Below are 56,745 nucleotides of genomic sequence, written 5' to 3' on the forward strand. Positions count from 1 at the left end.
GCGTTTCCGCGCTGAAGTTGTTATTGTTGTTCTCCCAATAGAAGCGCGACGACGATGCGCCCGTGTTGGTGAGCCAGTACAGCGTGATGTCGTTCAGGATGGCGTCGCGCGACAGCACGCGTTCGGGCACGCCGCCGCTGTCGCTCCACTCCGCGATCTTCTCGTAGGCCCAGGACGCCAGCCCGGCGGGCGAGTCGGACAGCGAGTAGCCGATGGTCTGCGGGCGCGTGACCATCATGGCGCCATACGCCGCGTTGCGGCCGAAGAACGTGCTCAGCGACTGGTAAGCCTGGCGCTCCGGGTCCGTCAGCTCGGTGGGCGCCGCGTCGCCGGCGAGGATCGACTTCATCAGCGGCCCCGGCACCGTAGCCGGCATATTGAGGTGGATGGCCAGCAGACCCTTGGGTGCCTGCCGCGCCAGCGCGTCGGAAATCACCGAACCATGGTCACCGCCCTGCGATACGTAGCGCGTGTAGCCCAGCCGCTTCATCAGCACATCCCACGCACGCGCGGTGCGATCGGGGCCCCAGCCGAGATCCTTGGGCCGGCCCGAGAAGCCATAACCAGGGATGGACGGGATGATCACGTCGAACGCGTCCTCGGCACGACCGCCATAGGCAGTGGGATCGGTCAGCGGTCCGATGGTCTGGATAAACTCGAAGATCGATCCGGGCCAGCCGTGGGTCAGGATCAACGGCATCGCGTTGGGATGGCGCGACTTCACGTGAATGAAGTGGATGTCGAGTCCGTCGATCCTCGTCACGAACTGCGGCAACGCATTAAGTTGCGCCTCGGCCTTGCGCCAGTCGTACTGGGTGCCCCAATACTTGACCAGCGCCTGCACGCGCGCGAGCTGAATGCCTTGCGATTCGTCGCCGACGGTTTCCTGGTCCGGCCAGCGCGTGGCGGCAATCCGCTTGCGCAAGTCATCGAGCTGGGCCTGCGGCACATGCACGCGAAAAGGGCGGATGCTCTCATCGGCATTGACGCGCGCCGTGGCGGCGGCAGGCGGGGCCGCATCCGCGGCAAAGGACGATGGCGCGTATCCGCTCAGGGCGAACGCCGCCAGCGCGGCGGCGGCATAGATGGCACGGCGGGAAGACGGAACGTTGCGGGACACCGCATAAGACATGATGGATCTCCTGGTTGGCTCCGCCCGATAGATGGGAGATTCGGGAAGACGGAGCGTCATTGACGAGCCATCGCAGTCTGCAAACCGAATGCATCCGGCAAGTGTCAGGGCCGGCATGTTTTTGGGTGTTGCTGTATCGATTCGCCGTGGCGATACATGGCGATACATGGCGATTGCTACGGCGCCTCGAATGCAGCGCGCACCTCGGTGATCGTCGCATCCCGGTCCTGCAGGTGGGGATAGTGGCCGATATCGGGCAGCACCTTGAGCCGCAGGCGCGCGCGGCTAGCCAGTTCCTCTCCCATCTCCTTGCGGATGTAGGGATCCTTCTCGCCCCAGATCACGGTCACCGGTGTCAGCAGCCGGGCGATGCTGGCCTCGAATTCGTCCTGATCGCGCGTGAAATGCGCGTAGTAGTGATGGAACGCGTCGGCCGAGGTCAGCGCGCCGTTCTGCCAGCCTCGTGCCATATCGGCCTTGAACTCCGCGGAGACGTCATAGCGGAGCGGCTCTGGCAATCCGCGCGTAAAGGCGTTCTGCAGGATTTCGTCGCGAGAGCGGTTGAACGCCGTACGCACGGTTTCGGCGGTGTCCGGGGTCTTGAGGGCCTGGAGCCGCTGCTGCATGAACTGCGGCCGGTTGAACGGCGCGAAATCCCCCACGATGATGCGCCTGGCGATGGCCGGGTCGTCGATCGCTGCGAGCAACGCCGGCAATGCGCCGATATCGGTGGCATAGATCACCAGCCGGCGCGAATCGATGCCGGCGGCGGCGATGTAGTCCTTGAGCACAGCGGCGTAGGCACGCGGCGCGTAGGAAAACTGTTCCAGCAGCGGCCGCGAGGATGCGCCATAGCCGGGCCAGTCGAAGGCATGAACCTCGAAGTCGTTGCCCAACGCCGTCGCGATGTCCTGCCATGCGTAGAGCGTTTCCGGAAACCCGTGCAGGAACAATACCGTGCCCCTGGCGTTCTCGTTGTGCACGACCAGACGCCTCAGTTCGAAATCTGGGCGAATCCGCACGACACCGATCTCCGGCGTCGCGGGCGACGTGGTGGGCGACGTGGTGGGCGACGTGGTGGGCGACGTGCGTGAGGTAGGTGCCGACGCCGATACCTGCGTGGCCGTTGCAAACAGCGTGACGGCGAGCGCCGCGCCTGTGGAGCGAAGCGCACCGCGCGTCGTGGACTTGGTGGTCATGTCTTCCTTCCTTTCTGGTGGATGCCGCACGCCACCAGTCGGGTGGATCGCTACGGCATCTCCACCATTGAAGGACCCACGTGTATCGCCGCGATAGCGAGCGATGCGCGCGAACGTATCGCTTCGTATCGGCAAGGCCTGCCGGTACGCTGCCATACAAAATTCTTCAGCGTGCGTGGTCGACCTGTGCTCCCATGCAGCACCTATCCTCAAGCTGTGCGCCACGTCCCCGCGCCGTGGCCGCCGAGGCCATTCTCCGCATCGAAGGACCCATCATGCGCCGCACCCTCAAGCTTCTTGTCGCCGCGTCGATTGCGGCAGTTTCCTGCGCAAGCGCGTCGGCACAGGTCGCCGCGGGCGCCCAGGCCACTACCGACGCGACCCGTCCGCCTGCCATCCTGCCGCTCGACGCGGAACCGGCGCCGAAGCTCGTTACCTATGCGCCGCTACCCGAGCCATTGGCCCGCGGCGTCGTCATCGTCCAGTTCCGCACGGAGAACTTTCGCGTCATGCCGGTCTTCGGCAAGACCGCGGCCGATATATCGCCACGCATCGGCCACCTGCACGTGACCGTCGACCGGACGCCGGGGACCTGGGCGCATACCAGCCAGGATCCGATCATCGTCGTCGGCCTGCCGCCGGGACCGCATCAGCTCAAGCTGGAGCTGGCCGATCCGACGCATAGGATCCTGGCGACGGAAGTGGTAAGCGTCACGGTTCCCGACATCAAGGGTGTCGCATCACACCAGCATTGAGCGCCGCTGGCCATGCGCCCCCAGCGTTTCCCGGCTACGCCTGAGTGATCGCACGCATCTGGCTGCGCGGCATGGTGGGCGCCGCGAGACGATGTGCCGCGGCCAGGTTCTCGCGGATGCGCTTGTAGCCGCGCCAGTCGAACGTCTGCAGGAATTCGACCGCCGCTTGCGCGCCTCGCCGGAACAGGTCGAGCTTGTCCTTGTCCGGCATGCTGAACTTGAGCCAGTCATGGTCGGCGGTATCGATATACGTCACGAGCTGATTGAAGTCGGGATTCTTGCGCAGGAACTCGTAGTCCAGGCAGTGCCGTGCCGAGTTGAAGGTCTGCGTCACGATCTCCTGCAGACGGTCGACCGCATGCGCGCGCTCGTCCCATTGCAGCTTGACGCCGAAGGTCGGCCGCGTGGGCACCTTGCCGGGATTGTGGAAGACGTCGATGGGAAAGTTCGACAGCACGCCGCCGTCGACAATCACGCACGATGCCGGTGGAAACTTGCCGGTTTCCATATCCCGCAGATTGATGCCGGCAAACTCGCACCACATCCGGACGTGCGCATCGTCCCGGAGCGACATCGGCAGCCGCACCGGCCTGAAGAAGAATGGAATGGACATCGAGCAGCGCACGAAGTCCGCGGGATCGACCGCACCGGGGTCTTTCCAGTACAGGCCTGCCATGCGCGGGAACTCGAGCTTGGTCTCCGTCGAGATATCGGCCGCGACGATGCAGAGACGGCACTCAGCCGGATCGAGCGGCTTCAGGGCCGCGGCGCCCTCCAGCTGCTCGGCGCGCTGCGGAGAATCGTCGCGCAGCCGCCAGCCGTCCGGCGTGGTGGCCATCTGCGCCAGCAGCGCCCGGGTCGTGGTCAGTCCCCGCGGTGCCAGCACCTGATCGCGAATCCAGCCATGAAAGCGGGTACCGCGATTGAGGCCCTGCATTTCCGTAAAATTGTCGATGACCTGCATGCCTTTCATGAAGCCCGCCGCGAGTCCGCGCCGGCCCAGCACGCTATCGAGAAAATCACTGGCATCGCGGTCCGTATCGTCCTTGCCATCGACGAAATCCGCCATGGGCATATTCGATACGATCTCGATCAAGGCATTGCTCTTGGCCCTGGCAGGCACATCGATCGCCGCAAGTGCCAGTGCCGTGATGGAACCCGCCGATGCGCCGCCCAGGCCGACAAAGCGGATGCCCGCCTGTTCCAGTACATGCACATAGCCAAGAAACGCGACCCCCAGCACGCCGCCGCCTTCCATCACCAGATCGATGTACTGATGCCCTTCGGCATCGACCACATCACTGTATTCGCGAAGCCTGAGCGCGTCGATCACGGGCTTCATGTCCGAGACCGCGCGCACGAACTGGTCGAGCGAAAGTGCCATCGATATTCTCTCCCGTGGCGACGACGACGCTCAGCCAAACTTCGGGATGCTGAGCACCGTACCCGCGAGCTCGTTGATCGTGTTCCAGATGACCTTCACGACCGCGTTCCACACCTTCTGGATGGTGATGGTAATCAGTTGCGCCAGCGTGTCGACAAAGCTGGTCGCCATGTCCTTGAGGCCTTCCAGATGGAAGTCGCGCTCGGCGTTGGTGAACATGTTGGCCTCGAGCATGCCTGCCACCAGCGCCGATTGCCGGGCCAGCGATTGAACCTGGCGCTGGCTGAACCCTTCTATGGTGTCGAGCCCCTGCTTGGCGGTCCTGGTCACCGCGGAAGAAATGCCATCGAGGAATTGCTCCGATGTCGCCTTCAGATCGAGTGCCATGGCAACTCCTTGTCATCGGGGGAGCGGACGTTTCAGTCCTTCAGATAGGTCTCGTACGTCAGCGCCTGGTCCATGTAATGCGTGACGAAGCCGCGATTCAGCGCCACCGATCCGGCCGTGAGGCCGTTGGCGCAGTCGGTGTCCCGCAGCAACGTAATCCCCCGCGAGATCTGCGTCAGCGCGTGAGCGCTGGCGGGCACATAGCCCTGTGCGGGCGGTTCTGGCAGGTCCACCTGGAACGACCTGACGTTGCGCACCTTCGCACACGCCTCGGCGGCCTCGTTCAGTGCTGCCTGCATCCGCTCCGCGCGCATCGTGCCGCCCGCCTCGGGCAGCGTCTTCACCGCCTGCTGCACCCGTTCCTGAACCTTGGTATCGGGGACCGGCCGGTTGGCGGATTGCAGCGCCAGGGCGTCGAGCTTGCCGATGACCCGGTTGTACCGATCAACCCGCGACGGAAACGTACTGGCCGCCACGCCCATCGACGTGCTGGCGTACAGCTCCATGATCTGCTGGTTGACTTCGTTCAGCCCCGTCACCAGCGATTCGTCGTAGGCCGGCGCCAGCTGGATCGCGCAACCCGCCAGCGCCCATGCCGCCAAGGCAAGCATGCGCCGGATAACGGACCCCACACCCTGGTGGCCGCATGGCCCTGGACGGTCGCTCATGTCTACCTCCGGTACTGAAGCGGGCGGGCCCAACCGTCTCCGACCCGACGATCCCGAGCGCGGCGCTTTCCTTGATCGCTAGTAGCGTAGGCAAGATGTGATGCGTTTCGTCTCATCCATAGGATGGAGACCAATAAGAATATTTTCTATATCTGATGTTATTGGTCGTTATAACGCCAGTTGCGGAATCACCGAACAGATTGAATATGTTGAGATCGCGCGATGGCATTCGCGCGTGCACAGCGCGCGGCCGCGCCCGCCAAGGCCGACAGGCGGGAGGGGGTGTGCTACCGGGACAGGGTAGCTACGCAGCTCAGGCAGCGCGAATGCCTGCTTCCTGGAGAACGACTTCGGTCGTGCGCGTGCCCAAGGCCTCGCCGATCATCAGCAGGCTCGGCTGCACCGGATCCATCCACGCCGAGGCTTCGCCCGCGGCCATCTGGCGCAGCGTGAACTGGTGGCTGCGCTGGCGCGGCGTGGTGGCGGCTTCCACCACCCAGGCGGGTGTGGAGGCGGGCTTGCCGCGTGCGATCAGCTGGGCGGCGATGTTCGCCGCCTGGTCGCGGCCCATGTAGTAGACGATGGTGTCGGCCTTGACGTCGGCATCCACATCCACTGCGTCGGCAGCCTTGGCCTGCGTGGCAAACGCCACGCTGCGCGACACGCCGCGCCTGGTCAGCGGGCGCGCGATGGCGCTCGCGGCGGCCAGGGCCGCGGTGATGCCCGGCACCACTTCGTATGCGATGCCGGCGGCTTCCAGCGCCTGCAGTTCCTCGTCGGCACGGCCGAACAGCATGGGGTCGCCACCCTTCAGGCGCACCACCCGCTCGTACTTGCCGGCGAGGTCGACGATCTGCCGGTTGATGAACAGTTGCGCCGTCGAACGCTGGCCGCAACGCTTGCCGACCTCGATCAGCTCGGCCTGCGGGCACCATGCGAGCATCTCGGGGGAGACCAACGCATCGTGCAGCACGACCTGGGCCTCGCCCAACAGTCGTGCGCCGCGCACCGTAATGAGGTCGGCCGCGCCGGGTCCTGCACCAATCAGGTACACCTTGCCGGCGGGCTTGTCGTGGGGGGCGTTCATGTTGACGTATCTGTTATCAGTCGGCGCGTGGCCGTTACCGGTCAGGCATAAGCACGGATCATACCCGCCGCCACCGTGTGGTTGGTGGCTTCGTCGATCAGCACGAACGCGCCGGTGGCGGGGTTGTCGCCGTAGGTGTCGCAGACGATCGGCTTCTGCAGCGAGATCTGCACCGCGCCAATGTCGTTCAGACGGATATCGTGGCGCCCGGTTTCCTGCGACAGCGTATGGACGTCGAGCACGCGGTCCACGGCCGACACGCGCGCAAACACGCTCGCCGTGGTGTGCTTGAGCACGTACTTGCGCGACGGGTTCAGGGACTCGTCGTCGAACCAGCACAGGTCCGCCTGCAGCTTCCTGGCCGCGACCGCCGTGGCGTCCGCCGCGACGAACATGTCGCCGCGCGATACGTCGACGTCTTCGGACAGGCGCACCGTGACCGTATCGCCGGCATTGGCCGAGTCGGCGGCGCCGTTCGGCGTCAGCACCTCGGCCACCACGGCCTCGCGGTTGGCCGGCAGCACGCGCAGCACCTGCCCCACGCGCACGGTACCGGCTTCCACGCGGCCGGCATAGCCGCGGAAATCGTCCGACTGCGAACCGTCCTGGCGGATCACCAGTTGCACCGGAAAGCGCAGCGCGGCATCGCCGGCGGGCGCGGGCTCCTCCACCGGCAGCGCCTCCAGCAGCGGCAGCAGCGGCTCGCCCTGGTACCACGGCATCGCGTCGCCGGCGAGCACGATATTGTCGCCACGCAGGGCCGACACCGGCACGTACTGCACGTCCTTCAGGCCCAGTTGCTCGGCCAGCTCGGCATAGGCGGCACGGATCTCGTTGAAGCGCTGCTCGCTGTAGTCGACCAGATCCATCTTGTTGATGGCGACGATCACGTGCTGCAGTTCCAGCAGCTTGAGGATGGCCGAATGGCGCTTGGTCTGGGCCAGCAGTTCGGCACGGCCGTCCTTGACGGTGACACGTGTGGCATCCACCAGCACGATGGCAGCATGCGCGGTCGAGGCACCGGTCACCATGTTGCGCGTGTACTGCTCGTGCCCGGGCGTATCCGCGATGATGAACTTGCGGCGCGCGGTGGAAAAATAGCGGTACGCCACGTCGATCGTGATGCCCTGCTCACGCTCGGCCTCGAGGCCGTCGGTCAGCAGCGAGAAGTCGATCTCTTCGCCGGCGGTACGCTTGTTCTTGGCGTTGGCCAGCGCGGCCAGCTGGTCGGACAGCACAGCCTTGCTGTCGAACAGCAAGCGGCCGATCAGCGTGCTCTTGCCGTCGTCGACGGACCCTGCGGTGATAAAGCGCAACAGGCCCTGGTGGTTCGATTGGGTGCTCATGAATAATCCTTTGGCGGGTCCGCGATCAGAAGTAGCCTTCTTTCTTGCGGCGCTCCATCGATGCTTCGCTGGTCTGGTCGTCCATGCGCGTGGCGCCGCGCTCGGTGATTTCGGTGACCGCGGTCTCCGCGATGATCTCCACCGGCGAGGCCGCGGTGCTCGCCACCGGGCACGTGCAGCTGATATCGCCCACGGTACGGAAGCGGACCGACAGGACTTCGCTCACATCGCCATCCTGCTTCGGCGTGATCGGCGTCACCGGCACCAGCAGGCCGTTCTTGCGCACCACCTCGCGCTGATGCGCGTAGTAGATCGGCGGCAGGGCCAGGTTCTCGCGCGCGATGTATTGCCACACGTCCAGCTCGGTCCAGTTCGAGATCGGGAACACGCGCATCTGCTCGCCTTGCGCCATGCGCGCGTTGTACAGGCTCCAGAGTTCCGGACGCTGCGCCTTGGGGTCCCACTGGCCGAACTCGTCGCGGAACGAGAAGATACGCTCCTTGGCGCGGGCCTTTTCTTCGTCGCGGCGGGCACCGCCCATCAGCGCGTCGAACTTGTGCGCCTCGATGGTCTCCAGCAGCGTCACGGCCTGCGCCGCGTTACGCGAATCGGTTTCCTTGCGCAGGCGCACGGTGCCGCGCTTGATGGAATCCTCCACATGGCCCACCACCAGGCGCGCACCGAGTTCCGCCACGCGCTGGTCGCGGAACCGGATCACTTCCGGATAGTTGTGACCGGTGTCGATATGCACCAGCGGAAACGGCAGCTCGACCTTGCGATCGCCCAGGCGGAACGCCTTGAGCGCCAGGTGCAGCATGACGATGGAGTCCTTGCCGCCCGAGAACAGCAGCGCCGGGTTGCGGCACTCGGCCACCACCTCGCGGATGATGTAGATCGACTCGGCCTCAAGGCGGTCGAGGTGGTCGTTCTGGACCTGCAGCAGATGCTCGACGCCCGCGTCTGCGATTTCGTTCATGATGCCCATGTCGTGGCCCCTTCCTGATGCTTGATGTTCTGTTCGTGCAATCCGCATTCCTTGGAGTCCTTCGACTCCCACCACCAGCGGCCGGCGCGGACGTCCTCGCCAGCCTTCACCGCGCGCGTACACGGCTCGCAGCCAATGCTGGGGTAGCCCTTGGCGTGCAGCGCATTGACCGGCACGTTGTGGCGCGTCAGATACGCCCACACTTCGGCCTCGGTCCAGTCGGCCAGCGGGTTGAATTTGGGAATGCCACGCGCATCGTCCATTTCCTCGAACGGCAGCTCGGCGCGCGTCACGGCCTGCTCGCGACGCTGGCCGGTCATCCAGGCATCGGCGTGCGAGAGCGCGCGGTTGAGCGGCTCCACCTTGCGGATGCCGCAGCATGACTTGCGCAGGTCCACGCTCTCGTAGAACGCGTTCTCGCCATGCTTCTTCAGGTAGTTCTCGATGGCTTCGCTGTCGGGTGTGAACTGCTCGATGGTGTAGCCGTAGTGCGACTCCACCTGGTCGATCACCGCCAGCGTTTCCGCATGCAGGCGACCGGTATTCAGCGTAAAGACCCGGATGCCGGCGCGCACGCCCGCGTTACCGCGCAGGATCGCATCGGTCAGCACCATGTCTTCGGCGGCCAGGCTGGTGGCGAAGCGCGCGCGGAAGAAGCGGCTGGCGATTCCGGCCAGACGCTCGGCCAGGGCACGTTCCTTGGCTTCGAGTGCCTCGACCGGGCCCGTGTACAGCGGCATCTTCCACAACGCCGGCGGGCGCAGCGAAGACACCTCCGGCGAGGCCTCGACCACCGGAATCCCGGAGAGCACGGTGCTCATGCCGCGCCCCCACCATGCGCAGTCACTTCCGCGCGGGCGCGGCGGAACAGCGGCAGCGGCTCGTCCACCGAGGCCTGGTACGCCACCGTGAATTCGGTGAAGCCCTTGATGGCATCGTCGATGTTCTTGTCCGCGCGCACGGCAAACTGGTCAAAGCCGCAACGCTTCATGAAATTGAGCTGGTCGCGCAGTACATCGCCGATGGCGCGCAGCGGGCCCGCCCAGTGATAGCGCGTGCGCAGCAGATAGGCGGTGGAGAAGCCACGGCCGTCGCGGAATACCGGAAAGTCGACGCCGATGACGGCCACGCGTCCGAACCATGCCTCGGCATCGCCCGGCTCATCTTCGGGTGCCAGCCACAGGCCGGTAATCGCCTGGTCGCGGCTGGCCAGCACGGCCTCGTGGGCCTGCCATGCCGAGAGCGGGAACAGGATCGCCTCCTGGCTTTGCGCCGCGGCGGCAATCTTCGCTTCGTCGAGAGTCTCGCCCTCGGCCGCGCGCAGCACGGTCCAGTTGTCTTCGACGATAACCGGACGCACTTCGCTGGCGCTGCGTTGCAGTTGAATGATCTTTGCCATGTTCAGTTTCTCCGGTCCTCAGGCTTCCGCGCGCTCGCGCTGCTTGTCGGCGTACACGCGTTCCTTGAACGGGGTCACGCCGATGCGACCCAGGGTCTCGATAAAGCGTTCGTCTTCAACGCGGTTGGCCACGAAGGTGTCGACGATGCGGCTCACCACATCGGGCATTTCCTCGGCGCTGAACGACGGGCCGATCACCTTGCCCAGCGCGGCTTCGTTGCCTTGCGCGCCGCCTAGCGTCACCTGGTACCACTCCGAACCATCCTTGTCGACGCCGAGCACGCCGATGTTGCCGACGTGATGGTGTCCGCAAGCGTTGATGCAGCCCGAGATGTTCAGCGAGATCTCGCCCAGGTCGTAGACGTAGTCGAGGTCGTCGAAGCGCTCCTGGATGGCAGCGGCGATCGGCAGCGACTTGGCGTTGGCCAGCGAGCAGAAGTCGCCGCCCGGGCACGCGATGATGTCGGTCAGCAGGCCGATGTTCGCAGTCGCCAGGCCAGCCTTCTTTGCCAGTTGCCACAGTTCGAACAGGTCGCGCTTCCTTACGTCCGGCAGGATCAGGTTCTGCTCGTGCGCCACGCGCAGTTCGCCAAACCCGAACCTGTCGGCGAGGTCCGCCACGGCGTCCATCTGCGCGTCGGTTGCATCTCCCGGGGGCGATGCCGGACCCGGCTTGGTCGAGAGCGTCACGGCGGCGTAGCCGGGCACCTTGTGGCCATGCACGTTACGGCTGACCCAGCGCGCGAACGCCTTGTTCTCGAGCAGGTTCTTCTCGAAGGCGGCGTCGGTATCGGCCAGCTTCTCGTAGGCGGGCGGTGCGAAGTACTGCGCCACGCGGTCGTACTCGGCCTGCGTCAGCGTGGACGGACCGTCCTTGCTGTGCTGCCATTCTTCCTCGACTTCCTGGGCGAACTTGTCGGCGCCGATGGCCTTTACCAGTATCTTGATACGCGCCTTGTACTTGTTGTCGCGGCGGCCATAGCGGTTGTACACCCGGATCGCGGATTCGACATACGACAGCAGGTGCTGCCACGGCAGGTCTTCCTTGATCACCGTACCGAGGATCGGCGTCCGGCCCAGACCGCCGCCGGCCATGATACGCAGGCGCGTCTCGCCGTCGGCATTGCGATACGCGGTAATGCCGATATCGTGCATCTGCGTGACCGCACGGTCGTCCGCCGAGGCCGAGATGGCGATCTTGAACTTGCGCGGCAGGAAAGCGAATTCGGGCTGGAACGTGCTCCACTGGCGCAGCAGTTCGGCCAGCACGCGCGGATCGAGATACTCGTCCGGCGCCACGCCGGCGAAATGATCGGTGGTGATGTTGCGCACGCAGTTGCCCGAGGTCTGGATGCCGTGCATCTCGACGCTGGCGAGATCGGCCAGCACGTCGGGCACGCGCTCCAGTTCCATCCAGTTGTACTGGATGTTCTGGCGCGTGGAGAAGTGGCCATAGCCACGATCGTAGGTACGCGCGATATGGGCCAGCATGCGCATCTGCTTCGACGACAGCAGACCGTACGGAATCGCCACGCGCAGCATGTACGCATGGCGCTGCAGGTACAGGCCGTTCTGCAGCCGCAGCGGCAGGAACTCTTCCTCGGTCAGCTCGCCGGAAAGGCGGCGGCTGACTTGATCGCGGAACTGGGCAACGCGTTCGTGGACGATGCGTTGGTCATATTGGTCGTACTGATACATGGTGTGGGTCCGTTCAGTATTCGTCGTTGATCGGGGCGCTCAGGAAACGAGCTTGATCGCCACCAGCGTCAGGGTCGTGGCAAGGGCTCCGCGCACCAGCCGCTCGGGCAACGCCCGCGACAGTTGCGCACCGAGCCAGATGCCGGGAATCGACCCCACCAGCAGGGCGAGGAGCAGGTTCCAGTCGACGGTGCCGAGCCAGACGTGGCCAAGGCCGGCCACGGCGGTCAGCGGCACCGCGTAGGCGATGTCGGTACCGGCCACTTCGGCCGGCTTCATATGGGGATAGAGCAGCAGGATCAGCGTGGCGCCAACCGCGCCGGCGCCGATCGACGAGACCGTGACCAGCACGCCGATCACGGCGCCGACGATCACGGTGGCGGCGGCCTGGGCGCGGCCTTCCAGCTGGAAGCGCGGATTGCGCGCGAGCCACGCCAGCATCTGCTTGCGGAACAGCAGCGACAGCACGGTCAGCAGCACCGAGACGCCGATGGTCAGACGGATGGCGTGCAGCCACTGGGCATTGAGTTCACCCGCGCTCTTGAGCACGAGGATGGCGACGATGGCAGCCGGCAGGCTGCCGAGGCAGAGGCGACGCACCACCTGCCACTGCACGTGGCCATGCGCGCGGTGCGCGATGGTGCCGAAACCCTTGGTGATGGCGGCGAAGGCGAGGTCGGTGCCGACCGCCGTGGCCGGCGAAAAGCCGAACAGCAGCGTCAGCAGCGGCGTCATGAGCGAACCCCCGCCCACGCCGGTCAGACCGACGAGGAGACCGACCAGCAGACCGGATACGGTATAGGCGAGGGACATGCGGGCTCTCGGCAAGGCCCGCGCTGGTGGTCACGCGCCTGTGGGGACAGGGCGCGGAGGCAATGGGCCGTTCATTAACAAAGTTCGCAAATCGTAATAAACTGGCCTCATATCTCAAACTAATAAGAAGTTGTTTGTTTATACGACCGAAGTTATATGAACCTCCACCAGTTCCGATTCGTCCGCGAGGCCGTCCGGCAGAACTTCAATCTGACGGAAGCCGCTAAAGCGCTTTATACGTCACAACCGGGTGTTTCGAAGGCGATTATCGAGCTGGAGGAAGAGCTGGGTGTCGATATCTTCACGCGCCACGGCAAGCGTATACGCAGCCTGACCGAGCCGGGCCGCCGCATCCTGACCTCGGTCGAGAAGATCCTGCAGGAGGTGGAGAGCCTCAAGCGGGTCGGCAAGGACTATGCGGCCCAGGATCAGGGCAACTTCACCATCGCGACCACGCACACCCAGGCCCGCTATGCCCTGCCGCGCGTGATCGGCGAGTTCACCAAGCGCTACCCCAAGGTCCGGCTCTCGATCCAGCAGGGTAACCCGGCACAGATTGCCGATATGGTGCTGCATGACCAGGCCGACATCGCCATCGCCACCGAGGGCATCTCGAAGGACAAGGGGCTGGTCTCCCTGCCCGGCTATCAATGGCAGCATGTGGTGGTGACGCCGCCCGACCATCCGCTGCTGGAGCGCAAGCACCTGACGCTGGAGGACCTGGCGGCCTTCCCGCTTATTACGTACGACCCCAACTTTGCCGGCCGGCCGAAGATCGACAAGGCGTTCGAGCTGCGCCAGCTCAAGGCGGACATCGTGCTCGAGGCCATCGACGCCGACGTGATCAAGACCTATGTCGAGATCGGCCTCGGCGTGGGCGTCGTCGCCGGGGTGGCGTTCGACCCCGAGCGCGACCGCAATCTGCGCGGCATTCCGGCGGGCCACCTGTTCGGCACCAACGTGACGCACCTGGCGGTCAAGCAGGGGGCATACCTGCGTAGCTTTGTATATACCTTCATAGAATTGTTTTCCCCGACCCTGAACCGCAAACTCGTGGAGCAGGCGATGTCGGGGGACCACGAGGCCTACGAGCTCTGATCTCCGGCCTCGCCTGATTCCAGCCATGTCTGACCAACCATCCCAACCCTCCCCCACCCTTCACTGGACCGAGGACGGCGTCGAGCGCAGCGCGCGCTGGCGCTCCGAGGCCGGTGTGCCCGCACCCCGGCGTGTGGTGATCGCCGACGACCGCACCACGGCCGATACCGCCTATCGCCTCGCTTGCGAGGGCACCGCGCTGCTGTGGCGCGGCGATTTCCAGAATGCACGGCAATTGCTGCAGGCCCTGGCACGCCGCACGGACCGCAAGCCCAAGCGCGCGGCCAGGCCGCCCGCCTCCGTGACCGAAGCGTTTCACCTGCATCGGCTGGCACAGTCGCAGCGCGCGCGGACGCTTGGCATGCTCTTGCTGCCGTTCGATGCCAACCACGATATTCCGCTGCGCCGCGCGCCCGACGTGCGCGAGGCCTGCGAGCAGGTCTACGGCGCCGCGGACGGACCCTACGTGGCGTCCCTGCGCGAACTGCTCGGCATGATCGGCGCCTACGAATGGCGCAAGAAGGGCGTGGAAGTCGGCGCGCTCGATGACCGCGTCCATCCCTGGTACGGCGTGTTCTCGCCCGTGCGCGGCGAGTATGTGGACCTGGTGGCGGCCGAAAAGCTGCCGTCGGATACGCTGGCCTTCGATATCGGCACCGGGACCGGCGTGATTGCCGCGGTGCTGGCCCGCCGTGGCGTCCGGCGCGTGGTGGCGACCGACCAGGACCCGCGCGCCCTCGCCTGCGCGCGCGCCAATCTGGAACGGCTCGGCTATGCCGGCCAGGTCGAGGTGGTCGAGGCCGACCTGTTTCCGCCGGGCCGCGCACCGTTGGTGGTGTGCAATCCGCCGTGGGTACCGGCACGGCCGAGTTCGCCCATCGAGCATGCGGTGTACGACCCCGACAGCCGCATGCTGCGCGGCTTTCTCGCCGGGCTGGCCGATCATCTCGCGCCCGGCGGCGAGGGTTGGCTGCTGCTGTCCGATCTTGCGGAACACCTGGGCCTGCGCTCGCGCGAGGCATTGCTGGGCTGGATCGACGCGGCCGGCCTCAAGGTGGCCGGGCGCTCCGATATCCGTCCCCGACATCCCAAGGCCGCCGATCCCGACGACCCCCTGCATGCCGCGCGCGCGGCCGAGGTGACGTCGTTGTGGAGACTGACGGCCAGGTAGTCCTGCTTTCTCCTCAGACGTCAACTCCCGCTCATGTTCCCGCGCCTTCCCCTGCGTTTTCCTCTGCCTCTCCGTCTGTCCGCCGTGCTGTGCGCCACGCTCGCAGCGGCAGCCCCGGCGGCCCATGCCGATATCCGTGTCGGCGTCGATCTCTCGACTACCGGACCCGCCGCGGCCATCGGCATTCCGTCCAGGAACACCGTGCAATTGTGGCCCAGGACCATCGCTGGCCAGCGCGCGGAATACGTGGTGCTCGACGACGCGTCCGACCCGTCCAACGCGGTGCGCAATATCCGCAAGCTGATGACGGAGGACAAGGTCGACGTGGTGGTCGGCCCCAATATCACCCCGAACGCGATCGCCGCGCTCGACGCCGTGGCCGAGAACGAGACGCCGATGGTCACGCTCGCGGCGTCCGCCGCGATCATCGAGCCGCAGACCGACGCGCGCCGCCGCTGGGCCTTCAAGCTGCCGCAGAACGATTCGCTGATGGCTACGCTGCTGACGCAGTCGATGGCCAACCACGGCATCAAGACCGTGGGCTTCATTGGCTTCAACGATGCCTATGGCGAAAGCTGGTGGAAGGAGTTCTCGAAGCTGGCCGAGGTCCGCAAGATTCATGTCGTCGGCAACGAGCGTTACGCACGCACGGATACCTCGGTGACGGGGCAGATCCTCAAGCTGATGGCGGCCCGCCCCGACGCCATCCTGATCGCCGGCTCGGGCACGCCCGCGGTGCTGCCGCAGAAGACGCTCGGCGAGCGCGGCTACAAGGGCAGGATCTACCAGACCCATGGCATCGCGACGTGGGACTTTGTCCGCCTCGGCGGCAAGGATGTGGAAGGCACGCTGTTCCCGACCGGGCCGGTGGTGGTGGCACGCGAGCTGCCGGACAGCCATCCGGCCAGGAAAGTCGCGCTCGACTTCGTCAATCGCTACGAAAAGGCGTACGGCGCCAATACCATGACGCAGTTTGCCGGCGATGCCTGGGGCGCGTACCAGCTCATCGACGACGCGGCCGGACGTGCGCTGAAGACCGGCGCGCAGCCGGGCACCGTGGCGTTCCGCCGGGCGCTGCGCGATGCACTGGAGACCACCGGCAACCTGACCGTGCCGAATGGCGTGCTGAATCTCAGCCCCAGGGACCACCAGGGCTTTGACCAGCGCGCGCGCGTGATGGGTACCATCCGCAACGGCAAGTTCTCGTACGCGGGCGATCGGTAGCAACCGCTCGCCTGCCGCATCGCTCGGTCGCGGCGGCCGGACAGCAGCCCCGAGAGCAGCCCCGAGAGCAGCACTGAGAGCGGCACTGGCGATTGACCGGTAAACTGCGGACGTTCAACCGCCAAGGAACCGAGTCATGACCACCGTTGCATTTATCGGCCTGGGCGCCATGGGCGCGCCCATGGTCGGCCACCTGCTCGCCGCGGGCCATACCGTACGCGCCTTCGTGCGCCGTCCCGAGGCTGCCGAGGCCGCCCGCGAGCTGGGCGCGGAGCCGTTCTTCACGCCGGCGGAAGCGGCCCGGGGTGCGGAAGTGGTCTTTACCAACGTCACCTCGTCCGAAGACGTGCGTGACGTCCTGCTGGGCAGGAACGGCGTGGTGGAAGGGGCGGCGCCAGGCACCATCTGCATCGACCACAGCACCATCTCGCCCATCGTCACGCGCGAGATTGCCGCCGGCCTGGAAGCGCGCGGCCTGGAGGCGCTGGATTGCCCGGTCTCGGGCGGTGCCGCGGGTGCGCGGGCTGCCACGCTGACCATCATGGTGGGCGGCCGCGAAGACGTACTGGAACGGGTGCGGCCACTGTTGGCGGTGCTGGGCAAGTCCATCACCTATATCGGCGATCATGGCGCCGGCCAGGTGGCCAAGCTGTGCAACCAGATTGCGCAGGTGGTCAATATCCAGGGCATCGCCGAAGCGATGCGCTTTGCCGGCGCGCAGGGGGTCGATACGCAACGCGTCTTCGAAGCCATGGCCAGCGGCTTTGCGGGCAGTCGCATGCTGGACCTGATGGGGCCGCGCATGGTTGCGCACGACTTTGCCGCCGGCATCGAGGCGCGCCTGCACCATAAGGACTTCGGCCTCGCCGACGACATCGCCACGGAGCTCGGCCTGCCGCTGCCGGCGATGCGCGCCACCGCGGCGCAACTGGGCAAGCTCATGGATCACGGCTGGGGCAAGGACGACACCTCGTCCCTGCTCCGCGTGCTGGAAAGCGAGTAATCAGCGCGCCATCAGACTTCGCCGATCATGGCGAGCACGGCGCGCAGCAGCGGCGTGCCGTCGTGCGCGAGATCATCCATCACGTTGAAGTGATGACGTCCGGGCAACGGGATGTCCTCGCGCGCGTTGTCGGGCCATGCGGCGCGGATCAACGCGTTCTGACGGTGATACTCGCTCGACTCCAGCTCACCCACTGCCGTGATCAGCGGCGCATCGGTGGCCGGCCGCAGGAAGGCCGGCGACAGGCGCGCCACGTCGCGTGTGGTCAGCCGCAGGTCGGTTTGCAGGAAGGCGGCACGGCGGAGCGGCTCGAGGTCGTACAGGCCGCTGATCGACAGGCCGCCCTTGACGAGGTCGGCCGGCAGATCGGCACCGAACTGCGGCCACAGGGCCGTCATCAGCATGGCCACCAGATGGCCGCCAACGGAATGACCGGCAAGATAAATACGATTCCGGTCGTGGCCCAGCGCATCGGCCTGACGATAGAGCCACGCCACGCCCTGCAGGACCTCTCGCACGATGACTTCCACCGTGACATCCGGGCATAACGCGTAGTTGACCACCGCCACCGACACGCCCTTGCGCGTCAGGGTGGTGGCGACAAAGCTGTGATCGCTCTTGTCCAGCGCGCGGAAATAGCCGCCATGGATAAAGACCAGCAGCGGCGGCCGCGCGAAATCGACGCTGGTCACCGCGGGAAAATAGTCGAGCGTCTCGGCATCGCGTAACGGCGAGTCGGGATTGCCATACGCCAGCCCTTCGCGGAACGTCACGCGTGCCCGCACCAGTGCCGAATCGGCCGCCCAGCGCGCCAGATGCTCGGGATGATCGGGCACGAGCTCCCGGTTGTTATACGCCTGCGCATAAAAATCAGGGTCCTGCGATGGCAGTTCGGCAAGGGTGGCCAGGGAGGCCAACGTGGGATGGGCAGACATGGCGTTGATCCGTTCGATAGGGCAGGAATAAGGTCCAACAGCGCGCTCATGCTACAACAAGCTGGGGATTCGCCTTCTGAACCACATCTGCTACCGTAGCCAAAACGCCACCGTCCCTATGGTCGTCAAACGCACGCTCCGCGCCAATGCCCGCCAGCAGCTCGGCCCACCGGTCCCGCCGGTGCCGGGCGACACCCGTTGTCCGCTGTGTGGCCGCATCCTGCTGGACGACCCCAGCACCGACCTGCACCACCCGATTCCGCGCAGCGAGGGTGGTCGCGCGGTGGTGCCCATCCATCGCATCTGCCATCAGAAGATCCACTCGGTTTTCACCGAAGCCGAACTCGCCGCCACCTACCACGACTGGCACGCGCTACGCGCCCACCCCGCCATCGCCGCGTTCATCCGCTGGGTCGCCCGCAAGCCGCCGGGCTTCTATGACCGCAGCCGCACCACCAACGCCCGCCGCGGCCGCTGACCCGTTGTCCTGCCCCCCGTTTTGCGGCATAATCCGCCGTTCATCGCAGGCGTTGCATCGGTAGCGCCTCACCCCGCCCGGGTGGTGAAACAGGTAGACGCAGGGGACTCAAAATCCCCCGCCGCAAGGCGTGTCGGTTCGAGTCCGACCCCGGGCACCATCCCCGCAAACATGTCGCGGTGCGAATCCGGGCGTAACGCTGGCGCCACCGACAGCTTCATGCCAACCGCGCGGCGTACGACCGGGCGACCAAGCGACCAAGCGACCAAGTATGTCTTGAACGTTGTGGTTTCCAATGAGACGACGCTGAAAGCGTCATTCGCTTTGTCAGACTCCGCCTACTTTCCTCACCTTTCCTGCCGGCCTATCCTTGGCAATTGCGGTGGCTCGTCTCGCGCATGCGGCGAGACGCGCGCCGCCACGCAATGACACGCGGTAACACGCGTAACACTCAAACCCAGGGAATCGAACCATGCATCGCATCTCCGCGACTGCGGCGGCCGCTGGCTGCGCGCTTTTGATGGCCGGCTGTGCCGGCACCAATTACGAAGGCCTGACGCAGGCGGGCGGCAGTCTGTTCTCTGCGGCATCGCTCTCCGACACCAACGTGAAGCAGCTCTCCGACCAGTCGTGCGCGGAGATGGACAAGAAGAACACCATCGCGCCGGCGGACAGTACGTACGCCAAGCGGCTGACCAACATCATGGCGGGGCTGACCAATACCGGGCTGCCGCTCGACGCCAAGGTCTACATGACCAAGGACGTCAACGCCTGGGCCATGGCGAATGGCTGCGTGCGCGTCTATAGCGGGCTGATGGACATGATGACGGACGACGAAGTACGCGGCGTGCTGGGGCACGAGATCGGGCACGTGGGGCCTGTCAGATTTTTAGTGTGCCGAGGCCATGAGACGATAACGGAAATAACGTCCTATGACCGATGCAACCGTGACCAAGAAGAGCAAGAACCCGAAGGCGCCGAAGCTGTTCCCCGATGAGCTGATCGATCAACTGCTTGCCCAGGTGCAGAGCAAGGATGCCGAGTCGATCCTGGGCGAATCGGGCTTGGCCGGCCAGCTCAAGAAGCAACTGGCCGAGCGCATGCTCGCGGCCGAGTTGAGCCACCATCTGGAAACCGAGGCCGAGCAAGGCAAGGCGGGCAACCACCGCAACGGCACAAGCCGCAAGACGGTCCTCACGCCCAACGGCGAACTGACGCTGGATATTCCACGCGATCGGCAGGCGACGTTCGAGCCGCAGTTGGTCGGCAAGTATCAACGCCGGCTGCCGGGCTTCGACGACCACGTCATCAGCATGTATGCGCGCGGCATGAGCGTGCGCGAGATTCAGGGCCATCTGCTGGAACTGTACGGGCTGCAGGTGTCGCCCGATCTGATTTCCACGGTCACCGACGAGGTGCTGGCCGACGTCGAGCAATGGCAGCAACGCCCGCTCGAGGCCATGTATCCGATCGTGTACTTTGACGCGCTGCGGCTGAAGATCCGCGACGAAGGCACGGTCAAGAACAAGGCGGTCTATCTGGCGTTGGGCATCCGCGCCGACGGCCGCAAGGAAGTGCTGGGTTTGTGGATCGAGCAAACGGAAGGCGCCAAGTTCTGGCTGAAGGTCTTCAACGAGTTGAAGAACCGCGGCTTGCACGACATCCTGATCGCGGTGGTCGATGGTTTGCGCGGCTTCCCCGAAGCGATCGAGGCGGTCTATCCGGCCGCCCAAATCCAGACCTGCATCGTGCATCTGATCCGCAATTCGCTGAATCTGGCGAGCTGGAAGGACCGCAAGTCGCTGGCTGCCGCGATCAAGCCGATCTATCAGGCCGCCACGGCCGAGGCGGCGGCAGCGGCGCTCGACGCCTTTGCGCAGAGCGAGTGGGGGCGCAAATTCCCTACCGTCGCGGCCATGTGGCAGCGCCAATGGGAACAGGTGATCCCCTTCTTCGCCTATCCGCCCGAGGTGCGTCGAATCGTATATACGACGAACGCCATCGAGAGCATGCACATGCAGTTGCGCAAGATCGTCAAGAACCGCGGCCACTTCCCGAGCGACGAAGCCGCCAGCAAACTGCTGTTTCTGGCCTTGCGCAACATCGAAAAGGATTGGAAGATGCCGCCTATCACCTGGCGGCAAGCAGTCAATCAGTTCGCCATTCTGTTCGGCGAGCGATTCACCGCCGCCATCAGCTGAGATCTTTTAACCGACCTCAGCACACGAAATTCCCTGACACGTCCGGCACGTGGCCCTGGGCCATACCAAGGCCGCAATGCAGGTGGCCTACTCCACTGCCGCCGCACGCGGGCTGCTGGGCGCGATCGGTAGTCCGACCCTGACGGCGCTGTCTTCCTCGCAGATCGGTGAGCTCGGGGAAACCTTTATCAACGCGCAGTTTTCGCAACGGCAGGAAAGCGCCGCCGATGACTATTCGTACGACTTGCTGACAAAGAACGGGCAGAACCGGCAGGCGCTGGTCACCGCGTTCCAGAAGCTGGCCAAGCTCGATGGCGGGCAGTCGAGCCTGCTGAGTTCGCACCCGGGCTCGGCGGCGCGGGCGCAGCATATCCAGGACCGGATCGCCAGCGGCAAGTAGCGACGGGGGGGGCGGGCTCCGCCGCGCCTGCCCTTTGTCCGCTGCCTCTGCCCCTCTGCCCCTCTGCCCCTCTGCCCCTCTGCCCCTCTGCCCCTCTGCCCCTCTGCCCCTCTGCCCCTCTGCCCCTCTGCCCCCTCTGCCCCTCTGCTCGTTGCCCGCCTCTGCTTCGCTGCGCTCGCACCCTACCCCCTCATCCGCCCTCGCGCAGGCCAGCCACCGCCCTGGCGCACCGTTTTCGTGGCCGCGGCACGCCCGCCCCGGTTGAAGCCATTTAAATCTCCCTCGAAAGCTTTCAGTACGCGCTTACAACAGCCACGCGGATAATCGCCTCCGTGCAGACGTTGACTTGCCAATTGGCTGCAACGAACCGTGGAGGCTGCCCGCGTCATGAATTCCGCTCTCGCGCTCCTCGCGGCCAGTCCCGAGATCGCCTTGTTTGTCGCGCTCGCCGTGGGGCACGCGATCGGCGCGATCCGGTTCGGTCCGTTCCAGTTGGGCGGTATCTGCGGCACGCTGCTCGCGGCGCTGGCCATCGGCCAGACCGGCGTGCGGCTCGACGCAGACGTACGTAACGTCGCGTTCGCGCTGTTCATCTTTGCACTCGGCTTTACCGGCGGTCCGCAGTTCTTCGCCAACGTCGCCAGGGAATGGCGCATCGGCTTGCTATCGCTGGTCGAAGTCTTCGTGCTGCTGGCGCTGATCGCGCTTGCCGTGCCGCTGCTGCGGCTCGATGCCGGTACCGCGGCAGGCCTGCTGGCGGGCGCCGCCACCGAGTCGGCGGTCATCGGTACGGCATCGGAAGCCATCGCCCATCTCGGCATGAGCGCGGAACAGACGCGCGTGATGCAATCGCACATCGTCACCGCGTACAGCGTGACCTACCTGTTCGGGCTGATCGCGATCGTGCTGTTCACCAGCCAGCTTGCACCCTGGATATTGCGGCAGAACCTGCGTGATGCCGCCACGCAGTTGTGGCACAAGCTCGGCGGACAAGACGATCTGCTCGAAGGCCAGGTCAGCGCATTGCCGGGCATCGTGTCACGCGTGTTGCGCGTGGAAGGCATGGCCGACGATACCTCGGGCAGCAGCACCGCCAGCCCGGTGTTGACCACCAGCGCGGATGGCGCGGCAGCGGGCTCGCCAGCGGGCACATCGGCAGGCACATCGGCGGGCATCTCAGACCACCCGACAGGCCATACGCTGGCGGGCACCAGCGTCATCGAAGCCGAACGCCGTGTCGCGCTTGGCGTCACCATCCGGCGCATCCGTCGCAATGACCGCACCTTCGAGCCCAAGCCCCAAGACATCCTCCGCGCCGGAGACATCCTGCTCGCAGTGGGCCGGCGCGAGGCAATGGTCGCGTTCACCCCACTGGTCGGCCCCGAAGTGACGCCGCCCCCGGGCATGGAAGACGTGGTCCAGTGCGAACAGGAGGTATTGCTCACGCGCCGCGAAATCGTCGGGCTCACGCTGGCACGTCTACGTCAGGTGGCCGATGTGGGCGCCGGCCGCGGCGTCCATCTCGCCGCCATCACACGCATGCAGCATCGCGTGCCCACGCTGCCGCAAACGGTGCTCAAGCGCGCCGATGTGCTCACGCTGTCGGGCCCGCAACAAGCCGTCCAGCGCGTGGTGCCCGAACTCGGCTACCCCGTCACGCCCACCATCCGTACCGATTTTGTCTTTCTCGGCATCGGCATTCTGCTAGGCATGTGGCTCGGCTCGCTCAGCGTCCAGGTGGGCCGCGCGAACCTGACCCTCGGCACCGGTGGCGGCTGCCTTGTGGCCGGATTGCTGTTCGGCTGGCTGCGCGCGCGACTGCCATTGATGGGCTCGCTGCCTGCTCCGGCCGCGGAAATCCTCAAGGACTTCGGCCTCGCCACGTTTATCGCCGCCGTTGGCCTGTCCGCCGGACCGGATGCATTGCGGCTGATCGCGGAGTATGGCCTGGTGCTACCCGTCGCCGGCATCCTGATCTCCATCATTCCCGCCGCCATCTCGCTGTTTATCGGGCACCGCCTGCTACGGCTGGATATGCCGATCCTGCTCGGCGCAGTCGCCGGCCAGCATTGCAGTACGCCCACGATCATGGCGCTGACCAATGCGGCGGGCAACGGCACGCCCGTGATCGGCTACACGATTACCTATGCCATCTCGAACGTCCTGCTGCCATTGCTGGGGCCCATCGCGGTGGTGATGGCAAGCGCAATGGCTGCGCGCTGACCTGGGCGTAGCGAGGATCCGGCTCGACCCGAGCAGGGCGCCCATGTCAGGCCATCCATGTCGGACCCCGCGCATGTCGGACTCCGCGCCTGCGCTTCGCCCCCTGGTTGCCCCCGTCACGCATTGGCCGGGCCCACCTGTTTCCGCATCCTTGTCACGAGGAGATATTCATGGAATGGCTACACAACATCTTCCAGAAATCGCCCGAGTCCGCGCTGTTCCTGTCGCTCGCGGTCGGCTATGCCATCGGCAAGATCACGTTCGGACGTTTCCAGCTCGGCGGCGTGGCCGGCTCGCTGCTCGCGGCCGTGGTCATCAGCCAGGTCGGCGTGGAAATCGACAACGGGGTCAAGGCCGTCATGTTCGCGGTATTCATCTATGCCGTGGGCTATGAAAGCGGACCGCAGTTCTTCAATTCGCTGAATCGCAGCTCGCTGCGCGAAATCGCCATGGCCGTGTTCATGGCGGTGGCCGGGCTGGTAACGGTCGTCGTGCTCGCCAAACTGTTCCACCTCGACAAGGGACTCGCCGCCGGTCTCGCCGCGGGCGGCATGACGCAGTCCGCCATCATCGGCACCGCCGGCGATGCCATCACCAAGCTGGGCCTGCCGCCCGAACAGGTCAAGACCCTGCAGGCCAACGTCGCCATCGGCTATGCGGTGACCTACGTGTTCGGCTCGCTCGGCGCCATCATCGTCTGCGTCAATATCCTGCCGCGCTTCATGAAGTCCGATCTCAAGACCGATTCGAAAAAGGTCGAGGCCGCGCTGCACGGCGGTCTGCCTCAATTCGGGCCCGGGCAGGCGGGCGCCCTGCCGCGCCTGGTGGGTCGCCTGTTCCGCGTCAGCGGCGCGGCGGGCAAGACTGTCGCGCAGATCGAGATCGGCGGAGACGACCTCGTGACGGTGGAGAAGATCCAGCGCGGCGGCAAGCCGGTGGAAGTGGCGCAGGACGCGGTACTGCGCGAGGGCGACCTCGTGCTGATGGTGGGCCGGCGCGATGCCATGGTGCCCACCGCCATGGCCATCGGCGACGAAGTCGCCGATGCGGAAGGCATGGGCATGGTCATGCAGACGCGCCGTGCGGTCTTCACGCTCAAGGGCATGAACGACAAGACGCTCGGCGAGATCGTTGCCAACATCAGTCGCGAGATGCGCCATGGCGTCTACCTGGAACGCATCGAACGCAACGACCATCCGCTGCCGCTGCTGCCCGATCTCCACCTGCAACACGGCGACATCATCACCTTCTACGGCACCCCGGCGGATACCAGGCGCGCCGCGCAGCGCGCCGGTTATGAACTGGTGCCGAGCGAGAAGACCGACTTCGTCTACTTTGGCGCCGGCGTACTGGTCGGGCTGCTGATCGGCCTGATCGTGGTACGCGTCGGCGCCATCCCGCTCACGCTCGGCGCGGGCGGCGGTGCGCTGCTGTCAGGGCTGGTCTTCGGCTGGGCACGCTCCAAGCATCCGATGTATGGCGCGATGCCTGCCGCGGCCTGCCAGTTGCTGAAGGACTTCGGTCTCGCGGCGTTCGTCGCCATCGTCGGCATCAATTCAGGATTGCAGGCGGTTTCCACCCTGCGCGAGAGCGGGCTCACGCTGTTCCTGCTGGGCGCGGTGGTCACGCTGCTGCCGCTGTTCCTGACCATGCTGTTCGGCCGCTACGTGCTGCGGTACGACAACGCGGCGCTGCTGGCCGGCGCGCTATCGGGCTCGCGCAGCGCCAATCCCGCCTTCGGCGGCATCCTCGACAAGGCCGAGAGCCCCGTGCCCACCGTCCCGTTCGCCATCACCTACGCCATTGCCAACGTGTTGCTGACGCTGCTCGGCCCGCTGGTCGTGGGTCTCGTCTAGCGGCACCCCATTCACACGATCGAGCAGGATCCAACAGGAGCAAAGCATGAACCAACCGGACCTGGCCAGGCTCTCCAGCCTGTCACCGTTCGAACTCAAGGATGAGCTGATCAAGCTCGCCAGCAGCCGCAGCGACTGCCTGATGCTGAATGCGGGCCGCGGCAACCCCAACTTTCTCGCCACCGTGCCACGGCACGCCTTCTGGCAACTCGGCCTGTTTGCCATGCGCGAGTCGGAGCGCTCGTTCTCGTATATGCCGGAAGGCGTGGGCGGCTTTCCGCGGCGCGATGGTATCGAGGAACGCTTCGATCTGTTCGCGCGCGAATGCACCCATACGCCCGGCGTGAAGTTCCTGGCGGGCGCCGTGTCGTATGTGCGGGACCAGCTTGGCCTCGATGCCGGCGACTTTCTCTACGAGATGTGCGAGGGCATCCTTGCCTGCAACTACCCGGTGCCGGACCGCATGCTCAGGCTGTCCGAGCGCATCGTCGGCCAGTACCTCCGCAAGGAGATGATCGGCAAGCATCCGCTTATCGGCGAGTTCGACCTGTTTGCCGTGGAAGGCGGCACCGCGGCCATGACGTACCTGTTCAACTCGATGCGCGAGAACCACCTGCTGGCGCCCGGCGATACCATCGCGCTGGGCATGCCGATCTTCACGCCGTATATCGAGATTCCGGAACTCAACGACTACCGGCTGGTGGAACTGAACATCGATGCCGATCCGCAGGCGCGCTGGCAATACTCGCACCAGGAACTCGACAAGCTGCGCGATCCCGAGGTCAAGGCGTTCTTCCTGGTCAATCCCAGCAATCCACCGTCGGTACGGATGAGCGACGAGAGCCTGGAGTACCTCGCCGCCATCGTCGCCGCGCGGCCCGACCTGATCATCCTGACCGACGATGTCTATGGCACCTTTGCCGACAACTTCGTCTCGCTGTTCGCGCTCTGCCCACGCAATACCATCCTGGTCTATTCGTTCTCGAAGTATTTCGGTGCCACGGGCTGGCGGCTCGGCGTGATCGCCACGCATCGCGACAATATCTTCGACGCGCGCCTGCGCGCCCTGCCCGCCGCGCAACGGCAGGCACTGCATCGCCGCTACCACTCGATCACGACGACGCCGGATACGCTCAAGTTCATCGACCGCATCGTCGCGGACAGCCGCACCGTCGCGCTCAATCACACCGCCGGCCTGTCGACGCCGCAGCAAGTGCAGATGGTGCTGTTCTCGCTGTTCTCGCTGATGGATACGCCCGATGCCTACAAGCAGGCGATGAAGCGCCTGATCCGCAGCCGCAAGGCGGCGCTGTTCCGCGAAGTCGGCATTGCGCCGGACGACGACGATCCCAACGCGGTGGACTACTACACGCTGCTCGATATCGAGCAGCTCGGCGGCAAGGCGCTGGGGCCGGACTTCGTCAAATGGGTGCTGAGTTCGCAGGAGCCGGTGGAACTGCTGTTCCGGCTGGCGGAGGAAGCCGGCGTGGTGCTGCTGCCGGGGCGCGGCTTTGGCACACGCCACCCGTCAGGGCGCGTGTCGCTGGCAAACCTCAACGAATCCGACTACGTGAAGATCGGCCGCTCGATCCGCAAGCTGTTCGAGGAGTATGTGGAGAAGTACAACCAGGCGACCGGCAGCCAGGCCGACAAGAACGTCGTGAAGAAATAGCCAGGTGGTCGAGAATGGCCGCGGCCGGACCGGTCCGGCCGCGCCGGCGTTACACCTTGGATTCCACGAACTGGAGCATCGTCTCCAGCATCTTGCGGATGGCCGGCTGCACGCGCGCGGCCTTCGCGTCGTCGTACGCGAACGGATAGGTCTCACTCATATACGACGACTGCGTCAGCTCCAGCTGGATCGCATGGATGCCGTCGGCCGGCTTGCCGTACTGGCGCGTGATATAGCCGCCCTTGAAGCGGCCATTGAGCACCGCGGTATGGCCTGGCACCACGTTGGCAATCTCCAGCATGCGCGCGGCCAGACCGGCATCGCTGCTGGCGCCGCCACCCGAGCCGAGATTGAAATCGGTCAGCTTGCCTTCGAAGAAGCGCGGCAGCACCGAGCGGATCGAGTGCGCATCCCACAGCCCGATGGTGCCGTGCTCGGCCTTCAGTCGTGCCAGTTCCTGCTGCAGCGCGGTGTGGTACGGATGCCAGATGCGGTCGCGCCGCACGGCGATTTCCGCGTCGTCGGGACCGTTGGTGCCGTCCGCGTAGATGGGCGTCTTGTCGAAGGTGTCGACCGGGCACAGGCCCGTGGTGTCCTGCCCCGGATACAGATTGGCGTTATCGGGCGGGCGGTTCAGGTCGATCACGTAGCGCGAGTGCGTGGCCATCAGGATCGATGCGCCGAGCTCGCGCGCAAAGTCGTACAGGCGATCCATGTGCCAGTCGGTATCGGGCACGGTGCGCGCTTCGTCGGTCAGGCGCGAGGCCACGGACTGCGGCAGATACGTGCCGACATGCGGCATCGATACCAGCAGAGGGCGCGTGCCCCGATGCAGGACAAAGGCCGGGGTGTCGGTAGCAAACCCGGCGGGAGAAACAGGAGTAGAGATCGTGGAGGACATCTTCGTCTGGTCTGGACGGCTGGGCCGTTGGGAATCAGTCTGTCAGCAAACTCGCGCGCGCGGCCGCGAACAGCCGGCCGCTTTCCGCCTGAAGCGGGTGCTGGCCATGCTGCACGCGCCTGACGCCGGCGGTGCGGACTTCCGCTAGTGTCTCATGACCGTGGCTGGCAAACACGTGCACGGCCAGGGACTGCGGGCCATCGAGCCCGGCCAGCGCGGGGCTGGCGCCGTCGAGCACAAGGAAATCGGCCTGCTGGCCCACGGTCAGGCCCGCCACCGCGCGGCCCGTGGCGCGCGCGCCGCCAGCCACCGCATCGAGCCAGAGCCGGTCCGCGACTTGCGGATGTGCCTCGGAGGCCAGCACATTGCGGCGCTGCAAGCCAAGCCGCTGGCCATATTCGAACGTGCGCAGCTCCTCGGCCACGCTGACGCTGGCATGACTGTCGGAGCCGATGCCCCACGCGCCATGCTGCGCGAGATACGGCGCGGCCTCGAACACGCCATCGCCGAGGTTCGCTTCGGTGGTCGGGCAGATCCCGGCCACGGCACCGCTATGCGCCAGCCGGCGGCGTTCGTCCCAGTCCATATGGGTGGCATGAACCAGGCACCAGCGATGGTCGACCGGCGCGTGGTCGAGCAGCCATGCCACCGGCCGCGTGCCGCTCCACGCCAGGCAATCGTCGACCTCGCGCTGCTGCTCGGCGATATGGATATGGACCGGCGCGCCCGGGTCCATGGCGTGGAGCCCGCTCACGGCATGGCGCAGGCTGTCCGGCGGCACCGCGCGCAGGGAGTGCGGCGCGAGGCCAAGGCGGGCACCGTGGTGCGCGCACTCCGGCGCCAGGCGCTGCAGCAGTGCCAGCATGGCATCGGTCTCGTGGAGGAAGCGCCGCTGGTCCGCCTGTGCCGGCTGCGCGCCAAAGCCGGCCGTCTGGTACAGCACGGGCAGCAGCGTCATGCCGATGCCGACCTTGCGCGCGGCACGCAGCAGGCGCAGCGACATCTCCGCACGGTCGGCATACGGCCTGCCGTCCGGATCGTGATGCACGTAATGGAACTCGCACACGCTGGTATAGCCCGCGCGCAGCATCTCCACATAGAGCTGCGTCGCGATCGCTTCGAGCGTGTCGGGCGACAGCCGCAATGCAAAGCGATACATCAGCGTGCGCCAGCTCCAGAACGAATCGCCGCCGGCGGGATCGTCATCGCTGGCAACGCCGCGTACCTCGGTCAATCCCGCAAAGCCACGCTGGAACGCATGCGAATGCAGGTTCGGCATACCCGGCACCACGGCGCCCGCGGCACGCTCGACATGCGCGTCCGGGGTAACGCCGGTGGCGACTTCCACCAGGCGGCCCTGCGCGTCCCACGCCAGCAGCACATTGTCGGCCCAGCCGGCGGGCAGCAGCGCCTGGGGTGCAAAGAGGCGGTTCATGCCTGGCCTCCTTCATGGATCATGCCCTGCCGCACCACTGTGGCGGCGGGGTTGCGGCCGAACCAGTAAGCCAGCTCGGCCGGCGACGACACGTCCCACAGCACGAAGTCGGCGCTACGCCCGACCGCAAGGCGGCCGTGCCGCTCGCTCGCGCCGAGCGCCCGCGCGCCGTGCACGGTGACGCCGGCCAGCACTTCCGGCACCGTCAGGCGGAACAGCGTGGCCGCCATATTGAGCATCAGCAGCAGCGAGGTGGTCGGCGAAGTGCCGGGATTGTGATCGGTGGCGATGGCCATCGGCACGCCGTACTGACGCAGCAACGCGATCGGCGGCAGATGGGTATCGCGCAGGAAGTAGTACGCGCCGGGCAGCAACACGGCCACGGTGCCGGCCTCCGCCATGGCGGCAACACCGGCTTCGTCGAGGTGTTCGAGATGATCGGCGGACAACGCGCGATGACGCGCCGCCAGCGCGGCCCCGCCCAGATTGCTCAACTGCTCCGCATGCAGCTTGACCGGCAGACCATGCCGCGCGGCGGCTTCGAACACCCGTGCGGTCTGCGCCGGCGAAAAGCCGATCGATTCGCAGAACGCGTCGACCGCGTCGACCAGACCCTCTTCGGCAAGCGTGGGCAGCATGGTGTCGCAGACCAGATCGATATAGTCGTCGGCCCGGCCCGCATATTCCGCGGGCAAGGCGTGCGCACCGAGGAATGTAGTGTGCACCGACACCCCGTGGGCTTCGCCGAGCTGGCGCGCCACCCGCAACTGCTTGCGCTCGGCCTCGAGCGACAGGCCATAGCCGGACTTGATCTCGAGCGCGGTCACGCCTTCGGCAAGCAAGGGGCACAGCCTCGCGGACGCCTGCGCGAACAGCGTGGCCTCGCTGGCCTCGCGCGTGGCGCGCACGGTAGAGACGATGCCGCCGCCCGCGCGCGCAATCTCTTCGTAGCTGGCGCCGGCCAGCCGCATGGCAAATTCGTCGGCACGCTGGCCACCATAGACCAGATGGGTATGGCAGTCGACCAGGCCGGGCGTGATCCAGGTCTCGCCGGCATCGTGCCGCGGCAGCGCGTGATACTCGGCCGGCACCGCCGCACGCTGGCCCAGCCAGGCGATGCGGCCATCGACCACGGCCAGCGCGCCGTCGCGCAGCGCGCGCGCGGGATCGCCATCGGGAAGCAGGTGGCAGTGCTGCCAGACACCGTCTGCGGAAGTCATCGCACAGGCTCCATATGCAGTTCCACCCGCAGGCAAAGTGCAGCCGGCTCGGCGGGTGTAAAGATCGGTACGGCAACGGCGGCGCCGGCGGGAAACAGGATACCGTCGCCCGCGCCAAAGGTCTGCCCGCTATGGGTTTGACCGCTATGGGTCTGCCCGCCGTCGCTCTGCCCGCTGTCGGCCCGGCTGCCATCGTCGCGCCAACTGCCGCGGACGACCAGCAGCAGCGTGGCGTGTTCGCCGGTGGACAGGCTGAAGCGCGCGTGCAGGCCTTCGATCTTCGCATGGCAGCGGTCGCGTCGCGTCATCACGTTGAAGTCGCGCGTCGGCCCGGCAATCAACGCGCCGTGCACGGCGGTCTCGCCCGCAAAGGCGTACGGCACGCCGATACGATCGAGCCGGTGCCCGAAGCTGCCGTCGAGCGCCTCCAGCCGGACGCCGGCGCCCTCGATCAACGCAATCTGCCGGTCGATGCCCGGAAACGCCGAGAACGGACCATCGGCCGTGATATCGGCCACGCTGATGCGCCATGCAAAGTCGTCCATCGCGGCGCCCGGCGGCCACACGGCGAGCTCGCGCGTGGTGCCGCCACCGTTCTTCCATGGCATGGGCGCAATGGCATCGAGCCTGAATTGCGTCGCCTGGCGCGCGGCCGGGTGCGACACCTCCCCCGACACCACGGGTACCGCCTCGCTCATGCGCGCGTCACCATCGGCAGGTCGAGCCCCTTCTCCTGCGCGCAGGCCACGGCGATATCGTAGCCAGCGTCGGCATGACGCATCACGCCGGTGGCCGGATCGTTCCACAGCACGCGCTCGATGCGCCGGGCCGCGGCATCCGTGCCGTCGCACACGATCACCACGCCGGCATGCTGCGAGAAGCCCATGCCGACCCCACCGCCATGGTGCAGGCTCACCCACGTGGCGCCGCCCGCGGTATTGAGCAGCGCATTGAGCAGCGGCCAGTCGGATACCGCATCGGAGCCATCGCGCATGGCTTCGGTCTCGCGGTTGGGCGACGCCACCGAGCCGCAGTCGAGATGATCGCGACCGATCACGATCGGTGCCTTGAGTTCCCCGGACTTCACCATCTCGTTGAAGGCCAGGCCGGCACGATGCCGCTCGTCGAGGCCGACCCAGCAGATCCGCGCGGGCAGGCCCTGGAACGCAATGCGGTCGCGCGCCATATCGAGCCAGCGATGCAGCGCCTTGTCCTCGGGGAACAGCTCCTTCATCTTGGCGTCGGTCTTGTAGATATCCTCGGGATCGCCGGACAGCGCCACCCAGCGGAACGGGCCCTTGCCGCGGCAGAACAACGGACGGATGTAGGCCGGCACGAAGCCCGGGAAGTCGAACGCATTGCGCACGCCTTCGTCGAAGGCGACCTGGCGGATGTTGTTGCCGTAGTCGAGCGTCGGCACGCCCATCTGCTGGAACGCCAGCATCGCGTTCACATGCTTGACGATGGAGGCGCGCGCGGCGGCCTCCACCGCCTTCGGGTCGCGCTGGCGTGCATCTTCCCATTGCGCCACCGTCCAGCCCTCGGGCAGGTAGCCATTGACCAGGTCGTGCGCGGAGGTCTGGTCCGTGACGATATCCGGGCGCATGCCACCGGCCTGTGCCCGACGCACCAGTTCCGGCACGATCTCGGCCGCATTGCCGAGCAGGCCGACCGAGATCGCCTGCTTTTTCTGCGTGGCATCGGCGATCATCGCCAGTGCCTCGTCAATGGTGGCGGCCTTCTTGTCGAGATAGCGGGTGCGCAGGCGGAAGTCGATGCGCGACTCCTGGCATTCGATCGCCAGCACGCAGGCGCCCGCCAGCACGCCGGCCAGCGGCTGCGCGCCCCCCATGCCGCCGAGGCCCGCGGTCAGGATCCACCTGCCCGCGAGATCGCCGCCATAGTGCTGGTTGCCAGCCTCGACAAACGTCTCGAAGGTGCCCTGCACGATGCCCTGCGTGCCGATATAGATCCACGAGCCCGCCGTCATCTGGCCGTACATCATCAGCCCCGCGCGATCGAGTTCGTTGAACTTGTCCCAGGTGGCCCAGTGCGGCACGAGGTTCGAATTGGCGATCAGCACGCGCGGTGCATCGGCATGCGTACGGAAAATGCCCACCGGTTTGCCGGACTGCACCAGCAGCGACTCGTCTTCCCCCAGGCGGCGCAGGCTGTCCAGAATCGCATCGAAGCACTCCCAGTTGCGCGCGGCCTTGCCGATGCCGCCATAGACCACGAGGTCCTGCGGGCGCTCGGCCACGTCGGGATCGAGATTGTTCTGGATCATGCGGTAGGCGGCTTCGATCAGCCAGTTTTTGCAATGGAGCGTGCTGCCGCGCGGCGCGCGTACTTCGCGGGGGCCCCGCAGCGTCTGGTTGAATTGGTGTTCGTTGGCGTTCATCTTGGTTGTCCCCTTGTGGGCTCGGTAGGCTCGATGGGCTCGGCCGCTTCAGGCGGTAGCCACCAGGTTGGTCGGGAGAATGTCGCGAATGGCAGCGGGCCAGCCGGCGCCGGCATCGCCCTGCTGCACCCATTGCTTCATGGCTTCGATATCGGGTGCGAGATAACGATCGGATTCGACGAAGGACACACGTTGGCGAATACGCGCCAGTTCGGTTTCAATCAGCGGCGACGAGCGCAGCGGCCGGTGGAACTCGATACCTTGCGCGGCGGCCATCGCTTCGATGCCGACGATGACGGCAGTGTTGGCGGCCATCTCGCCGAGGCGGCGCGCGCCGTAGGTGGCCATCGATACGTGGTCTTCCTGGTTGGCGGAGGTCGGCAGGCTGTCCACGCTGGACGGATGCGCCAGCGCCTTGTTCTCCGAGGCCAGCGCCGCGGCGGTGACCTGCGCGATCATGAAACCGGAATTGAGGCCGCCGTCACGCACCAGGAACGGCGGCAGGCCGGACAGGCCGGTATCGAGCAGCAGCGCCAGGCGACGTTCGGAAATCGCGCCGATCTCGGCGACCGCCAGCGCGATGATGTCGGCGGCAAAGGCCACCGGCTCCGCATGGAAGTTGCCGCCCGAGACCACATCGCCCTGCGCGGAGAACACCAGCGGGTTGTCCGAGGCCGCGTTGGCTTCGATGCGCAGGATGCGCGCGGCATGCTGGAGATTGTCGAGGCACGCGCCCATGACCTGCGGCTGGCAGCGGATCGAGTACGGGTCCTGCACGCGCCCGCATGTCTTGTGCGAATCGACGATTTCGCTGCCATCGAGCATCGCGCGCACGGCGGCAGCCACCGCGATCTGCCCGGCCTGTCCACGCGCGTCGTGAATGCGTGCATCGAACGGTTTGACCGAACCCTTGATCGCCTCGAGGGACAGCGCGCCCGCCACCAGGCCGGCGGCAAAGGCGTCTTCGGCGGCAAACAGGCCGGCCAGCGCGAGCGCGGTGGAAACCTGCGTGCCGTTGAGCAGGGCCAGGCCCTCTTTCGGTCCCAGCGTGAAGGCGGCGAGCCCGGCGTATTCGAGGCCCTGCGCGGCCGGCATGCGCTGGCCGCCGATCATGACCTCGCCCACGCCGATCAACGTGCACGACATATGCGCCAGCGGCGCGAGGTCGCCCGATGCGCCCACCGAGCCCTTGGCCGGGATGCAGGGCGTGACGCCGTGATTGGCCAGCGTCAGCAACGCCTCGATAAGCTCGGGCCGCACGCCGGAATGGCCTCGCGCCAGGCTGACAGCCTTGATCGCGAGGATCAGCCGCACGGTATCGGCCGCGAGGTCCGGGCCGGTGCCGACGCTATGCGACAGCACGAGGTTGCGTTGCAGTTCGGCCAGCTTGTCGTGCGCGATGCGCGACTGCGCCAGCTTGCCGAAGCCGGTGTTGATGCCGTACACCACCGCGTCGGCGTCGATGATGTCCTGCACGGTCTCCTGGGCGGCCCGCACGCCGGCCCAGGCCGTCGCGTCCATGGCCAGCCGGACCTCGCCGCGGTAAATGCGGCGCAGGTCATCCAGCGAGACAGCGCCCGGGTGCAGGGTAAGCAGCGGGCGGGAATCGGATGGTTGGGTGCGCATCGTCATGTCTCTTCGTGATCTCTTTCAGTGTCTTGTCGTCATATTGGGCTCGCTTGTATGAGCCTGTCTATACAGCTTAGACGAAAATGGCTCGCTGCGGCAGAAAAATTACGGGTCAGACCGGACGGTCAGCCGAAGGCGGGGTTGCCGTCGGCACGGAAGCGGCTGCCCAGGCGGTAGCGGTTGCCAGGATGCAGGCAGCGTACGAACGTGACCGGCACGCCACGGGTCCACGTACGGCGGGTCAGCAGCAGGCACGGCTGGGTCACCGGCATCTCCAGATAGGCAGCCTGCTCGGGCGTCGCGGCGATGGCGTCGACCACGTGTTCGACCTGGTCGTACGGCACATTGCGCAACAGGTACTCGCCGGGCTGGGTATCGCGGAAATCCTGGTGGATAAAGTCCGGCGCCACGCGCGGGTTGACGTAGCGGTCCTCGAGCTGGATCGGCACGCCATCCTCGCGATGCACGCAGACCGAGTGGAACACCGATTCGCCGGTACGCAGGTCGAGCGCGGCCGCGACCTCGATGGACGCCGCCACGCGCTCGACGAGAATGACGTCGCACGCGTAGTTGTGCCCGCGCATGCGGATCTCGTCCTGCAGGTTCACCACCGAGAGCAGCGTCGACTGCGGCTTGTGCTCGGCCACGAAGGTGCCGACACCGGCCACGCGCACCACCCGGCCCTGCTCCGCCAGTTCGCGCAGCGCGCGATTGACGGTCATGCGCGAGACGGAAAAGCGCGTCACCAGTTCCTGTTCGGACGGCACCCGGTCGCCCGGTCGCCAGGCGCCACTCTGGATCTCGCGGGCGATATAGTCCTTGACCTGCTGGTAGAGCGCCGCGGGCGCGGTGGGCGTGCCGGACGTGGGCGTCGGGCTGGCTGCTTGATTCATGGGGCTCAATGCTCGGCCGCGGCCATCGCCTCGGCACGAATCTCCTCCGTCAGACGCGCCTTCAACGCCGAAAACTCCGGCGACGTCTTGATCGTGTAATGGCGCGGATGGGGAAAATCCACCGCGATCTCGCACTTGATGCGACCCGGCCGGGCGGAAAACACCGCCACGCGGTTGGCCATGAAGATGGCCTCGTCGATATCGTGCGTGACGAATAATACCGTCTTGCGCGCGGACTCCCAGATCCCGAGCAACAGTTCCTGCATCAGCACGCGCGTCTGGTTGTCGAGCGCGCCGAACGGTTCGTCGAGCAGGAGGATCTTCGGATCGTTGGCGAGCGCCCGCGCAATTGCCGTGCGCTGCTGCATGCCACCCGACAACTGCTTCGGATAATGATGCTCGAAGCCGCGCAGCCCCACGCGCGCGATAAAGAAGTCGCTGCGCTCTTTCTGCTCGGCCACGCGCATGCCACGCTCGCGCAGGCCAAAACGCACGTTCTGCTCGATGGTGAGCCACGGGAACAGCGTGTACGACTGGAACACCATGCCGCGATCGGCGCCCGGGCCGGTCACGGGCTGGCCGTCGAGCAGCACGCGCCCGCCAGTCGGCGTATCCAGGCCGGCCACGATGCGCAGCAGCGTGGATTTGCCGCAGCCGGAGGGGCCGAGGATCGTCACGAAGTCGTTGTCGCGCACGTCGAAGTCGACGGGCAGCAGCGCCTGCGTGGCGCCTCCGCGCGGATTGGCAAACGTGCGGGAAACCTGCTGGATCGATAACGCGCTCATCGGATCGCACTCCACGGAAACAGGCGCTGGTTGGCCAGCTTGAAGACGAGGTCCGACACCAGCCCGATACAGCCGATCACGATGATGCCGAAAATGATCTGCCCGGTATTGAGCAGTGCCTGGCTGTCCGTGATCATGTGGCCGATGCCCGAGGACGAACCGATCAGCTCGGCCACGATCACATAGGTCCAGGCCCAGCCGAGCACCAGCCGCAGGATCTCGGCGATCTCCGGCGCGGCGCCGGGAATCAGCACGCGGCGCACGATGCCGCGCGGCGTGGCCCCGAGCGTATAGGCGGCCTCGACCAGATCGCGCCGGGCGCCGCCTACGGTCACCGCCACCATCAGCACGATCTGGAAGAACGAGCCGATAAAGATCACCAGCAGCTTCTGCGTTTCGCCGATGCCGGCCCACAGGATCAGCAGCGGAATGAATGCCGACGCGGGCAGGTAGCGGCAGAACGAGATAAAGGGTTCGAAGAACGCCTCGGCGGCCTTGTACGCGCCCATGGCAATACCGAGCGGCACCGCCAGCACCGCGGCCAGCACAAAGCCACCGAGCACCCGCCACACGGTCATGCCGATATCGCCCAGAAAGCCGTACTCCGTGAACAGCAGCACGCCTTCGCGCGCCATCGTGAGCGGATCGGCCAGGAACGTGCGCGGCACCAGGCCGCCGAACGTCACGCCGGCCCACAGCGCAAAGAACAGCACGAAGAAACCGAGCCCGAGCCACCAGCGCGCCTGCGGCGACACGGGTGCGAGCGGCGACAGCCACGGATGCCGCGCGCGCGGTGGCGCGGCGGTCGAGACGGTAGTCGGCGCAGGGGCGAGCGTGGCGGACACGGGAGTCGAGGACGAGGCCATGGCGGCCTCCTTGCGGGCGGAGGACATCGCGCTTACTTCAGGAACCGCGCGTCATAGAGCGTGGTGACATCCGGCACCTGCCTGATCACGCCGATCTCCAGCAGCACGGCCGCGGCCTCCTTGCTGAAGGCGGCCAGCTCGCCGGCAAAGAACCGGCGATTCGCTTCCTTGTCCTGCCAGCGCAGATAGGCCGAGGATTTGGCGAACTGCTCGCCGGTCTGCTTGACCGCCGCGCCCATGATCTCGTTCGACCTGGCCGGGTCCTTGCGAATCATCTCCAGCGCGGCGAAATAGCTGTCGACCAGCGCCTGCGCCGCCTTGGGATTCTCCTTGAGCCATTTGGGCGAGCAGCCGAGCGTATCGGTCACCATCGGATAGTCGAGCGTGGTGGCCAGGATGTGCCCCTTGTCGGGATTGGCCCGCACCGTGGACAGGTACGGTTCGTAGGTCATGGCCGCGTCGTTCTGACCGGCGACGAAGGCCTGCGCCGCCGCCTGCGGCGAGAGCGTGGTGGTCTTGACGTCCTTGAGCGTCATGCCGTTTTTCTTGAGCATCCATGCCAGCCCGAAATACGGCGCGGTGCCCGGCGCGTCGACGCCGACCGTCTTGCCCTTGAGTCCGGCAAACGACTTGATGTCGGGACGCACCGCCAGGCCGTCGGCCCCGTAGGATTTGTCGAGCTGCACGATCTGCGTGATGGGCACACCGTTGGCGTTCCAGGCCACGTGCGTTTCCACCGTGGTGGCCGCGCACTGGATGGCGCCGGATGCGAGGGCCAGATGGCGGTCCTTCTGCGGAATCATCTTGATGTCGACATCCACGCCGTGCTGCTTGAAGATGCCGGCCTTGTCCGCGAGCGTTAGCGGCGCAAAGCCGGTCCAGCCGCTCATGCCCAGTGTCACGGGGACGTTCTGCGCGTGTACGGCGCCGGCGGCGAGGGTCGCGCCGGCCATCGCGACGGACAAGAGGGAATGCATTGCTCGGCGAGGCAGGGTCATGCTGCGGCTCCTTGGTGTCGATCTGGACAGGCTGCGATGGCAGAGATGGCCGACGCGAATGTCGGCACATATTCCTATCCCTGTCTATACAAGTCAACGAAGGGTTTGCACCAACCTCGGCGCGCACGCACCCGACGTCGGGCAACCATGCACAGAGAAGAGGCAACCCATCGTCAATGCTGTATAGACAGGGAATCCAGGCGACACGCCATGCAAGCGACGTGCCACGCACCTCGCCAGACGCGCTCAGGCGTCGAAGAACGAACGGACGGTAGGAAAGCGCAGCTTCATGCGGAGTTCGCGCTTGAGCCGGCGATTGTCGAGCCGGCGCGATTCGCTCATGAAGCTCATGAGGTTGGCGTCGATCACGTCGCGCGCCTCCGCGCGCGTGATGCGCGGCGGACGTGGCAACCCGCGACGGTCGGCCACGAGGTCGAAGTAGTCGGCCATGCGCAGTTCGGTATCGTCGCTCGCATGCACCACGCGCTGGGCCCGGCCCCGCCACAGCGCCGCGATCATGGTGCGGGCGAGGTCGTCGGCATGAATATGGCTTGTGTAGACATCGTCCTGCGGCGCCAGCGCCGGTGTGCGCTTGTGCAGGCGCGCCACGGGCAGGCGATCGTCGGCGTAGATGCCGGGAATGCGCACGATGCTGGCGCGCCAGCCAGCCGCGCGCCCGAACTGGCGCACCTCGGCCTCGGCCGCCACACGGCGTCGCGCCCGTGCAGTCTGCGGACGCACGGCATGAAATTCCTGCACGCGCGCGCCGCCACGGTCGCCATAGACGCCGGTGGTGCTGGCGTAGACGAATGCCCCCGCTGCCGCGTAGGGCACGGCCGGCGCATACGCGCGGTGCCATCCCCGCTCGGGTAGAATGGCGGCCTCGTGGACGCCTCCCGCGCCTGCTGCGCGCCCGCGTGGCGCAGGCCAGCCGGCCCGCGCACGGCGCCAGGCTGCGCGACGCAATGCGACCAGCAGCGCACGCGTACGGGGATCGCCATCGCCTTGCGCGGGCGGCGGCGCAAGGTCGATGACACGATTGGCCAGGCCCCGCAGCCGCGCCAGCGTGGCGGGCCGGTCGAGGTCCGCGACCAGCGGCACCGCGCCGGCGGCCCGCAGTTCGTCGCGGCGCGCCGGTTGCGACGTCACCGCGAACACGCGCAGGCGTGCAGCAAGCAGGCGCAGACAGCGTGTGCCGACATCCCCGCACCCGACGATCAGCAGGCGCGGACGACCCAGGCGCCGCGACTGCCGCGCTGTCTGCGACTGGCCCGGTTGCCCCGGCGTCGGCTGTGACACGCTGGGCGTGGAAGATGAATTTGCCGGAAGCGGCGACAGAATTTGGCTCATAGACCTGATTATGGCTTATCAAGTAACCGTCATGCCGAGTGGCCACAAGTTCGAGGTGGCCGCCGACGAAACCATTCTCGGCGCCGCCCTGCGCCATAGCATCGGCCTGCCGTATGGCTGCAAGAACGGCGCGTGCGGCTCGTGCAAGGGCCGCGTGGTGGCCGGCACGATCCACCAGGGCGACCACGCCGCTTCGGCGCTGACGGCCCAGGAAAAGACCGAAGGGCGCGCGCTGTTCTGCTGCGCCAGCGCCACCTCCGATATCACCATCGAATGCCGCGAGGTGCACGGTGCCGGCGATATCCCGATCAAGAAGATTCCGTGCCGCGTGCAAACGCTGGAGCGCCTGGCCGACGACGTGGTCGCGGTACGCCTGCAACTGCCCGCGACCGAGCGCATGCAGTACCTGGCCGGCCAGTACGTGGAATTCCTGCTGCGCGACGGCAAGCGTCGCAGCTATTCGATCGCCACGCCGCCGCACGAAGAAGGTCCGATCGAACTCCATATCCGCCATATGCCGGGCGGCGCGTTCACCGACTACGTGTTCGGCGCCAGGGAAGGCGCCCCGGCGATGAAGGAGCGCGACATCCTGCGCTTCGAAGGTCCGCTGGGCAGCTTCTTCCTGCGCGAGGACTCGGACAAGCCGATCATCCTGCTGGCCTCGGGTACCGGCTTCGCGCCGATCAAGGCTATCGTGGAACATGCCGCGTACACCGGTATCGAGCGGCCGATGACGCTGTACTGGGGCGGGCGCCGTCCGCGCGACCTGTACATGCACGCGCTGTGCGAGCAATGGGCGCGCGACCTGCCCAGCTTCAAGTACGTGCCGGTGGTGTCCGACGCCGCGGCCGAGGACCAGTGGAGCGGCCGCACCGGCTTTGTCCACCAGGCCGTCATGGCGGATCACCCGGACCTGTCGGGTCACGAGGTCTACGCGTGCGGCGCGCCGGTGATGGTGAACGCGGCCCGCCACGACTTCACGGCGCAGTGCCGCCTGCACGAGGATGCATTCTTTGCCGATTCGTTCACGTCCGAGGCCGACCTGCACCCGGCTGGCGGCGCCTGAGCGGGGCCCGCGCGAGCCGCGCGCCGTGCCGTCGACACAACAATGCCACCCGGGTCTGCGAAATTTCGTTTTGACACGGGGGCGCGTGCGTCTTATATTGGCCGCCATGAACCTTGCACGCCATGTTCGACGCCAGTTCCGTACGTTGCTCCCCAACCCCGGGGTGCCGCGCGGCTGATCGTCGACAGCGCTAGTTCACGTCAACGAGCCACGGGCAACCCCCGTGGCTTTTTGTTTTCTGTTTTCTGTTTTCTGTTTTTTGTCTTGTTATCGCGCGACGGTTTCGATCTTTTCATCGCCGATCGTTTTCATCGTTTCATGCCGACCCCAGGAGTCCGCCATGGCATTTGCTGAGTACCCCGTCCAATCCCTGATGTACATCACCAACCGGCCCGAACTCGTCTTCACCGAAGGCAAGGGCTCATGGCTGACGGATCACAACGGCAAGCGCTATCTGGATTTCGTGCAGGGCTGGGCGGTGAACTGCCTCGGCCATTCGAACGACGGCATGATCGCCGCGGTCGAGAAGCAGGCCCGCAAGCTGATCAATCCGAGCCCGGCGTTCTACAACGAGCCGATGCTCACGCTGGCCAACCTGCTCACGCAGCACAGCTGCTTCGACAAGGTCTTCTTCGCCAACAGCGGCGCGGAAGCCAACGAGGGGGCGATCAAGCTCGCGCGCAAATGGGGCCGCAAGCACAAGAACGGCGCCTACGAGATCATCACGATGGACCACAGCTTCCACGGCCGCACGCTCGCCACCATGAGCGCGTCGGGCAAGGCGGGCTGGGACACCATCTTCGCGCCGCAGGTGCCGGGCTTCCCCAAGGCGGAACTCAACGATCTGGCCTCGGTGGAGAAGCTCATCACCGACAAGACCGTCGGCATTATGCTCGAGCCGGTGCAGGGCGAAGGCGGCGTGATTCCCGCCTCGCGCGAGTTCATGCAGGGCCTGCGCGCGCTGGCCGACCAGCACAAGCTGCTGCTGATCGTCGATGAGGTACAGACCGGCTGCGGCCGCTGCGGCACGCTGTTCGCCTACGAGCTGTCGGGCGTGGAGCCGGACATCATGACGCTGGGCAAGGGCATCGGCGGCGGCGTGCCGTTGTCCGCGCTGCTGTGCAAGGCCGACGTGGCCAGTTTCGAAGCCGGCGATCAGGGCGGTACCTACAACGGCAATCCGCTGATGACGGCGGTTGGTACGGCGGTGCTCGAGCAGTTGGTCGCACCGGGCTTCCTCGACGAGGTCAAGGCCAAGGGCGAATACCTGCGCGAGCAACTGCTCGGCCTGTCGTCCGAGTTCGGCCTTGAGGGCGAGCGTGGCGAGGGCTTGCTGCGCGCGCTGATGCTCGGCAAGGACATCGGTCCGCAGATCGTTGAGGAAGCGCGCGACATGGCTCCCGCCGGCCTGCTGCTGAACTCGCCGCGCCCCAACCTGCTGCGCTTCATGCCGGCCCTGAACGTGACGCGCGACGAGATCGACCAGATGATCGGCATGCTGCGCACGCTGCTGAAGAAACTGGCGTAAGCGGGAGCGGCCGCGCCGGGTCACGGCATCCGCTCGGATGCCCTCCCGGTGCGCGCCAGGCTGCGCCTTCAGGGGCCTACGCCGGAGCCGGGCCTCGCGCCATGCGAGGCCCTTTTTTCATCCTGGCGCCATCGCCGACATGCGGTACATTGGGCCAGCCCTTCATCGTCCGGGCCCCGGCGAGATCGGTGCCGAGATACCGCCACGCGGCGTTGTCGGTCCGGGGCGGCGGATAGCCAGGGTCGAGCCCGCCGGCGTCGGCATGGCGGCGCTGGTAGTACTCGGCTTGCTCCGTGTACGGGTTGCTCACGATATGGATCTCGCCGGGCGCCGCGCCTCCGCGGACCGCAGGCCGGAAGAATCGTGCCGTCGCCTGCTGTGCATCGGGCAGACGCGTGCCCAGGTACTCCCAATGCGGATTGTCGCTGCCATGCGCCGGCAATTCGCCGCCGACGGCATTGCTCAACCGGCGAAAGAAGCCGACCTTGCCGGTATCGGCCTGCTCGTCCACGTAGATCTCGCCCAACTTGCCCGGCCCGCCCGCGCCCGACTCGCCCGACTCGCCCAAGTCGCCCAAGTCGCCCCACTCGCCGGTTCCCAGCACCTTGCGCGCCAGCGCGATGGCATCGTGCCGCATGGCGTTGCGCATCAGCACATCGAACACCCAGGGCCAGTAGAGACTATGGCGCACGTTCGCCGGCGCCCCCAGGGTCGTGCCCACCAGCCATTCGCGTTGGTTGCCATCGACATGGAATATGCCGCCACCGAGATCGCCCTCGCCGACCGGCGCGGCGATGCGATTGGCCCGGTCGTTGTCGAGACCGGCCATCAGCAATAGCGCGTCGTCGAGGTCGAGGTCGGACAGACCGAGGTTGCGGGCACGCCGCAGCACCGCGCGGCTCAGGATCGCGTTTCTTCGGCCTTTGGTGGCAACCGCCAGGCGCTGCGGCTCGTGCCGGCGATAGCTCGCGAGCGAGCGATAGAAGACATGACGGACCGGCGCAAAGCCATCCGCGCTCGGATGCGCGTGCGACACGTAATACGGCAGGCGCCGCGGCGCACTGCCCGGCAGGGACTGGTTGCGGTCATTGGCATACACCACCAGTCGCGCGCCGGTGGTCATCTCGGCATTGCCATCGACGAGCATCCGGTACTCCTGCCGATAGCTCGGGATCTGCGCGGTGTCGGCATCCGCGGCACCGGGATAGGGCTGATCGAGCAGCACCAGTCCGATATCACCAAGCGGACCGATGCGGAGCGAATAACGCTCCGCCCTGGCACTGGCCAGTACCCCGCCGGCGCGGATATAAAACGTCTCGTCGGGCCGCTTGCGCCGCAGGCAGCGCGCGGCGGTCACGATCACGCGCGGCGTGATCAGCGTGCCAGCGCATTCGCGGTCGTCGGCCTGCCAATAGGTGACCTGCGCGCTGACCAGGAGCGGCCGGTCGTAGTCCGCATGCGCGGGCCCCGGCAGCCATGTCGCTATCGCCACCGTCGCCACCGTCGCCACCGTCGCCACCATGGCGAGACCTCCCCGCCGGCCTGCTCGCATCCGTCGCGCCATTGCTGCCTCCCTGTCGAAGCTTGTCGAAGCTTGTCGAAGCTTGTCGAAGCTTGTCGAAGCTTGTCGAAGCTTGTCGAAGCTTGTCGAAGCTTGTCGAAGCTTGTCGAAACCTGTCGAAATCGAAACCTGTCGAACCGGCAGGGGACCGCCGTTATTGTTGCGGGCAAGTCTGGCACGGCCCCCGCACGGTCGCCGTGACGCACGTCAATCCTCGTGGCGGAAAACAAAAAGGCCCCGCGGGGCCTTTTTGTCTGGCTGCTGCGATGACCGCGGCGCAACGCGCCGCGGTCCAGGCGCTTACTCGCCGAGATAGGCGGCACGCACCTTCGGGTCGTCCAGCATCTGGCGCGCGTCCCCGTTCATGGTGATGAGACCGGACTCCATCACGTAGCCTCGGTGCGCCGCCTGCAGCGCCAGGCGCGCATTCTGCTCCACCAGCAGGATGGTCACGCCCTGTGCCGAGACCGTGCGCACCACCTCGAAGATCTTCTCGACCATGATCGGCGACAGACCCATCGACGGCTCGTCCAGCAGCAGCAGTTTCGGCTGGCTCATCAGCGCGCGCGCCATGGCCAGCATCTGCTGCTCACCGCCGGACATCGTGCCGGCCAGCTGGTTGGCACGCTCCTTCAGACGCGGGAAGGTCTCGAACATGCGATCGATATCGGCCTTGATGCCAGCCTCGTCGTCGCGCGTGTACGCGCCCATCTGCAGGTTCTCGGTGATGGTCATGCGGGCAAACACGCCGCGGCCTTCCGGCACCATCGCCAGGCCCTGCTTGAGCAGCTTGTAGCTGGGCACGCCCTTGATGGACTTGCCCATGTACTCCACGTCGCCGCCCGCCCAGCCCTGCAGGCCGGTAATGGCCTTCATGGTGGTGGTCTTGCCGGCGCCGTTGGCGCCGATCAGGGTCACCAGCTCGCCTTCGTGAATTTCCAGATCCACGCCCTTGACGGCCTGGATGCCACCGTACGCCACCTTGAGGCCGGCAATCTTCAGTACTGTCTGTTTCATCTCGATGTGCCTCCGCCTCAGTGCGCCGATGCGCCGAGGTATGCCTCGATCACGGCCGGGTTGCTCTGGACCTCCTGCGGCAGGCCCTGCGCGATGACCTTGCCGTAGTCAAGCACGGTCAGGCGGTTGCACAGCCCCATCACCAGCTTCACGTCGTGCTCGATCAGCAGGATGGTCTTGCCATCGTTGCGGATCTTTTCGAGCAGGCCGCGCAGTTCCACCTTCTCGGTCGCGTTCATGCCGGCGGCCGGTTCGTCCAGCGCAAGCAGCTTCGGCTCGGTGGCCAGCGCGCGCGCGATTTCCAGGCGGCGCTGGTGACCGTACGACAGGTTGCGCGAGGTGAAGTTGGCGTACTTGCCGATGCCGACATAGTCGAGCAGGTCGTGCGCCATGTCCTCGATGCCCTCCTCTTCGTGCCGCACCGAGGGCGGACGGAAGATCGCGCCGAAGACGCCCGCTTTCGAACGTACATGACGGCCCACCATCACGTTCTCGAGCGCGGTCATGTCGCCGAACAGGCGGATGTTCTGGAACGTGCGGGCAATGCCGGCCCTGGCCACCTGGTGCACGGCCGTGGGCTGGTACGGCTGACCGCCCAGCACGAACTCGCCCGAGTCGGGCGTGTAGAGGCCCGTGATCACGTTGAAGAACGTGGTCTTGCCGGCGCCGTTGGGACCGATCAGGCCATAGATCTCGCCGGGCTTGATCTGCAGGCCCACTTCCGAAAGTGCCTGCAGGCCGCCGAATCGCTTGTTGACCCCCTGTACCGACAGGAGGAATTCGTTGTTGCTCATGACGCTTCCTCCTGCTTCAGAAACGGCCGACACTGCCGGCACGACGGACCACGGGGCGATCTTCCTTGCGCGGCGACGGCCACAGGCCCGCCGGGCGGTACAGCATCACGCCGACCAGGGCCAGGCCGAACAGCAACTGGCGCAGCACTTCGGCATCGACGATCACCTGGCCGAACAGGCCGGTCTGGATCGGTTCGGCCACGGCGCGCAGCAGTTCCTGAAAGCCCACCAGCAGGATGCCGCCGAGAATCACACCCGGAATATGGCCCATGCCGCCCAGCACCACGATGGCCAGGATGTAGATCGATTCCCACAGCGTGAACGACTCCGGCGACACGAAGCCCTGGAACGCGCCGAACACGGCACCCGAGGCACCGCCGAACGATGCGCCCATGGCAAACGCCAGCAGCTTCATGTTGCGCGTATTGATGCCCATCGCCTTGGCCGCGATCTCGTCTTCGCGAATCGCCACCCAGGCGCGGCCGATGCGCGAGTTCTGCAGACGCAGGCAGACGAACACGATCACGATGACCAGGAACACCAGCAGGTAGTAGTACATGAAGACCGGCGTGAACTTCATGCCGAAGATCTCATGCGACTTCGAGAAGTCGAACCCGAAGATATGTACCGGGTCCACCGCCGTGATGCCCTTGGGGCCGTTGGTGATGTTGACCGGCCGGTCCAGGTTGTTCATGAAGATGCGGATGATCTCGCCGAAGCCGAGCGTCACGATGGCCAGGTAGTCCCCGCGCAGCTTCAGCGTCGGCGCCCCCAGCAGCACGCCGAAGGTCGCCGCCACCAGCACCGCGATCGGCAGCACCAGCCATATGGTCAGGTGGATGCCGTTGGGAAACAGCGCCTGGATGGCCTCGAACTGGTTGGCCAGATGCGGCGAGCCCAGCAGCGCCATGCAGTAGGCACCCACCGCGTAGAACGCGATGTAGCCGAGGTCAAGCAGACCGGCAAAACCGACCACGATGTTCAGGCCCAGCGCCAGCATGATGTAGAGCAGCGCAAAGTCGAGCACGCGCACCCAGTAGTTGCCGCCGAAGGTCTGGACAAAGAACGGCGCGCACAGCGCCACGACGAGAAAGCCGAGCAGCGCGGCCAGGGTCTTGGCCGGCACCTTCGAGGGTGCGGCGACGGCCGTCGATGGAAGCGGAGTATTCATGATTTCGCTCTCCTCAGGCACGGTCCGCGACACGTTCGCCCATGATGCCGGACGGACGGAACACGAGCACGGTGATCAGCACGATGAAGGCGAAGACGTCCTGGTAGTTCGAGCCGAACACGCCATTGGTCAGGTCGCCGATATAGCCGGCCCCGAGGGCTTCGATCAGGCCGAGCAGCATGCCGCCGACCATCGCGCCGGCCAGGTTGCCGATGCCGCCGAGCACCGCGGCGGTGAACGCCTTCAGGCCCGGAATGAAGCCCATGTAGAAGTGGGCGTTACCGTAGTTGGTGGCCATCATCACGCCCGCCAGCGCCGCCAGCGTGGCGCCGATCATGAACGTGGCCGAAATCACGAAGTTGGGGTTGACGCCCATCAGGCCCGCCACCTTCTGGTTCTCGGCGGTCGCACGCATCGCGCGGCCGAGCTTGGTGCGGTTGACCAGGGCCAGCAGGCCGGCCATCACCATCACGGCCATGCCGATGATGACGATTTCCTTGCCGGTGATGGTAGCGCCGGTGGAGCCGATATCGATCGGGCTCGACGGCAGCAGCTGCGGGAAGGTCAGCGGATTGCGCGACCAGATCAGCATGCCCATGGTCTGGAGGATGATCGAGACGCCGATCGCGGTGATCAGCGGCGCCAGGCGCGGCGCATTACGCAATGGCCGGTAGGCGACGCGTTCGATGGTATAGGCGAGTACCGCGCAGACGGGCATGGCGATCAGCGTGGCGATCACCAGCGTCAGCCATTCGGGGAGCCCCGGCGCAAACTTCTGCAAGCCGAGGATGGCGGAAAGCGCGGTCAGCGCGCCGATCATCAGGACATCGCCGTGGGCGAAGTTGATGATGCCCAGAATGCCGTAGACCATGGTGTAGCCCAGTGCGATCAGCGCGTAGATGCTGCCGAGCACCAGACCGTTCACGATCTGCTGGATAAAGATATCCATGAAAACTCCTGCTACAGGCCTGGTCCGGACGGCATGGTGTGGATGCCGCGGGGCAGGCCGCGTGTGTGATGGGTGGTAGTCTAGTTCGTGGCTGGTGTGCTGTCCGTACGCTTCCACCCATGGTAAGGATGCTGTCGGCGTGTGGCCGGACTAAAAAGAACGGCACCGCAAGGTACTCACGGTGCCGTTCGTAGGGGCAGGGGTGCCCTGGATTACATCTTCACGACGTCGAGGACGGACTTCTTCTTGTCCTTGTACTCGTACAGCGTGATGGTGCCTTCCTTCATGTCGCCCTTCTCGTCGAAGGCGATGTTGCCGATCACGCCCTTGTAGTTCGTCTTGGGCATTTCGGCCAGGATGGCGGCGGGCTCGGCCGAGTTGGCGCGCTTCATCGCGTCCACGATCACCATCACGGCGTCGTAGGTGAACGGTGCGTAGATCTGCACCGGCGAGTTGAAACGAGCCTGGTAGCGCTTCTCGAAGTCCGCGCCAGTTTCCATCTTCGACAGGGCCAGACCGGCTTCCGAGCAGATGATGTTCGACACGGCATCGCCGGCCAGCTCGGCTACCTTGTCGGTACAGACGCCGTCGCCGCCCACGATCTTCGACTGGATGCCCAGCTCCTTGGCCTGCTTGGCGAACGGACCGCCGGTGGCGTCCATGCCGCCGTACATGATCACGTCCGGCTTCTTGCCCTTGATCTTGGTCAGAATGGCCTTGAAGTCGGTGGCCTTGTCGTTGGTGGCTTCACGTGCCACCACGTTCACGCCGGCCGCCTTGGCGGTCTTCTCGAACTCGTCGGCCAGGCCCTTGCCGTAGGCGGTGGCGTCGTCGACGATCGCCACGCTCTTGGCGTGCAGGCTCTTGGCAGCGTAGTTGGCCAGCGCCGGACCCTGCTGGGCGTCGGTCGCGACCACGCGGTACGTGGTCTTGAAGCCTTGCTTGGTGTAGTCGGGGTTGGTCGACGACGGCGAGATCTGGACGATGCCGGCATCGCTGTAGATCTTCGAGGCGGGAATCGACACGCCCGAGTTCAGGTGACCCACCACTGCCACGACCTTGGCATCCACCAGCTTCTGCGCCACGGCGGTACCGGTCTTCGGATCGGCGGCGTCGTCTTCGCCCACCAGTTCCAGCTTGATCTTCTTGCCGCCAATCTCGAGGCCGGTCTTGTTGACTTCCTCGACGGCCAGGCGCGCGCCGTTCTCGTTGTCCTTGCCAAGGTGGGCAATACCACCGGTCAGCGGAGCCGCGTGGCCGATCTTGACGACGACCTCACCGCTGCCAGCCGCGGGGGCAGCCGCCGCGGCAGGTGCCGATGCTGCCGCATCGGCCGGCTTTTCTTCCTTCTTGCCGCAAGCAGCGACCAGCGCCACTGCAGCCGCGATCGGCAGAATCTTGGCAAACGTGAATTGCATGAGTGATCTCCTAGGATTCACAAAAACAGGGGAGTACTTGGACCCTCCCGGAAGCTCCCCCGTACCGCCTTTGTTTAGTTTCAATTTGAAACGCCGCGCATTGTATCCCCTTTTTTTGCGGATGCAATATGCGACGCAACAACCTGAACCGTTTTCCCGTCAAATGCGCTAGGGAATTTCCCCAATGCACAGATTGGGGCAATCTCCGCCCATCTGACGGACCCGTGGCCTAAGCTAACAAGATTCGTGCCTAGGCCGCGGAATGTGACATTTCCGACGCTGGCGCGGCGACTCATAATAGACGCCGTTTTAAATAGGTATTTATTTCTAATCGGCGGGCGCCTCTCCAATGTGCATAATGTATGGTCGCACCATAATAGGGAAAACCCCAGACCGGGGGATTACCCTGATATTGTCTGCGTGTTAAGACAGCTGACTCGGGCGATTAACTGGAAGCAGGCGCGGACAGCGGCGCGGCCATAAAAAAACGGCACCATGCTGGTGCCGTTGTGCTGTCGCTCAGGACGGTCGTCAGACCGAAACGCTGGCGAGTCCGCGTGGCAGCGGGAACGACATGTTCTCTTCCACGCCTTCCAGGGCACGCACCTGGCGCGCACCGAGCGCACGCAGCCGCTCGACGATGGCCTGCGCCAGTGCCTCGGGTGCCGATGCGCCCGCGGTCAGACCGATCCGGCGCTTGCCCGCCACCCATTCCGGCCGCAGCTGCGAGGGGTCGTCCACCATATAGGCAGGCACACCCAGGCGGTCCGCCAGTTCACGCAGACGGTTGGAGTTCGAACTGTTAGGGCTGCCCACCACGATCACCACCTCCACCTGCGGCACCATGAACTTCACGGCGTCCTGGCGGTTCTGCGTGGCATAGCAGATGTCCTGCTTCTTGGGCTCGCGGATCTCGGGGAAGCGCGCCTTCAGCGCGGCCACGATCTCGGCGGTCTCGTCGACAGACAGCGTGGTTTGGGTGACATAGGCGAGCTGCGCGGGATTCGATACCTCCAGGCGCCGCACGTCCTCGACCGACTCCACCAGCAGCATGCCCCGCTCCGACTGGCCCATCGTGCCTTCCACTTCCGGATGGCCACGGTGACCGATCATGATGATCTCGCAGCCCTCGGCGCGCATCTTGCCCACTTCCACGTGGACCTTGGTCACCAGCGGGCAGGTGGCATCGAACACGGTGAGGCCCCGCGCCACCGCATCGGCACGCACTTCCTTCGAAACGCCATGAGCGCTGAAGATGACGGTCGAGCCCGACGGCACTTCGTCGAGTTCATCCACGAAGATCGCGCCTTTCTTGCGCAGGTCTTCCACCACGTAGGCGTTGTGCACGATTTCATGGCGCACGTAGATGGGCGAGCCGAAGCGCTCGAGCGCGCGCTCGACGATTTCGATCGCACGGTCCACGCCCGCGCAGAAGCCGCGCGGTTGCGCGAGCAGGATCTCGGCATCGAGGGCGGGCAAGTTGTCGTGCATGGGGCGTTCCGCAACGAATGACATCAGAGAATTCCGATCAGGTGGACGTCAAACAGGATCGTCTGTCCGGCCAGCGGGTGATTGAAGTCGAACAGCGCGGCGGTGTCACCGAATTCCTTGAGCACGCCGGCGTAGCTGCCGCCGCCAGGCGCATTGAATTCGACGAGATCGCCAGGAGCATAGTCTTCCTCGAACGAACTGTTCTCACGCAACGTGGCCAGCGACACCCATTGCAGCAGTTCCGGATTGCGCGGTCCGAAGGCGTGCTCGGGCGCCAGCCGGTAGGTCATGCGCTCGCCCTCCGGCATGCCAAGCAGCGCCTGCTCCAGCGTGGGGGCGAGCTGACCCTGACCAAGCAGCAGCGTGGCGGGCTTCTCTTCGAAAGTGCTCACCACTTCGGTACCGTTCTCGAGGGAAATACTGTAGTGCAGGGTCAGGAAGGAGTCCGCCTGTACGGTCTTGCGGCCAGCCGTGCCGCCCTCCGCTTCCGACGCAAAATTTTGCAAATTCATGGGTGATCAACCGGTCAACAACCCGTATTGTATGCGACTGGACCAACTGGCGCCGACAGTTACCCTGACGACGATCCTGGCAAGGGAGCGAATCATGCCGATTACCGACTGGCCCGCCTGCGAGCGGCCGCGCGAAAAGCTGCTGCAAACGGGTGCCGCCGCCCTGTCGGACGCCGAACTGCTCGCGGTGTTCCTGCGCGTGGGCGCGGCCGGCAAGACCGCGCTCGACCTCTCGCGCGAGCTCATCGGAAGTTTTGGCTCACTCACGCGGCTATTCGCCGCCGACGCCGATAGTCTGGCGGCAGTCAAAGGCATCGGCCAGGCCAAGTTCGCCCAGTTGCAGGTGGTGCCAGAACTCGCGCGGCGTGCGCTGGCGGAGTCCCTGCGTGTGCCGCACACCCTCGGCACGTCGCGTGCGGTGCGCGATTACCTGCGCCTGACGCTGTCCCATCTGCCTTACGAAGCTTTTTATTGCCTGTTCCTGGACACCCAGCACGGCCTCATCCATAGCCGCGAACTGTTTCGCGGCTCGCTGCGCCAGGCCTGCATCTATCCGCGCGAAGTCGCGCGCGAGGCCTTGCATCACAACGCCGCCAGCGTGATCGTGGCCCATAACCACCCCGGCGGCGCGGCAGCGCCCAGCCGCAGCGACCTTACCGCCACGCGCCGACTGGCGCGGGCGCTCGGCACGCTGGACATCGAGCTGCTGGACCACTACATTGTGGCCGGCCGCGAGGTTTACTCGCTGGCCGAGCATGACCAGTTGCCCGGCCCCATGGCGGTGCACGATTGAAGTCCGCGCGGCGGGCTGCCAACCCAGTGCCCAGGTGACGCCCGCGGCACGACGCCACAGCGCCCGGCGTCAACGCGTGGAAAGCGTTGATTCCCTGTGCGCTTCCGGTCTATAATGCTCGTTTTGCTGAAGTCTCAACCGCTGCAGTCCGGGCCGAACGCGCCGAGCGCGTCTTTTGTCGCGCCTTTTGTTGATCTGTTGCGAACATTGTCCACGAATAAGATTTAGGAGTGCTTCATGGCACGCGTCTGTCAAGTGACCGGGAAAGCGCCGATGGTCGGCAACAACGTTTCCCACGCGAACAACAAGACCAAGCGCCGTTTTCTGCCCAACCTGCAGAATCGCCGCTTCTTCGTTGAATCGGAAAACCGCTGGGTGAGCCTGCGCGTCTCGAACGCCGGTCTGCGCCTGATCGACAAGAAAGGCATCGACGCCGTGCTCGCCGACCTGCGCGCACGCGGCGAAGTCTAAATAGGAGTACACCATGGCCAGCAAAGGCGGACGCGACAAGATCAAGCTGGAATCGACCGCAGGTACGGGTCATTTCTACACGACGACCAAGAACAAGCGCACCATGCCGGAAAAGATGGAGATCATGAAGTTCGATCCTGTCGCCCGCAAGCACGTCGCTTACAAGGAAACCAAGATCAAGTAATTGGTCTTGCGACTTTGACGAAGAACCCCGCCCGGCGCGGGGTTTTTTGTTGCCTGCGGTTTGCCGCATGCGGCCCGCCGCGGCTCCGGGACATTCGAGGTCGCCAAGGGCGCGCGGCGCAACGCATGCGGGTGTACACTTTCCAGCTTTCACGCAACGCCCGCGCCCTGCGCGCATCCCGCACCATGAACTACGACGTCGCGATCGTCGGCAGCGGACTGGCTGGCCTTACCGTCGCACTGCAGTTGGCCGATACCCATCGGGTTGCCATCCTGACCAAGCGCGCCATGAACCAGGGCGCGAGCGACTGGGCCCAGGGCGGCATCGCCGCAGTGCTTGATTCCGGCGACAGCCACGACGAACACACGCAGGACACGCTGGTCGCCGGCGCAGGCTTGTGCGACGAAGGTGCGACCCGCTTCATCGTGGAGCATGGCCGTGAAGCGATCCAGTGGCTGATCGATCGCGGCGTGCCATTCACGCGCGACGCCCAGGCCGAACTCGGCTTTCACCTGACTCGCGAAGGCGGCCATAGCCATCGCCGCATCATCCATGCGGCCGATGCGACCGGCCATGCGGTGGTGACCACGCTGGCCGAACAGGCGCGCCAGCATCCCAACATCACCATCATCGAGGATCAGTTCGCGATCGACCTGATCACGGCCGGCAAGCTCGGCCTGCCGGGCAACCGCTGCTACGGCCTCTACGTGCTGGACGATCCCTCGGGCGAAGTGCGCACCATCACGGCCACGCATACGGTGCTGGCGGCGGGCGGCGCGGGCAAGGTCTATCTCTATACGACCAATCCGGATACCGCCACCGGCGACGGCATCGCCATGGCGTGGCGCGCGGGCTGCCGCGTGGCCAATATGGAATTCATCCAGTTCCATCCCACCTGCCTGTACCACCCGTATGCGAAATCCTTCCTGATCTCCGAGGCGGTACGCGGCGAGGGCGGCCTGCTGAAGCTGCCGGACGGGACCCGCTTCATGCCCGAGCACGATTCCCGCGCCGAACTGGCGCCGCGCGACGTGGTGGCGCGTGCGATCGACTTCGAAATGAAGAAGCGCGGCCTCGATTGCGTGTACCTGGATATCACGCACCAGCCGGCGGCCTTCCTCAAGGAACACTTCCCGACCATCCACGCGCGCTGCCTGGAGTTCGGCATCGACATCACACGCGAGCCGATTCCCGTGGTGCCAGCCGCCCACTACACGTGCGGCGGCGTGGTCACCGATACCGCGGGCCGTACCGATATCGCCAACCTCTACGCCGTGGGCGAGACCGCCTGCACGGGCCTGCATGGCGCCAATCGCCTCGCGTCGAATTCGCTGCTGGAATGCATGGTCATCGGCCGCGCGGCGGCGGCTGATATCGCCATACAGGACAAGGCCGGCGCGCCGGATATCCAGCTGCCGGCGTGGGATGAAAGCCGCGTATCCGACGCCGACGAGGAAGTCGTGGTGTCGCATAACTGGGATGAATTGCGGCGCATGATGTGGAACTACGTCGGTATCGTGCGGACCGACAAGCGCCTGGAACGCGCGCAGCATCGCATCGGCCTGCTGCGCGAGGAGATCGCCGAGTACTACGCGAACTTCCGCGTCACCCGCGACCTGCTGGAGTTACGCAATCTCGTGGAAGTGGCATCGCTGATCGTCGACAGTGCGTACTCGCGGCACGAGAGCCGCGGCCTGCACTACAGCCGCGACTATCCGGACACCCTGCCGAAGGCGCTGCCCACCGTACTGCAGCCGCTGTCCGGCCGCGCCGAAGCGCACCGGAACGGCAAGCAGAAAGCGCGCGGCTAACCGCACCCAGGACCGTCAGTCGACGATCCTGAGCGAGTAGTCCGTCGCGCGTACGTCCTTGGTCAGTACGCCGACCGAGATGCGGTCGACGCCAGTCTCGGCAAAGGCGCGAATGGTATCGAAGTTCACGCCGCCCGAGACTTCCAGCAGCGCACGGCCGGCATTGACCTCCACGGCCTCGCACATCATCGCGCGCGTGAAGTTGTCGATCAGGATCGACTTCGCACCGGCTGCCAGCGCCTCCTTCAACTCCGCAATCGATTCCACCTCGATCTGGATGGTCGCTTGCGTGCCGAGCGCCAGCGCCGCCTGCATCGCGGCCGTAATGCTGCCGGCGGCGGCGATATGGTTTTCCTTGATCAGGATGCCGTCATAGAGCGCCAGCCGCTGGTTTTCGCCACCGCCAAGCTTGACCGCGTACTTCTGCGCCAGCCGCAGGCCGGGCAGGGTCTTGCGGGTATCGAGCACGCGGGCGCGCGTGCCAGCGATCAGATCGGCATAGCGACGCGTGGTGGACGCTACGCCGGACAGCAGCTGCAGAAAGTTCAGCGAAGGCCGTTCGGCCGTCAGCAGCGCGCGGGCCGGGCCGGCAATCTCGCACACCACGTCTTCCGGAGACAGGCGGGCGCCCTCTTCTTTCTTCCACGTCACGACCAGCCGCTCGTCCACCGCCTTCATGCAGGCATCGAACCACGGCTGACCGCACAGCACGGCCTCCTCGCGCACGATGACGCGGGCGCGGGCCATCTTGTCGGCCGGCACCAGCAGTCCGGTCAGGTCGCCGGTACCGACGTCCTCGGCGATTGCCGCCTTGACGTTGGCTTCCAGCGCGGCGCGCAGGGCCGGACCATAGCTGTCGAATACAGGATTGACGCTCATGCCGGACCGACTCCCTGGAACAACTGCGCCTCGGCGGCCAGGTCGGCCGACGGCCTTACCCTGGCCTTCTCGCGCGCCGCGAAATCGAGCATGCGATCGATACAGGTATAGGCCTGGCGTCCGATGGCGGGGTCGACGTGAATCTCGTTGCGCCCGGACTCCAGCACCTCTGCCAGGTTGGTCAGCGCATTCATCGCCATCCACGGGCAGTGCGCGCAGCTCTTGCACGTGGCGCTGTTGCCGGCGGTGGGTGCCTCGATGAAATGCTTGCCGGGCGCGGCCATGCGCATCTTGTGCAGGATGCCGTTGTCGGTGGCCACGATGAATTCGTTGGCGTCGAGCTGCTGCGCCGCCGTGATCAGCTGGGTGGTGGAGCCCACCACATCGGCCTGGGCCACTACGCTGGCCGGCGATTCCGGGTGCACGAGGATCTTCGCCTTCGGATATTCCTTGCGCAGCAGGTCCAGCTCGATGCCCTTGAACTCGTCGTGCACGAGGCAGGAACCTTGCCACAGCAGCATGTCGGCCCCGGTCTGCTTCTGGATATAGCCGCCCAGATGCTTGTCCGGCGCCCACAGGATCTTCTCGCCGCGCGCATGCAGGTGCTCGACGATCCTGAGGCCGATGCTCGATGTCACCATCCAGTCGGCACGCGCCTTTACCGCTGCGCTGGTGTTGGCATAGACCACCACCGTACGGTCGGGATGTGCATCGCAGAATGCCGCGAAGTCGTCGGCCGGGCAGCCCAGGTCGAGCGAGCACGTCGCGTCGAGGTCAGGCATCAGGATGGTCTTCTCGGGGCTCAGGATCTTCGCGGTCTCGCCCATGAAGCGCACACCGGCCACCACGAGCGTGCTGGCCGCATGCTCGCGGCCGAAGCGGGCCATCTCGAGCGAATCGGAGACACAGCCCCCGGTTTCCTCGGCCAGGTCCTGCAAGTCGGCATCGACATAGTAGTGCGCCACCAGTACCGCGTTACGCTCCTTGAGCAGGCGACGGATGCGATCCTTCAGGGCGGCACGCTCGTCCGGCGACAGCACGGGCGGCACCTTGGCCCAGGCATGCGCGACGCAGCTGCTGCCGGCGGTCATGTCGGAATCCGTGAGGTTCGGCTTTTCGAACTCGACGGTCTTTATGGTCTGTGGGGTCATCTCTGCGGTACTCCTCGGCGCGCCCGGCGCGGTGCCGTACCTGCGGCACCGGATATCGGTCGGAACATGGGGGAGTGTAGCCAAAAGAAAAGCCCCGCCAGGGGCGGGGCTTATTCTCTTCAGCCATGCGGGCGCAAGGCCGATTGTAGCGTGTATCAGGCGTAACGACGCAGGCGCAGCGAAAAGTCGTGCAGTGCCTGGATGCCGCTGGCCTCGGCGCGGTGGCACCAGGCCTGCAGCTGCTGCAGCAGCTGCTCGCGCGTGAGGTTGGAACGGCCCCAGATTGCTGCCAGCTCGCGGCGCATTTCCACAAACGTATGCAGTGCCTTGTGCTGTTCCACGATGCTCTCCAGATGC

The 56,745-nt window shown here is 65.8% G+C and carries 51 protein-coding genes, 1 tRNA gene and 2 pseudogenes (2 of these 54 running past the window's edge); 19 read left to right on the top strand and 35 right to left on the bottom strand.

Annotated features, from left to right (window positions below; translation table 11 throughout):
- Window positions 1–1,132 carry the 5' portion of an epoxide hydrolase family protein gene (locus DFLDMN_RS09820; protein ID WP_423198273.1) on the bottom strand. Its footprint begins 203 nt before the window's first position, so the window shows 1,132 of its 1,335 coding nt (coding positions 1–1,132); it begins with the start codon at window positions 1,130–1,132; its stop codon lies off the left edge, out of view.
- 176 nt (window positions 1,133–1,308) lie between these two features.
- Window positions 1,309–2,331: an alpha/beta fold hydrolase gene (locus DFLDMN_RS09825; protein ID WP_423198274.1), complete on the bottom strand. Its 1,023-nt coding sequence runs from the start codon at window positions 2,329–2,331 to the stop codon at window positions 1,309–1,311.
- 275 nt (window positions 2,332–2,606) lie between these two features.
- Between DFLDMN_RS09825 and DFLDMN_RS09830 the strand changes: the two genes are divergently transcribed.
- Window positions 2,607–3,086: a DUF6130 family protein gene (locus tag DFLDMN_RS09830; protein ID WP_423198275.1), complete on the top strand. Its 480-nt coding sequence runs from the start codon at window positions 2,607–2,609 to the stop codon at window positions 3,084–3,086.
- Between the two features lie 34 nt (window positions 3,087–3,120).
- Here DFLDMN_RS09830 and DFLDMN_RS09835 read toward each other — a convergent pair whose 3' ends face one another.
- From DFLDMN_RS09835 to DFLDMN_RS09880, 10 genes are all read right to left on the bottom strand, one after another.
- Entirely contained in the window at window positions 3,121–4,470 is a 1,350-nt protein-coding gene (locus DFLDMN_RS09835) for a patatin-like phospholipase family protein (protein WP_423198276.1), read from the bottom strand.
- Between the two features lie 30 nt (window positions 4,471–4,500).
- On the bottom strand, window positions 4,501–4,857 hold the full coding sequence (locus tag DFLDMN_RS09840; RefSeq protein ID WP_423198277.1) for a hypothetical protein: 357 nt from the start codon (window positions 4,855–4,857) through the stop codon (window positions 4,501–4,503).
- A gap of 32 nt (window positions 4,858–4,889) precedes the next feature.
- The gene (locus DFLDMN_RS09845; RefSeq protein WP_423198278.1) at window positions 4,890–5,525 is read right to left on the bottom strand and encodes a hypothetical protein; all 636 of its coding nucleotides are present in this window, start codon (window positions 5,523–5,525) and stop codon (window positions 4,890–4,892) included.
- Between the two features lie 313 nt (window positions 5,526–5,838).
- On the bottom strand, window positions 5,839–6,612 hold the full coding sequence (gene cobA / locus DFLDMN_RS09850; RefSeq protein WP_423198279.1) for a uroporphyrinogen-III C-methyltransferase: 774 nt from the start codon (window positions 6,610–6,612) through the stop codon (window positions 5,839–5,841).
- A gap of 41 nt (window positions 6,613–6,653) precedes the next feature.
- Window positions 6,654–7,958 (bottom strand): sulfate adenylyltransferase subunit 1, encoded by a 1,305-nt coding sequence (locus DFLDMN_RS09855; RefSeq protein WP_423198280.1) that lies wholly within the window; start codon window positions 7,956–7,958, stop codon window positions 6,654–6,656.
- Window positions 7,959–7,983: 25 nt separating this feature from the next.
- A complete protein-coding gene (gene cysD / locus DFLDMN_RS09860) occupies window positions 7,984–8,943 on the bottom strand; it encodes a sulfate adenylyltransferase subunit CysD (protein ID WP_423194796.1) in 960 nt (319 codons plus the stop codon).
- Window positions 8,931–9,764, bottom strand: coding sequence for a phosphoadenylyl-sulfate reductase (locus DFLDMN_RS09865; RefSeq protein WP_423194797.1), 834 nt, complete (start codon window positions 9,762–9,764; stop codon window positions 8,931–8,933). Before DFLDMN_RS09865 ends, cysD begins: the two co-directional genes overlap by 13 nt.
- Window positions 9,761–10,342 carry a DUF934 domain-containing protein gene (locus DFLDMN_RS09870; RefSeq protein ID WP_423194798.1) on the bottom strand — a complete coding sequence of 194 codons (582 nt, stop codon included), beginning with the start codon at window positions 10,340–10,342 and terminating at the stop codon, window positions 9,761–9,763. The genes DFLDMN_RS09865 and DFLDMN_RS09870 overlap by 4 nt, the downstream gene beginning before the upstream one ends.
- Window positions 10,343–10,360: 18 nt before the next feature.
- Window positions 10,361–12,040, bottom strand: coding sequence for a nitrite/sulfite reductase (locus DFLDMN_RS09875; protein WP_423194799.1), 1,680 nt, complete (start codon window positions 12,038–12,040; stop codon window positions 10,361–10,363).
- Window positions 12,041–12,079: 39 nt separating this feature from the next.
- Complete coding sequence (locus DFLDMN_RS09880) at window positions 12,080–12,853, bottom strand: sulfite exporter TauE/SafE family protein (protein ID WP_423194800.1); 774 nt, start codon at window positions 12,851–12,853, stop codon at window positions 12,080–12,082.
- Between the two features lie 156 nt (window positions 12,854–13,009).
- Between DFLDMN_RS09880 and DFLDMN_RS09885 the strand changes: the two genes are divergently transcribed.
- The 4 genes from DFLDMN_RS09885 to DFLDMN_RS09900 all read left to right on the top strand — a co-directional run bounded on the left by DFLDMN_RS09885 (window position 13,010) and on the right by DFLDMN_RS09900 (window position 17,349).
- Entirely contained in the window at window positions 13,010–13,951 is a 942-nt protein-coding gene (locus tag DFLDMN_RS09885; RefSeq protein ID WP_423194801.1) for a CysB family HTH-type transcriptional regulator, read from the top strand.
- 25 nt (window positions 13,952–13,976) lie between these two features.
- A complete protein-coding gene (locus tag DFLDMN_RS09890) occupies window positions 13,977–15,122 on the top strand; it encodes a methyltransferase (RefSeq protein ID WP_423194802.1) in 1,146 nt (381 codons plus the stop codon).
- 33 nt (window positions 15,123–15,155) lie between these two features.
- Complete coding sequence (locus DFLDMN_RS09895) at window positions 15,156–16,346, top strand: ABC transporter substrate-binding protein (protein WP_423194803.1); 1,191 nt, start codon at window positions 15,156–15,158, stop codon at window positions 16,344–16,346.
- A gap of 136 nt (window positions 16,347–16,482) precedes the next feature.
- A complete protein-coding gene (locus DFLDMN_RS09900) occupies window positions 16,483–17,349 on the top strand; it encodes an NAD(P)-dependent oxidoreductase (RefSeq protein WP_423194804.1) in 867 nt (288 codons plus the stop codon).
- Window positions 17,350–17,360: 11 nt separating this feature from the next.
- Here DFLDMN_RS09900 and DFLDMN_RS09905 read toward each other — a convergent pair whose 3' ends face one another.
- Window positions 17,361–18,284, bottom strand: coding sequence for an alpha/beta hydrolase (locus DFLDMN_RS09905; protein WP_423194805.1), 924 nt, complete (start codon window positions 18,282–18,284; stop codon window positions 17,361–17,363).
- Between the two features lie 118 nt (window positions 18,285–18,402).
- On the opposite strand from DFLDMN_RS09905, the gene DFLDMN_RS09910 reads away from it, so the two are divergent.
- The 8 genes and pseudogenes from DFLDMN_RS09910 to DFLDMN_RS09945 all read left to right on the top strand — a co-directional run bounded on the left by DFLDMN_RS09910 (window position 18,403) and on the right by DFLDMN_RS09945 (window position 27,114).
- Window positions 18,403–18,762, top strand: coding sequence for an HNH endonuclease (locus DFLDMN_RS09910; RefSeq protein WP_423194806.1), 360 nt, complete (start codon window positions 18,403–18,405; stop codon window positions 18,760–18,762).
- Between the two features lie 75 nt (window positions 18,763–18,837).
- Window positions 18,838–18,922: transfer RNA gene (locus tag DFLDMN_RS09915), tRNA-Leu, on the top strand.
- A gap of 312 nt (window positions 18,923–19,234) precedes the next feature.
- Window positions 19,235–19,636: pseudogene (locus DFLDMN_RS09920) on the top strand (M48 family metalloprotease); the annotation flags it as partial.
- 58 nt (window positions 19,637–19,694) lie between these two features.
- The gene (locus DFLDMN_RS09925; protein WP_025647994.1) at window positions 19,695–20,963 is read left to right on the top strand and encodes an IS256 family transposase; all 1,269 of its coding nucleotides are present in this window, start codon (window positions 19,695–19,697) and stop codon (window positions 20,961–20,963) included.
- A 40-nt stretch (window positions 20,964–21,003) separates the two neighbouring features.
- A pseudogene (locus DFLDMN_RS09930) lies at window positions 21,004–21,363 on the top strand (M48 family metalloprotease); the annotation flags it as partial.
- A gap of 387 nt (window positions 21,364–21,750) precedes the next feature.
- Window positions 21,751–23,586 carry an aspartate-alanine antiporter family protein gene (locus DFLDMN_RS09935; RefSeq protein WP_423194807.1) on the top strand — a complete coding sequence of 612 codons (1,836 nt, stop codon included), beginning with the start codon at window positions 21,751–21,753 and terminating at the stop codon, window positions 23,584–23,586.
- Window positions 23,587–23,756: 170 nt separating this feature from the next.
- Window positions 23,757–25,442 carry an aspartate-alanine antiporter gene (gene aspT, locus DFLDMN_RS09940; RefSeq protein ID WP_423194808.1) on the top strand — a complete coding sequence of 562 codons (1,686 nt, stop codon included), beginning with the start codon at window positions 23,757–23,759 and terminating at the stop codon, window positions 25,440–25,442.
- 46 nt (window positions 25,443–25,488) lie between these two features.
- The gene (locus DFLDMN_RS09945) at window positions 25,489–27,114 is read left to right on the top strand and encodes a bifunctional aspartate transaminase/aspartate 4-decarboxylase (protein WP_423194809.1); all 1,626 of its coding nucleotides are present in this window, start codon (window positions 25,489–25,491) and stop codon (window positions 27,112–27,114) included.
- Between the two features lie 49 nt (window positions 27,115–27,163).
- Here DFLDMN_RS09945 and hutG read toward each other — a convergent pair whose 3' ends face one another.
- From hutG to DFLDMN_RS10000, 11 genes are all read right to left on the bottom strand, one after another.
- Entirely contained in the window at window positions 27,164–28,015 is an 852-nt protein-coding gene (gene hutG, locus DFLDMN_RS09950) for an N-formylglutamate deformylase (protein ID WP_423194810.1), read from the bottom strand.
- A 34-nt stretch (window positions 28,016–28,049) separates the two neighbouring features.
- Window positions 28,050–29,450, bottom strand: a complete 1,401-nt coding sequence (locus DFLDMN_RS09955; protein WP_423194811.1) for a formimidoylglutamate deiminase — start codon at window positions 29,448–29,450, stop codon at window positions 28,050–28,052.
- Complete coding sequence (hutI, locus tag DFLDMN_RS09960; RefSeq protein ID WP_423194812.1) at window positions 29,447–30,670, bottom strand: imidazolonepropionase; 1,224 nt, start codon at window positions 30,668–30,670, stop codon at window positions 29,447–29,449. Before hutI ends, DFLDMN_RS09955 begins: the two co-directional genes overlap by 4 nt.
- Window positions 30,667–31,368, bottom strand: coding sequence for a HutD family protein (locus DFLDMN_RS09965; protein ID WP_423194813.1), 702 nt, complete (start codon window positions 31,366–31,368; stop codon window positions 30,667–30,669). The genes hutI and DFLDMN_RS09965 overlap by 4 nt, the downstream gene beginning before the upstream one ends.
- On the bottom strand, window positions 31,365–33,071 hold the full coding sequence (hutU, locus tag DFLDMN_RS09970; RefSeq protein WP_423194814.1) for a urocanate hydratase: 1,707 nt from the start codon (window positions 33,069–33,071) through the stop codon (window positions 31,365–31,367). Before hutU ends, DFLDMN_RS09965 begins: the two co-directional genes overlap by 4 nt.
- A gap of 48 nt (window positions 33,072–33,119) precedes the next feature.
- Complete coding sequence (hutH, locus tag DFLDMN_RS09975; RefSeq protein WP_423198370.1) at window positions 33,120–34,697, bottom strand: histidine ammonia-lyase; 1,578 nt, start codon at window positions 34,695–34,697, stop codon at window positions 33,120–33,122.
- Window positions 34,698–34,825: 128 nt separating this feature from the next.
- Complete coding sequence (hutC, locus tag DFLDMN_RS09980) at window positions 34,826–35,593, bottom strand: histidine utilization repressor (protein WP_423194815.1); 768 nt, start codon at window positions 35,591–35,593, stop codon at window positions 34,826–34,828.
- Between the two features lie 5 nt (window positions 35,594–35,598).
- Window positions 35,599–36,378 carry an ABC transporter ATP-binding protein gene (locus DFLDMN_RS09985; protein ID WP_423194816.1) on the bottom strand — a complete coding sequence of 260 codons (780 nt, stop codon included), beginning with the start codon at window positions 36,376–36,378 and terminating at the stop codon, window positions 35,599–35,601.
- Window positions 36,375–37,244, bottom strand: coding sequence for an ABC transporter permease (locus tag DFLDMN_RS09990; RefSeq protein WP_423194817.1), 870 nt, complete (start codon window positions 37,242–37,244; stop codon window positions 36,375–36,377). Before DFLDMN_RS09990 ends, DFLDMN_RS09985 begins: the two co-directional genes overlap by 4 nt.
- A gap of 32 nt (window positions 37,245–37,276) precedes the next feature.
- Window positions 37,277–38,242: an ABC transporter substrate-binding protein gene (locus DFLDMN_RS09995; RefSeq protein ID WP_423194818.1), complete on the bottom strand. Its 966-nt coding sequence runs from the start codon at window positions 38,240–38,242 to the stop codon at window positions 37,277–37,279.
- Window positions 38,243–38,488: 246 nt separating this feature from the next.
- Window positions 38,489–39,592, bottom strand: coding sequence for an NAD-dependent epimerase/dehydratase family protein (locus tag DFLDMN_RS10000; RefSeq protein WP_423194819.1), 1,104 nt, complete (start codon window positions 39,590–39,592; stop codon window positions 38,489–38,491).
- Window positions 39,593–39,602: 10 nt separating this feature from the next.
- Between DFLDMN_RS10000 and DFLDMN_RS10005 the strand changes: the two genes are divergently transcribed.
- Window positions 39,603–40,658, top strand: a complete 1,056-nt coding sequence (locus tag DFLDMN_RS10005) for a CDP-6-deoxy-delta-3,4-glucoseen reductase (protein ID WP_423194820.1) — start codon at window positions 39,603–39,605, stop codon at window positions 40,656–40,658.
- Between the two features lie 340 nt (window positions 40,659–40,998).
- Window positions 40,999–42,186: an acetylornithine transaminase gene (locus DFLDMN_RS10010; protein ID WP_423194821.1), complete on the top strand. Its 1,188-nt coding sequence runs from the start codon at window positions 40,999–41,001 to the stop codon at window positions 42,184–42,186.
- A 76-nt stretch (window positions 42,187–42,262) separates the two neighbouring features.
- On the opposite strand, the gene DFLDMN_RS10015 is transcribed toward DFLDMN_RS10010, so the two are convergent.
- From DFLDMN_RS10015 to DFLDMN_RS10050, 8 genes are all read right to left on the bottom strand, one after another.
- Entirely contained in the window at window positions 42,263–43,708 is a 1,446-nt protein-coding gene (locus tag DFLDMN_RS10015) for a hypothetical protein (RefSeq protein ID WP_423194822.1), read from the bottom strand.
- Window positions 43,709–44,047: 339 nt separating this feature from the next.
- Window positions 44,048–44,764, bottom strand: coding sequence for an ABC transporter ATP-binding protein (locus DFLDMN_RS10020; protein ID WP_423194823.1), 717 nt, complete (start codon window positions 44,762–44,764; stop codon window positions 44,048–44,050).
- A gap of 17 nt (window positions 44,765–44,781) precedes the next feature.
- Window positions 44,782–45,558, bottom strand: a complete 777-nt coding sequence (locus DFLDMN_RS10025) for an ABC transporter ATP-binding protein (protein ID WP_423194824.1) — start codon at window positions 45,556–45,558, stop codon at window positions 44,782–44,784.
- Between the two features lie 16 nt (window positions 45,559–45,574).
- Window positions 45,575–46,729: an ABC transporter permease subunit gene (locus tag DFLDMN_RS10030; protein WP_423194825.1), complete on the bottom strand. Its 1,155-nt coding sequence runs from the start codon at window positions 46,727–46,729 to the stop codon at window positions 45,575–45,577.
- Between the two features lie 13 nt (window positions 46,730–46,742).
- Complete coding sequence (locus DFLDMN_RS10035; RefSeq protein ID WP_423194826.1) at window positions 46,743–47,678, bottom strand: branched-chain amino acid ABC transporter permease; 936 nt, start codon at window positions 47,676–47,678, stop codon at window positions 46,743–46,745.
- 212 nt (window positions 47,679–47,890) lie between these two features.
- Window positions 47,891–49,096, bottom strand: a complete 1,206-nt coding sequence (locus tag DFLDMN_RS10040; RefSeq protein ID WP_423194827.1) for a branched-chain amino acid ABC transporter substrate-binding protein — start codon at window positions 49,094–49,096, stop codon at window positions 47,891–47,893.
- Between the two features lie 531 nt (window positions 49,097–49,627).
- Window positions 49,628–50,587: a 4-hydroxy-3-methylbut-2-enyl diphosphate reductase gene (gene ispH / locus DFLDMN_RS10045; RefSeq protein WP_423194828.1), complete on the bottom strand. Its 960-nt coding sequence runs from the start codon at window positions 50,585–50,587 to the stop codon at window positions 49,628–49,630.
- Window positions 50,588–50,610: 23 nt separating this feature from the next.
- A complete protein-coding gene (locus tag DFLDMN_RS10050; protein WP_423194829.1) occupies window positions 50,611–51,099 on the bottom strand; it encodes an FKBP-type peptidyl-prolyl cis-trans isomerase in 489 nt (162 codons plus the stop codon).
- 94 nt (window positions 51,100–51,193) lie between these two features.
- Between DFLDMN_RS10050 and radC the strand changes: the two genes are divergently transcribed.
- The 4 genes from radC to nadB all read left to right on the top strand — a co-directional run bounded on the left by radC (window position 51,194) and on the right by nadB (window position 54,358).
- On the top strand, window positions 51,194–51,892 hold the full coding sequence (gene radC, locus DFLDMN_RS10055) for a RadC family protein (protein ID WP_423194830.1): 699 nt from the start codon (window positions 51,194–51,196) through the stop codon (window positions 51,890–51,892).
- A gap of 237 nt (window positions 51,893–52,129) precedes the next feature.
- Window positions 52,130–52,363 (top strand): 50S ribosomal protein L28, encoded by a 234-nt coding sequence (gene rpmB / locus DFLDMN_RS10060; RefSeq protein WP_008644908.1) that lies wholly within the window; start codon window positions 52,130–52,132, stop codon window positions 52,361–52,363.
- Between the two features lie 13 nt (window positions 52,364–52,376).
- The gene (gene rpmG, locus DFLDMN_RS10065) at window positions 52,377–52,547 is read left to right on the top strand and encodes a 50S ribosomal protein L33 (RefSeq protein ID WP_010814980.1); all 171 of its coding nucleotides are present in this window, start codon (window positions 52,377–52,379) and stop codon (window positions 52,545–52,547) included.
- Between the two features lie 185 nt (window positions 52,548–52,732).
- Window positions 52,733–54,358 (top strand): L-aspartate oxidase, encoded by a 1,626-nt coding sequence (nadB, locus tag DFLDMN_RS10070; protein WP_423194831.1) that lies wholly within the window; start codon window positions 52,733–52,735, stop codon window positions 54,356–54,358.
- A 15-nt stretch (window positions 54,359–54,373) separates the two neighbouring features.
- Here nadB and nadC read toward each other — a convergent pair whose 3' ends face one another.
- From nadC to DFLDMN_RS10085, 3 genes are all read right to left on the bottom strand, one after another.
- Window positions 54,374–55,237: a carboxylating nicotinate-nucleotide diphosphorylase gene (gene nadC / locus DFLDMN_RS10075; RefSeq protein WP_423194832.1), complete on the bottom strand. Its 864-nt coding sequence runs from the start codon at window positions 55,235–55,237 to the stop codon at window positions 54,374–54,376.
- Entirely contained in the window at window positions 55,234–56,388 is a 1,155-nt protein-coding gene (gene nadA / locus DFLDMN_RS10080; protein ID WP_423194833.1) for a quinolinate synthase, read from the bottom strand. The genes nadC and nadA overlap by 4 nt, the downstream gene beginning before the upstream one ends.
- 155 nt (window positions 56,389–56,543) lie before the next feature.
- A protein-coding gene (locus DFLDMN_RS10085; RefSeq protein WP_423194834.1) for an acyl-CoA desaturase crosses the window boundary here: on the bottom strand, window positions 56,544–56,745 show its 3' end. The gene runs 989 nt beyond the window's last position; only the last 202 of its 1,191 coding nucleotides appear in the window; its start codon lies off the right edge, out of view — the gene reads right to left on this strand; it ends in the stop codon at window positions 56,544–56,546.

The organism is Cupriavidus sp. H19C3 (assembly GCF_049393815.1).
Taxonomy (GTDB): Bacteria; Pseudomonadota; Gammaproteobacteria; order Burkholderiales; family Burkholderiaceae; genus Cupriavidus.

Bases quoted from the DNA above. Each gene is read 5' to 3' on its own strand.
- DFLDMN_RS09825 (WP_423198274.1), bottom strand. From the start codon at position 2,331: ATGACCACCAAGTCCACGACGCGCGGTGCGCTTCGCTCCACAGGCGCG.
- DFLDMN_RS09830 (WP_423198275.1), top strand. From the start codon at position 2,607: ATGCGCCGCACCCTCAAGCTTCTTGTCGCCGCGTCGATTGCGGCAGTT.
- DFLDMN_RS09835 (WP_423198276.1), bottom strand. From the start codon at position 4,470: ATGGCACTTTCGCTCGACCAGTTCGTGCGCGCGGTCTCGGACATGAAG.
- DFLDMN_RS09840 (WP_423198277.1), bottom strand. From the start codon at position 4,857: ATGGCACTCGATCTGAAGGCGACATCGGAGCAATTCCTCGATGGCATT.
- DFLDMN_RS09845 (WP_423198278.1), bottom strand. From the start codon at position 5,525: ATGAGCGACCGTCCAGGGCCATGCGGCCACCAGGGTGTGGGGTCCGTT.
- cobA (WP_423198279.1), bottom strand. From the start codon at position 6,612: ATGAACGCCCCCCACGACAAGCCCGCCGGCAAGGTGTACCTGATTGGT.
- DFLDMN_RS09855 (WP_423198280.1), bottom strand. From the start codon at position 7,958: ATGAGCACCCAATCGAACCACCAGGGCCTGTTGCGCTTTATCACCGCA.
- cysD (WP_423194796.1), bottom strand. From the start codon at position 8,943: ATGGGCATCATGAACGAAATCGCAGACGCGGGCGTCGAGCATCTGCTG.
- DFLDMN_RS09865 (WP_423194797.1), bottom strand. From the start codon at position 9,764: ATGAGCACCGTGCTCTCCGGGATTCCGGTGGTCGAGGCCTCGCCGGAG.
- DFLDMN_RS09870 (WP_423194798.1), bottom strand. From the start codon at position 10,342: ATGGCAAAGATCATTCAACTGCAACGCAGCGCCAGCGAAGTGCGTCCG.
- DFLDMN_RS09875 (WP_423194799.1), bottom strand. From the start codon at position 12,040: ATGTATCAGTACGACCAATATGACCAACGCATCGTCCACGAACGCGTT.
- DFLDMN_RS09880 (WP_423194800.1), bottom strand. From the start codon at position 12,853: ATGTCCCTCGCCTATACCGTATCCGGTCTGCTGGTCGGTCTCCTCGTC.
- DFLDMN_RS09885 (WP_423194801.1), top strand. From the start codon at position 13,010: ATGAACCTCCACCAGTTCCGATTCGTCCGCGAGGCCGTCCGGCAGAAC.
- DFLDMN_RS09890 (WP_423194802.1), top strand. From the start codon at position 13,977: ATGTCTGACCAACCATCCCAACCCTCCCCCACCCTTCACTGGACCGAG.
- DFLDMN_RS09895 (WP_423194803.1), top strand. From the start codon at position 15,156: ATGTTCCCGCGCCTTCCCCTGCGTTTTCCTCTGCCTCTCCGTCTGTCC.
- DFLDMN_RS09900 (WP_423194804.1), top strand. From the start codon at position 16,483: ATGACCACCGTTGCATTTATCGGCCTGGGCGCCATGGGCGCGCCCATG.
- DFLDMN_RS09905 (WP_423194805.1), bottom strand. From the start codon at position 18,284: ATGTCTGCCCATCCCACGTTGGCCTCCCTGGCCACCCTTGCCGAACTG.
- DFLDMN_RS09910 (WP_423194806.1), top strand. From the start codon at position 18,403: ATGGTCGTCAAACGCACGCTCCGCGCCAATGCCCGCCAGCAGCTCGGC.
- DFLDMN_RS09925 (WP_025647994.1), top strand. From the start codon at position 19,695: ATGACCGATGCAACCGTGACCAAGAAGAGCAAGAACCCGAAGGCGCCG.
- DFLDMN_RS09935 (WP_423194807.1), top strand. From the start codon at position 21,751: ATGAATTCCGCTCTCGCGCTCCTCGCGGCCAGTCCCGAGATCGCCTTG.
- aspT (WP_423194808.1), top strand. From the start codon at position 23,757: ATGGAATGGCTACACAACATCTTCCAGAAATCGCCCGAGTCCGCGCTG.
- DFLDMN_RS09945 (WP_423194809.1), top strand. From the start codon at position 25,489: ATGAACCAACCGGACCTGGCCAGGCTCTCCAGCCTGTCACCGTTCGAA.
- hutG (WP_423194810.1), bottom strand. From the start codon at position 28,015: ATGTCCTCCACGATCTCTACTCCTGTTTCTCCCGCCGGGTTTGCTACC.
- DFLDMN_RS09955 (WP_423194811.1), bottom strand. From the start codon at position 29,450: ATGAACCGCCTCTTTGCACCCCAGGCGCTGCTGCCCGCCGGCTGGGCC.
- hutI (WP_423194812.1), bottom strand. From the start codon at position 30,670: ATGACTTCCGCAGACGGTGTCTGGCAGCACTGCCACCTGCTTCCCGAT.
- DFLDMN_RS09965 (WP_423194813.1), bottom strand. From the start codon at position 31,368: ATGAGCGAGGCGGTACCCGTGGTGTCGGGGGAGGTGTCGCACCCGGCC.
- hutU (WP_423194814.1), bottom strand. From the start codon at position 33,071: ATGAACGCCAACGAACACCAATTCAACCAGACGCTGCGGGGCCCCCGC.
- hutH (WP_423198370.1), bottom strand. From the start codon at position 34,697: ATGCGCACCCAACCATCCGATTCCCGCCCGCTGCTTACCCTGCACCCG.
- hutC (WP_423194815.1), bottom strand. From the start codon at position 35,593: ATGAATCAAGCAGCCAGCCCGACGCCCACGTCCGGCACGCCCACCGCG.
- DFLDMN_RS09985 (WP_423194816.1), bottom strand. From the start codon at position 36,378: ATGAGCGCGTTATCGATCCAGCAGGTTTCCCGCACGTTTGCCAATCCG.
- DFLDMN_RS09990 (WP_423194817.1), bottom strand. From the start codon at position 37,244: ATGGCCTCGTCCTCGACTCCCGTGTCCGCCACGCTCGCCCCTGCGCCG.
- DFLDMN_RS09995 (WP_423194818.1), bottom strand. From the start codon at position 38,242: ATGACCCTGCCTCGCCGAGCAATGCATTCCCTCTTGTCCGTCGCGATG.
- DFLDMN_RS10000 (WP_423194819.1), bottom strand. From the start codon at position 39,592: ATGAGCCAAATTCTGTCGCCGCTTCCGGCAAATTCATCTTCCACGCCC.
- DFLDMN_RS10005 (WP_423194820.1), top strand. From the start codon at position 39,603: ATGGCTTATCAAGTAACCGTCATGCCGAGTGGCCACAAGTTCGAGGTG.
- DFLDMN_RS10010 (WP_423194821.1), top strand. From the start codon at position 40,999: ATGGCATTTGCTGAGTACCCCGTCCAATCCCTGATGTACATCACCAAC.
- DFLDMN_RS10015 (WP_423194822.1), bottom strand. From the start codon at position 43,708: ATGGTGGCGACGGTGGCGACGGTGGCGACGGTGGCGATAGCGACATGG.
- DFLDMN_RS10020 (WP_423194823.1), bottom strand. From the start codon at position 44,764: ATGAAACAGACAGTACTGAAGATTGCCGGCCTCAAGGTGGCGTACGGT.
- DFLDMN_RS10025 (WP_423194824.1), bottom strand. From the start codon at position 45,558: ATGAGCAACAACGAATTCCTCCTGTCGGTACAGGGGGTCAACAAGCGA.
- DFLDMN_RS10030 (WP_423194825.1), bottom strand. From the start codon at position 46,729: ATGAATACTCCGCTTCCATCGACGGCCGTCGCCGCACCCTCGAAGGTG.
- DFLDMN_RS10035 (WP_423194826.1), bottom strand. From the start codon at position 47,678: ATGGATATCTTTATCCAGCAGATCGTGAACGGTCTGGTGCTCGGCAGC.
- DFLDMN_RS10040 (WP_423194827.1), bottom strand. From the start codon at position 49,096: ATGCAATTCACGTTTGCCAAGATTCTGCCGATCGCGGCTGCAGTGGCG.
- ispH (WP_423194828.1), bottom strand. From the start codon at position 50,587: ATGCACGACAACTTGCCCGCCCTCGATGCCGAGATCCTGCTCGCGCAA.
- DFLDMN_RS10050 (WP_423194829.1), bottom strand. From the start codon at position 51,099: ATGAATTTGCAAAATTTTGCGTCGGAAGCGGAGGGCGGCACGGCTGGC.
- radC (WP_423194830.1), top strand. From the start codon at position 51,194: ATGCCGATTACCGACTGGCCCGCCTGCGAGCGGCCGCGCGAAAAGCTG.
- rpmB (WP_008644908.1), top strand. From the start codon at position 52,130: ATGGCACGCGTCTGTCAAGTGACCGGGAAAGCGCCGATGGTCGGCAAC.
- rpmG (WP_010814980.1), top strand. From the start codon at position 52,377: ATGGCCAGCAAAGGCGGACGCGACAAGATCAAGCTGGAATCGACCGCA.
- nadB (WP_423194831.1), top strand. From the start codon at position 52,733: ATGAACTACGACGTCGCGATCGTCGGCAGCGGACTGGCTGGCCTTACC.
- nadC (WP_423194832.1), bottom strand. From the start codon at position 55,237: ATGAGCGTCAATCCTGTATTCGACAGCTATGGTCCGGCCCTGCGCGCC.
- nadA (WP_423194833.1), bottom strand. From the start codon at position 56,388: ATGACCCCACAGACCATAAAGACCGTCGAGTTCGAAAAGCCGAACCTC.